Origin of the sequence: Nonomuraea sp. NPDC050383 (genome assembly GCF_044459125.1) — a bacterium.
Taxonomy (GTDB): domain Bacteria; phylum Actinomycetota; class Actinomycetes; order Streptosporangiales; family Streptosporangiaceae; genus Nonomuraea.
In genome coordinates, this window is the sequence record NZ_JBITIP010000026.1 from 1 (window position 1) to 55,238 (window position 55,238).

Consider the following 55,238-nt stretch of genomic DNA (forward strand, 5'->3'; position numbering starts at 1 on the left):
GGGGGGCCCCCCCCCCCCCCCCCCCCCCCCCCCCCCCCGCCCCCCCCCCCCCCCCCCCCCCCCCCCCCCCGCCCCCCCCCCCGCCCGCCCCCCCCCCCCCCCCCGGTCGCCGATCACGGCGCGGATGCCCGGATCTTTGCGGGCCTGTGACGGGCTCCTGTAGGGTTGCCGTCTCCAGCTGCGGACCGCAGCAGCTGACGACCGAGGAGGTGAGACCCATTTCGCCACATCAGGCCGGGTGCTCTCGCCTCACGGTCGTGCCGGTGGTCCGGCACGGCTGACCGGAGAGCGCCACGGCATTCCGGAAGGCGCTTCATGTCGGTTTCACCCTCACTTCTCACCCACTCCGCCATCACGGCCCGGCTCAGAGCCGCCGGCTGCGTCTTCGCCGAGGACGAGGCGGACCTGCTCATCTCCACCGCCCGCACCTCGGCCGCCCTCGCCGCCATGGTGGACCGCCGGGTGGCGGGCCTGCCGCTCGAGCATGTGCTGGGCTGGGCGGAGTTCTGCGGGCTGCGCGTGGCCGTGGACCCCGGGGTCTTCGTGCCACGCCGCCGCAGCGAGTTCCTGGCCGCCCAGGCGATCACCCTGACCCGCCGGGCGCTCGCCCGCACCAGCCGGCCGGTGGTCGTGGACCTGTGCTGCGGCTCGGGCGCGCTCGCCGCCGCCCTGTCCTCCACCCTCTCCGCGACACAGCAGACAGAGCCGACAGAGCCGACAGGCTCGATCGGGCCTGCAGGCTCGATCGGGCCGGCAGGATTCGCCGCGACACCGCCCGTCGAGGCGCAGGCCATCGAGGTGCAGGCCATCGAGGTGCATGCCGTCGACATCGACCCGGCCGCGGTCCGCTGCGCGCGGCGCAACCTCGCGCCCTCCGGCGGTCACGTCCACCAGGGCGACCTGTACGAGCCGCTGCCCGACCGGCTGCGTGGCCGGATCGACGTGCTGGTGGCCAGCCCGCCGTACGTGCCCACCGGCGAGATCGGGCTGCTGCCCGGCGAGGCGCGCGACCACGAGCCGCCGGTGGCGTTGGACGGCGGCGCGGACGGCCTCGACATCGTCCGCCGCGTCATCGCTGCGGCGCCCGGCTGGCTGGCGCCCGGCGGCCACCTGCTGGTGGAGACGAGCGCGCGGCAGGCCGCCGACACCGCCAAGGCCATGGCCCGCGCCGGCCTGGCCGCCCGCGTCACGGGCTCCGACGAGCTGTACGCGACGGCCGTGATCGGCACCAGGCCAGCACCGGGGCCCGGCCCGGTCCGCTGACCCGCTGGCGGAGCCGGGCCGGGACAGGCGCGGCCGAGCGGCCGCGGCGCCGGCTCGGAGGCCAAGGCGGCCAAGGCGGCCAGCTCGGTGGACGCCGCGCGGGCGTTCACCGCAGGAGCTCGGCCAGCACCGCCGCGTGGCTGATGTCGGCGCGCACGGTCGCGGTGAGCAGCGTCAGCGGGCCGCTCCGCGCGAGCCGGCGCAGGTGCTCCAGCGCCTCCGCCCGCCCCGGCTCCTCCAGCTCGGCGTGGTAGCGCCGGACGAACTCGGTGTACCGCTCGGGATCGTGGCCGTACCATCGGCGCAGCTCCGTGGACGGCGCGACCTCCTTGCACCATGCGTCCAGCCCTGCCGACGCCTTGGACAGCCCTCGCGGCCAGACGCGGTCCACCAGCACCCGCGCCCCGTCGTCGCCCGACGCCTCCTCGTACACCCGCCGCACCCGCACCCCGGCCATCGCTCCCCCTCGCTCGCCGTCCCCTGCGGTAGGGAGTGCCCAGCCGCGGGCCACCGCTCCCACGTATGCGCACGGCGGACCGGGGCGGCCGGTCCGAGGTCTACGCTTCCGTCGCCGGGAAAGGACGCGCGAGGAGCGCGACAACGGGCTCTTCGGCGGGTGCTGGTGCGTCGGCGTCCGTCCGGAGCGCGACCAGAGGGGGACGTCGACAGGTCCACGGCAAAGGCCCCGGCGGCGAATGCCGGCCGGGGCCCCTGTCGTGACGTGTGCGAACCGGTGTGCGTGTCGCCTCTCGGCGAAAGGCACAACGCGGCTCCAGCCGAACGGTAGTCCGCGAAGGCAATAGGTGAGGCCCGGGGACACTGGGCACACCGGTCACGACTCATGTAACCACAACCGTCCGCCGGATGTTCCCCGGGCGAGCTCGAACCGCCGGCCGGTCCGCCGCGAGGCGACCGGACAGGGCGCGGCGTGACCGGCTGATCCGTCAGGCGAGGCGGTCGGCGGCTCGGGCCAGGCGGTCGCTTCAGGTCAGGCGGTCGGTTCAGGTCAGGCGGTCGGCCCGGGCCAGCAGGTACCGGCGCTCGACCTGGTTGCCGGTCATGGCGGCCGCCTCGCGGTACAGCGCCGCCGCGCCGGCCGTGTCGCCGGTCATCTGGAGCAGGTGGGCGCGCACCGTGCGTTCTCGCCGCCGGGTCAGGGGCTCCCGGTCGAGCCCGTGCTGCCGGTTGAGGTCGTCGAGCAGCGCCAGCCCCCGGACCGGCCCGTACGCCCGGGCCACCGCCACCACGCGGCTCAGCCGCACCGGCGCGGTCGGGGTGAGCCGTTCGAGCCACAGGTACAGTGCGGCGATCTGCTGCCAATCGGTCCGCTCCGGCGCGGCGGCCGCGGCGTGCACGGCCGCGATCGCCGCCTGCAACTGGTACGGGCCCACCTTGCGCCGGCTCCAGACACTGTCGATCAGCGTGGTGCCCTCGCGGATCAGGGCGGGATCCCAGCGGGTCCGGTCCTGCTCGTCCAGCGGCACCAGCTCCTTGCCACCGCGGGTACGGGCGGCGCGCCGGGACTCGGTGAGCAGCATCAGCGCGAGCAGACCGGTCACCTCGGCGTCGCCGGGAAGGGAGTCGCGGAGCATGCGGGCCAGCCGGATCGCCTCGCGGGTCAGGTCGACGCGGGCCAGCTCGTCGCCGGAGGAAGCCGTGTAGCCCTCGTTGAAGACCAGATAGAGCACCTGCGTCACGGCGGCCATCCGGCTGTCCCGGTCGGCGTCGGCCGGTGGGGTGAAGCGGGCGCCGGCGCGGGCGAGGTGCTGTTTGGCGCGGCTGATGCGCGTGCCCATGGTGCTTTCCGTCGTCCCGTAGGCGTGCGCGATCTCGGCGGTCGTCAGACCGCCCACCGCGCGCAGCGTGAGCGCCACCTGGGAGGCGGTGCTCAGCGCGGGGTGACAGCACAGCAGCAGCAGGGCGAGACTGTCGTCGGTCTCCCGCGGGCGGTACGCCTGGCGCGCCGGCTCCCGCATGGCCAGCTCGGCCATTCCGGCCTCCTGCTCGCGCCGGCGCCGGGCCTGGTCGGAGCGGAGCAGGTCGACCATCCGCCGGTAGCCGATCCGGATCAGCCAGCCGCGCGGGTCCTGCGGCACGCCGCCGGCCGGCCACGCGCGGCTCGCGGCGAGCAGCGCCTCCTGCACCGCGTCCTCGGCGACGTCGAAACGGCCGAAGCGCCGGACCAGCGCGCCGAGCACCTGCGGCGCCTCGGTGCGCAGCAGGTGCTCGACGTCCGGGCTCATGCCGTGAAGTCCTCGCCCATGATCGGCCGGATCTCGATCGGCTCACCCAGCACCTCGACGATCCGCGAGACGATCTCGACGGCTCGCTCCTGGCTCGCCACGTCGATCACCGCGAAGCTGGCCAGGACCTCCTTGAGCTCGGCGAACGGTCCGTCGGTCGCCATCACGCCGTCGGGGGTCCTGCGGACCGTGGTGCTGAGCGCGGGGTGGCCGAGGCCCTCGCTGGTGACGAACTCGCCGGTCTCGATCAGTTCGCGCTCGAACTTCTGGTAGGCGGCGAACGCGGCCAGCGCCTCCTCGGAGGGAGTGCCGGCGGTCGCGGCGTCCCAGGCGGCGGCCGGGGTGTGGCTGAGCAGCAGGTACTTCATGGTGCGTCCTCTGGTCGTTCGTGCTCGGACCACCGTATGCCCGGTCACGCGGAGCGGCGCGGGGACGGTGCCATGCCGCTACCTCGTGGCCGGAGCCGGGATCTCGACATGATTCACGTGTGATCCATGTCACATCTGTCGCACGTCGAGACCGTGGCGCCCGCTCCGAGGTACCGGCAAGCACTCACCAAGGAGGACGAGATGATGGAGACCTACGAGCCGAGCGCCGAGCTGAAGGCCCTGGACCGCCTGGTCGGCACCTGGGCGGTGACCGGCGGCGCCGAGGGCACCGTGCGCTACGAGTGGATGCCCGGCCGGTTCTTCCTGCTCCAGCACGTCGAGCTCACCCAGTTCGGCCAGCCGGTCACCGGCCTGGAGGTGATCGGCAACCTGCGCCCGTTCGGCGAGCCGGTCGGCGCCGACGTGGTGTCGCGCTTCTACGACTCCACCGGCAACACCCTCGACTACGTCTACGAGCTGAGCGGCGACAAACTGACCATCTGGGGCGGCGCGAAGGGCAGCCCGGCCTACTACGAGGGCGTCTTCAGCGCCGACGGCGCCACGGTCGACGGCGCATGGGTCTACCCCGGCGGCGGCGGATACCCCTCCACCATGACCCGGATCTGACGCCGCCTCGCCCACCCTTGCCGTGAAGGGCCCCGTCACGTCGCCCGCGTCAGGTGCTCCACGAAGCGGGCGACGGCGGCCGTCGGGTGTGGCGGCGGGTTCCACACCAGGCCGATGGGGCGGTGCTGCGCCGGCACCAGTGGCCGGTAGACCGGGTCGTCCACCTCGGGCGTGGCCGGCAGCGGCAGGATGCCCACCCCCAGCCCGGCGGCGATCAGGCCGCGTACCGTGGCGATCTCCTCGCTCTCGAACGCGATGACCGGCTCGAACCCCGCCTCCCGGCACAGCCCGTCGATGACCCGGCGTAGGTCCGTGGTCGGGGCGAAGGCGATGAACGGCTCGGCCCGTACGTCGCCCAGGGTGATGGCCGGGACGGCGGCCGACGGGTGGTCGGCGGGCAGCGCGATGCACAGGCGCTGCTCGCGCAGCCGGTGCCAGCGCGCCCCGCTCCCGGGCGGCGGCGGGGTGACCAGCGCGGCGTCGATGTCGCCGGTGTGCAGCCAGGCCAGCAGCTCGCGGGCGAAGCCCTGGCGCAACTCGAAGCGGATGCCCGGCGTGACGGCGCGGTAGTCGCGCAGCACCTCCGGCACCAGCCACCGCCCCACCGAGTGCAGGAACCCCAGGCGGATCAGCCCCGTGTCGGGGTGGGCCAGGGCGTCCACCCGGCGGCGGGCGTCGTCCAGCTCGGCCACCGCGCGGGCGGCGTGCTCGCGCAGCAGCGCGCCGAAGCGGTTGACGGCCAGCCGCCGCCCGCGCCGGTGGAACAGCTCCACCCCCAGGTCCGCCTCCAGCCGGGCCAGGGCCCGCGACAGCGTCGACTGGTTGACGCCCTCCAGGGCCGCGGTGTCGCGCATGTTCTCTGTGTCACACAACGACAGGAACCAGCGCAGCGTCTGCACGTCCATCCAGCGATGATGCGCATTCAGCATCAGCTACGTCAAACGCTGCATTTTGCGCATCACGGCTGCCGAGGCACGCTCGAAGTCGTGTCCTCCTCACTCGGGGCGGAGGAGCGCGTCCACCGGCGGATCAGGTACGGGCTGATGTGCGGCGGTCTGGCGAACTTCCTGGCCCTCTACTACGTCCAGCCGTTGCTGCCCGGCGTCGCGCGCCACTTCGGCGTGAGCGCCTCCCAGTCCACGGCGGTGCTGTCCCTGGCCACGATCACGATGGCGGTCGCGCTGCTGTTCGTCGGCCCGATCTCCGACATGGTCGGCCGGGTGGGGATCATGCGGCTGTCGCTGGCGGGCTCCGGCGTGCTGGGCGTGGCCACGGCCTTCGCGCCCACCTGGCACAGCCTGCTCGTGCTGCGCGGCCTGCAGGGCGTCGCCCTGGCCGGGCTGCCCGCCGTGGCGCTGGCCTACCTGCGCGAGGAGACGCCGTCCGGCTCCCACGTGCGTGCCAACGCCACCTACATCATGGGCACCGCCCTCGGCGGGGCGGCCGGCCGCCTGCTGCCCGGGCCGCTGTTCGAGCTGGGAGGCTGGCGGGGAGCCGGCGCCGCCGTCGGCGTCATCACGCTCGTGTGCGGGGCCGGCCTGTGGGCGCTGGTGCCGCCCTCGCGCCACTTCCACCGCTCCAGCCCCCGGCTGAGCGGCCTGCTGGCCAACACCGGCCGCACCCTCAAGGACCCGACCCTGGTCGTGCTGTGCCTGGTGGGCGCGGCGACCATGGGCGCGTTCGTCGGACTGTGCAACGCGCTGGCCTTCCGCCTGGAGGCGGCGCCGTACTTGCTGGGAGGCGCCGCCGCGCTGGCCTTCCTCGCCTACCCTGTGGGGATACCGGCTCCGCTGGCGGCCGGCCGGTTCGCGTTGCGGCGCGGACGCGGCCCGGCCGCCCTGCACGGCGTCGCCCTGCTGGGGGCCGGTGTGCTGCTGACCCGCATGAGCGCGCTGCCTGCCATCGTCGCCGGGCTGGGCGTCCTGACGTTCGCCTTCCTGGGCACGCACTCGCTGGTCAGCGGCTGGGTCTCCGACCGGGCGCAGCGGGTCGGCGTCGGCGTCGGGCAGGCCGCCGGGCTGTACCTGCTCGCCTACTACGCCGGCAGCTCGCTGTTCGGCGCGCTGGCCGCCTACCAGTGGCAGACCGCCGGCTGGTCCAGCGTGATCACCGGCGCCATCGTTCTGACCGCCGCGGCCGGGCTGCTCGTCGTCCTGGCCCGCCGCTTCGACACCCCGTGAGGTCCCCGCTCATGAGCACGACGTCCCCACTCGCCCGCACCACCGGCATCGCCACCGGTCCCGACGGCGTCGGCCTGGCCTACCAGGTCGGCGGCCGGGGCGAGCCCCTCGTCCTGCTGTCCGGTCAGGCCAACAGCCACCACTGGTGGGACGGCGTCCGCGCCGGCTTCGAGCAGTCCCATCGCACGATCACACTCGACTACCGGGGCACCGGCGCCAGCGGCAAGCCCGACGAGCCCTACAGCACCCGCGCGCTCGCCGCCGACGTGATCGCCGTGCTCGACGACCTCGGCGTCGAGCGGGCCCACGTCTACGGGACGTCCATGGGCGGGCGGGTCGCCCAGTGGCTGGCCGCCGACCACCCCGGGCGGGTCGCCTCGCTCGTGCTCGGCTGCACCTCGCCGGGCGGCGAGCACGGAGTCGAACGCGACAACACGGTACGCCGGGCGCTCGCCCAGCCGGACCGGGCAGCGGCCGGCCGGGCCCTGGCCGAGCTCATGTACACGCCACGCTGGCTGGAGACCCATCCCGGCCCGTACCACACCACCGGCGACCCCGGCATGCCCGCGCATGCCCGCCGGCGGCACCTGGCCGCCAGCAACGGCCACGACGCCTGGGACGTCCTGCCCGGCATCACCGCTCCCACGCTGGTGCTGCACGGCACCGACGACCTGCTCACCCCGGCCGGCAACGCGCCGCTGCTGGCCGGGCGCATCCCGGGCGCGCGGATGATCCTCATCGCCGGCGCCCGGCACGCCTACTTCGAGGAGTTCCAGGACTACGCCACACCGGTCGTGCTGGACTTCCTGGCGGGCCGCATGCACGCCTGACGCCCCGCCCAGCGGGCTCCGGTCAGGAGCGGGCCAGCAGCTCGTTCAGGCCGTCGGCCTCGCCGCCCGAGGCGGTGCCGTCGTACGTGCCGGCCGTCAGCAGCTCCCCGGCGGCGCGGGCGGCCAGCGCGTAGGCGGCCTGGGCGATGGCGGCGCCCAGGCTGACCCGCACGGCTCCGGCCGCGGCCAGCTCGGCCACCGGCGGAGCTCCGGCCCACACCATGACCGCCACCGGCAGCGGCCCGGCGGCCAGCTCGGCGATCGCCTCCGGGTTCGTCAGCCCGGGCACGAACAGGCTGTCCGCGCCGGCCTCGGCGTAGACGGCCGCGCGTCGCAGGGACTCCCGTACCCCCTCGCGGACCGGCGCGCCGGTCAGGAAGACGTCGGTGCGGGCGTTGATCCACACCGGTACGCCCAGCCGGTCGGCGGCGGCGCGGGCCGCGGCCAGCCGCCCGGCCTGCTCCTCGGGCTCGAACAGGGGCGTGTCCGCACGGCCGGAGCGGTCCTCCAGGTTCACGCCCACCGCCCCGGCCCGCACGACCGCGGCCACGGTCGCGGCCACGTCGTCGGGCGCGGGCCCGTACCCGGCCTCCACGTCGGCCGAGACGGGGACGGGGACGGCGCCGGCGATGCCCCGCACGACCGCCGCCACGCGGCCGGCGCCCAGGTCGGCGGCGTCCGGAACACCCAGCGACCAGGCCACCCCCGCGCTGGTCGTGGCGATGGCCCTGGCCCCGGCACGGGCGATCACGGCCGCCGAGGCGACGTCCCAGGCGTTGGGCAGCAGCAGCGGGTCGCCGCGCCGGTGCAGGGCGGCGAACTCCGCCGCCAGCCGCGCCTGCCGGTCGCGGTCGAAGGGCTCTTCGGCGGTGTCACGTTCAGTCATGGGACCGACCGTACGGACCTTCCGCCTCCGCACGCTGGCCATTTTCGGACATGTGCGGATCGGGCCGATCGAACCACAGCCCTTGAGATCCGGGGCGCAATCCCCGCGGTCTGATCACGGCGGGAGGTCGCGCCAGCGTTCGGCCGACGCCAGAACGTCCAGGCTGATCCGCTCCAGGAACGCACCGCCCCTGGCCAGGCGGCGTCCCATGGGCGTGTCGAGCCCGAGCGTCTGCCCCGCCTCCTTCGCGATCTGCGCCGCCGCGAGCGTCTTCCGCGAGCTGATCACCGTCGAGTGGTACCAGGCGTCGTCGTCGACCACGTAGATGTCGCGCCGCCGCCGCGGATCACGCTCGCGCCTGATCAGCCCCTGCTGCGTCAGGTAGCCCACGGCCGTGGAGATCGAGGCGGGACTGACTCTCAGCCCGCGCGACAGCTCGGCCGCGGTGAGCCTGCCGTCCTCGCTCAGCCACAGGCCGATGAGCACGCGCGCCATCATTTTCGGCAGGCCCATCCCGATCGCCATCTCGACGGCTCCCTCTTCCACCTCGAAGACCTTGCGGTCCTGGGGTTCGGCCTCGGGTGAACGTGCCGGGGCGCCGCGGCGCGCCCGCCGCGCTGTCGCCTGGTGTGCCCGCTCGGGGCGGTAGTCGCCGGGGCCGCCGTTGCGGCCGACCTCACGACTGATCGTCGAGGTCGGCCGGTCCAGCCGCCTGGCGATCTCGGCGTAGGAGCGGCCTTCGGCGAGGCCGGTCGCGATGCGCCGGCGTTCCTGCTGGGTCAACCTTCCTTCTGGCATGACACCACTATTGCGTTAGGCACCACACAATGCAACGTTTCATTGCATTCAGCTCCACTGTCAACGTATCAATTCATCGCCTTCTAGCTGCGCTTATGTGCATCGATTGATTGACATATTTTCTGAACGCAACGTAGCTTTCATTCATGTCGAACACGTATTATCGCGACCAGCCGGTCACTCCGTCCCTCGACCGCTCACCCACTTGTCCCTTCGATCCCGCCCCTTCGCTCACCGCCCTGCGCGCAGAGCAGCCGATCGCCCGCCTGGCCGCGCCCGAGGGCGCCCCCGGCGTCTGGATGATCACCGGATACGACCTGGTCCGCCAGATCCTCGCCGACCCGCGGTTCAGCTCCCGCTACGAAACCCACTACCACCCCCTGGCGGGCGGGCACCTGCCGCCCGCCCCCGTCGGCGACCTGACCGGCATGGACGCACCTCAGCACACCCGCTTCCGCAAGCTGCTGGCGGGCAAGTTCACCGTCCGCAGGATGAACCTGCTCACCGAGCGGGTCACCGAGATCACCCGTGAGCGGCTCGATGCGATGGAGCGGCAGGGGCCGCCCGCTGACCTCGTCGAGGTCTTCGCGCAGCCGGTTCCAGCGCTGATGATCTGTGAGCTGCTCGGCGTGCCGTACGGGGACCGCGACCGGTTCCGGAGCTCCACCCGGGCCCTGTCGGACGCCGGGACCGCTGAGGCGCAGTACGCCGCCTTCGCCGAGCTCGGCACCTACCTGCGGGAGCTCGCGCTCGCCAAGCGGGCCGAGCCGACCGACGACCTGCTCAGCGACCTGGCCACCGGCGGCGACCTGAGCGACGAGGAGCTCGGTGGCGTGGCCGCGTTCCTGCTCGGCGCCGGGCTGGACACCACCGCCAACATGCTCGCGCTCGGCACCTTCGCCCTGCTGCGCGACCAGGCACAGCTGACCGTCCTGCGCGGCGACCCCGACCTGGCCGTCGGCGCCGTGGAGGAGCTGCTGCGTTACCTGTCCGTCGCCGCCACCGGTATGCGCGGCGTGCTGGAGGACGTGGAGCTCGGCGGCAGACAGCTCACGGCGGGCGACACGGTCATCATCGCGATCAACGCCGCCAACAGGGACCCGGCCAAATTCTCCGACCCCGACGTGCTCGATCTGCGCCGCTCGGCCGCCGGGCATCTGGCCTTCGGCCACGGCGTCCATCAGTGCCTCGGTCAGCAGCTTGCCCGCATCGAGATGCGTGTCGCGTTTCCCGCGCTGCTCACCCGCTTCCCGACGCTGCGGCTGGCCGTACCGGCTGAAGACGTGTCGCTGCGCACCGACCCCTCGCAGGTGTACGGCGTGCACATCCTGCCCGTCACCTGGGATCGGGGGTGAACGTGATGCGAACCTTCGTCTCGGTGACGGGGCTGCGAAAGTCCTACGGCGCCCACCGCGTCCTGGACGGCATCGACCTCACCATCCCGCAGGGCACCGTCTTCTCGCTGCTCGGCCCCAACGGCGCGGGCAAGACCACCACGGTGCAGATCCTGTCCACCCTGATCAAGGCCGACGCGGGCGAGATCCGGGTGGCCGGGCACGACCTGGCCGAGGAACCCGACGAGGTGCGTGCCGCGATCGGCGTCACCGGCCAGTTCTCCGCGGTCGACAGCTTCCTCACCGGCGAGGAGAACCTGCGGCTCATGGCCGACCTGCTCCACCTAGGCCGAGCCAAGGGTCGCACGCGCGCCCGCGAGCTGCTGGAGCGCTTCGACCTCGCCGAGGCCGCGCGCAAGCCCGCGGCCACCTACTCGGGCGGCATGCGCCGCCGGCTCGACCTCGCCATGACCATGGTCGGCACGCCCAGGCTCATCTTCCTCGACGAGCCGACCACGGGCCTGGACCCGCGCAGCCGCCGCACCATGTGGCAGATCGTCAGGGACCTCGTCCAGCAGGACGGCGTGACCATCTTCCTGACCACCCAGTACCTGGAGGAGGCCGACGAACTCGCCGACCGCATCGCCCTGCTCAGCCAGGGCCGGCTGGTGGCCGAGGGCACCCCTGAGGAACTCAAGCGAATGGTCCCCGGCGGCCACATCCTCGTCCGCTTCGCCGACCCCGACGGGTACCGCAGGGCGGCCGGCCATGTCGGCGCCACCTCCGGCAACGACGCGGCGCTCACCGTCCAGATCCCCGACTCCGGCGGAGTCAGGACGCTGCGGAAGCTCCTGGAGTGGCTGGACGCGCATGCCATCGAGGTCGCCGAGATGTCGGTGCGCACCCCCGACCTGGACGACGTCTTCCTCACCCTGACCCAGGAGCCCTCTGCCAAGGAGCCGTCCCGATGAGAGCGATCACCGACTCGGCGACGATGCTGCGCCGCCAGGTCAGACACATCTGGCGCCATCCCACGCTGATCCTCACGTTCGCGGCCGTGCCCGTGGTGTTCCTGCTGCTGTTCGTCTACGTCCTCGGCGGCACCATGGGCGCGGGCATCGGCGGCGACCGCACCGCCTACGTCGGTTACCTCATCCCCGGCATCATGATCACGACGATCGTCGGGGCCGCGCAGGGGACCGCGATCTCGGTGGCGACCGACATGACCGGGGGCATCATCGCCAGGTTCAAGACGATGGCCATCGCCCGCGTCTCGGTGCTCACCGGGCACGTGCTCGGGGCGATGGTGCAGACGTTCCTCGCGATCGCCATGGTGACGGTGGTGGCGTCGCTGATCGGGTTCCGCCCGTCCGCCTCGATGCTGGCCTGGCTCGGCGTGCTGGGTGTGCTGGCCATGTTCACCTTCGCGATCACCTGGCTGTCGGTCGCGCTCGCCATGGTCACCAAGAACGTGGCCACGGCCAGCAACCTGCCGATGCCGCTGATGCTGCTGCCGTTCCTCGGCAGCGGCTTCGTCCCGACCGAGTCGATGCCCGCCGGTCTGCGCTGGTTCGCCGAGCACCAGCCGGCCACCCCCGCCATCGAGACGCTGCGCGCGCTGCTGGCCGGGCGTCCGGCCGGATCCAGCCTCCTGGAGGCGGCTGTATGGAGCGCGGGTATCGCCCTGGTGAGTTATCTATGGGCACGCAGGCTCTACAACAGGTGAGGGCAGATGTGTTACCGACACGCCGTCTACAGGTGGTTCGGGGTGGTGATGAGCTCGTCGGCGACCCACCGCGCGACGTCGGCGGGGTACGGCGCCGGCAGTCCGAGCACGATGTGCCGGAAGCCGGCCTCGATCGCTTCGCCGATCGCGTCCCGGGTGATGCCGGGCTGCTCGTAGGAGACGGGCAGGTGGATCGAGCGGGTGATCGAGGCGGGGTCGCGTCCGATCTCGGCGCAGTAGCGGTCCAGCAGCGCGCTGCGGCTCACGACGTCGTCGATGTCGCCGCCGGGGATGTTCCACACGTCGGCGTGCTCGGCGACCACTCGCAGCGTCGGGGCCGAACGTCCGCCGATGACGATCGGCGGATGGGGCCGCTGGACCGGTTTGGGGTTGCCGAACGCTCCGGTGAGGTGGTGGTAGGTGCCGTGGAAGTCGAACGGTTCGGCCTCGGTCCACAGCCGCCGGATCACCGTGCACGCCTCGGCGAGGCTTCCCACGGCGTGGGCGGCGTCGTGGAAGGGCAGGCCGTGCGCGTCGTACTCGCGTCTGGCCAGGGGGTGGCCGGGGCGTGAGCCGACGCCGATGCCGAAGTCGAGCCGTCCGCCGGAGACGATGTCGACGGTCGTGGCGATCTTGGCCAGCATCGCGGGGGGACGGAACCGGTTGCTGGTCACGAGCAGGCCGAGCCGCAGTCGCCGGGTCTGCGCGGCCAGGGCCGAGAGCAGCGTCCAGCCCTCGTACGCCGGTCCGCCAGGATCGCCGCCGATCGGCATGAGGTGGTCGAACAGCCACGCGTGCTCGATCTCCGGGATCGCGTCCGCCTGGCGCCAGACTCGCAGGACGTCGTGGTAGTCGACCTGCTGCGGGGCGGTCATGATCCCGAAGCGGGGCCGGGAAGGGTGCGGCATGGGGCCGTGAGTCCTTTCGGGACGGGCAGCGCCGGCCGGGGCGCCGCCGAGGTTCTTCCGGTTGACGGGGACGAGACCGTCAGCGGCGCCGCAGACGCGGGTCGAGCAAGGCGGGAGGGGTGTCGAACTTCTCGTGTGGGGCGAGGTCGGTGCCGGGTGCGACGATCGCGTCGATGGCGTCGAGCACGTCGGCGGAGAGCACCGTGTCCGCGGCGGCGAGCTGCGAGTGCAGGTGGTCCAGCGTGCGAGGACCGATGATCGCGCTGGTCACGGCGGGGTGCGCGGCCACGAATCCGAGCGCGAGCTGGATCATCGTCAGACCGGCCTCGTCGGCGACTACGGCCAGTCGCTCGACCGCGTCGAGCCGGGCGCGGTTGGCGGGAAGGGAGATGTCGAAGCGCTCCGGCAACGCCGCCGACCGGTTGGTGGTGATGTCCCGGCCCTCGCGGACCGCCCCCGACAGCCAGCCCGAGGCCAGCGGGCTCCACGCCAGCACGCCGAGCCCGTACTCCTCGGTCACGGGCAGCACGTGAGCCTCGATCCCGCGCTGCAGGATCGAGTAGCTGGGCTGTTCGGTGACGTAACGGCTCAGGTGATGCTCGCGGGCGGCCCACTGGGCCTGCACGAGGCGGTAGGCCGGGAAGGTCGAGGAGCCGAAGTAGCGGATCTTGCCCGCGCGCTGCAGGTCGGTCAGAGCCGACAGCGTCTCCTCGTCGCTGGTGCTCGGGTCCCAGCGGTGGATCTGGTAGAGATCGACGTGGTCGACGCCGAGGCGGCGCAGGCTGTTGTCCAGCTCGGTGACCAGCCAGCGGCGCGAACTGCCCCGATGGTTGCGCTCCTCGCCCATCGGCATGTTCGCCTTCGTGGCCAGCACGATGTCGTCGCGGCGGCCGGCGATGGCCTTGCCGACCATCTCCTCCGACTCGCCGCCGCTGTACCAGTCGGCGGTGTCGATGAGGTTGATCCCGGCGTCGAGGGCGGCGTCGACGATGGCGGTGGCCTCGTCCTGGGTGGTGCGCCCGATCGCGCCGAAGTTCATCGCGCCGAGTACGAGCGAGCTGACCTGCACACCGGTGCGGCCCAAGGTGCGGTATTGCATGACCGTGTTTCCTCCGTGGAATGGCATGGCTTGGTCGTCGGTCCCCTGCTCTGGCATGATGGAGCAAACGGAACCTTGTCCCGCTTGACGATACGGGACGCTGTCCCGTTTAGCAATTGCGGCAGCGGAGGGAACGGCGCGGTGAGCGACAGCCAAGCGGCCAGAGACAGCCGAGCGGCGAGAGACGGCCAGGAAGACGGAGCGCATGCGGCCCCCCGTAAGCGGGCCGACGCCCGGCGCAACGAGAAGACCCTGCTCGACGCCGCCGCGGCGATCTTCGTGACCTCGGGCGTCGAAGCGCCGCTGCGCGACATCGCGGCCAAGGCCGGAGTCGGGACGGCCACGATCTACCGCCATTTCCCGACGCGAGCGGATCTCATCATCGCCGTCTACCGGCACCAGATCGAGGCCCTCGCCGAGGCCGGCCCGGCGCTGCTGGCGAGCAGCGCGACCCCGCACGCCGCACTGGGGCGATGGATCGACCGGTTCGTCGACTTCCTGGTCACCAAGCACGGTCTCGCCGCCGTGCTGCAGTCCGACGAGACCGGCTTCGACGCGCTGCACGCCTACTTCCTCGACCGGCTGGTGCCCGTGTGCGGCCGGCTGCTCGAAGCCGCGGCAGCCGCCGGGGAGATCCGCTCGGACCTGTCCGCCCTCGAACTCATGCGCGGCGTCGGCAACCTCTGCATCGGCAGCGAGAACAATCCCCACTACGACGCGCGCCGGCTGGTCGAGCTGCTCATCGCGGGGCTGCGCCTGCCGCGCTAGCCGTCGCACGCGTCGGAACGCGGAACGGCTCCCTCGGGACAACCCCACGCGCGAGTCACCAGGAGGCACCATCGCGCCCCCGCCCCCGTGCGGAGGACCGTAGGGGCATGACGGAGCATGCACAGATCGAGACGGACATCCGGCAGGTGAAGGCGCAGCTGCACCGCGTGCGGGTGCTCCTGGTGAGCGCGGTGACCGCGGCGGTGGCCGTCGGCGCGCTGCTGGCCGGGGGGAAGGACGCGGTCGCCGCGGACGCGGGGAGCGGGCCGGGCGGCAAGGCCAGGTTCGAGGAGATCGAGGTGCAGCGGATCAACGTGGTCGAGCCCGACGGCAAGCCACGCCTGGTCCTCAGCAACAAGGTCAGGTCGCCCGGCGCGGTCGTCAACGGGGTGGATCTCGGCAACGCCGGCCGGCGGCCCGGCCTGACCCTCTACAACGCCGAAGGGGACGAGTCCGGCGGCATGGGCACCGACAGCGGGGTGGACGAGGGCAGGCCGTGGGCGTCCGGGCAGCTCGCGTTCGACCAGTACAAGCAGGACCAGACGCTCGTGCTGCGCTACACGGAGCAGGACGGCGCACGCGGCGTGGGGCTGGCGGTGCACGACCGGGTGGACACGCCGCTCGACCAGCTCCTGGCCGAGATGCGCAGGATCGAGGCGATGCCGCCCGGCCCCGAGCGGGACCGGGCGCAGGCGGAGTTCCGGGAGAAGTACGCCGGGCCGCAGCGGATGTTCGCCGGCAAGAGCCCCGACCGGGCGTCGGTCGTGACGCTCGCCGACGCCAAGGGCACGCCCCGCCTGGTGCTGCGGGTCGGGCACGACGGCTCCCCGCGCATCCAGTTCCTCGACGCCACCGGCAAGGTCACCCGGACGATCAGGGGGTGAGCTCGCGGGTGGCGAGCCGGTCGGGCATCGAGCGGGGCGAATTATCGGTATGCATACCGATATGCGTACGGATTTGCAGGTCTGAGGGCAGCGCCTACCGTCTGGCGGCAGTGACCCTTCGCACCCCTTGATCCACCCCCCCGATTCCCGGCCAGGCCCGTACTCCGAGGCGACCCTTCGGCACGGGCCGGCGCGCGCCCACCCGGGCGGCCGGCCGGGAACAGCCGAAAGGAGCGCAGCGTGAAACGCAAGGGCCTGGCTGCCGCGACCGTGGGACTCGCCACGGCCGCGGCCATGGTGTTGTCCGCCTTACCCGCGTACGCCGCCCCACCCGGGGCGACCCCCGCCCGGCAGAGTTCCGGGACACAGGCACGCACCGCCGCGACGGATCCCGAGTCGCGCGCAGCGGCGGTCGCCGACCAGGCGATCTCCAGCGGCATGGACAACCTCGTCAAGGGACCCGACGAGGCGTACCGTCGCCTGAAGGTCGTCCGCGGCGCGGGAGACATGTTCTTCGTCTCCTACGAGCGCACGTACAAGGGCCTGCCGATGGTCGGCGGCGACGCCGTCGTCGTGACCGACTCCGCCGGACGCGTCCGCGACACCGTGGCCGAGTCCGGGCCGAGCCGCGGCGACGTGCCGACCACCCCCGAGATCGACGCCGCGCGCGCCACCGAGGTGGCCAAGACGCGCCTCTCACGCGTCGACGACAGCGCCGCCCCCCGCCTGGTGGTCCTCACCTGGGGCGACAAGCAGAGGCTGACCTGGGAGACGGTCGTCAGCGGCCTGAAGGACGGCCGGCCGAGCATCCAGCACGTCTTCGTGGACGCCCGCACGGGCGAGATCGCCGACTCCTACGACCAGGTCCGCGAAGGCAGCGGCAACGGCTACTACTACGGGCAGGTCACCATCGGCACGAGCGGCTCCGGCAGCTCGTACTCCATGACCGACACCACCAGGCCCGGCATCAAGTGCGGCGGGCAGAACGGCTCCGCCTACACCGGCACCGACGACGCCTGGGGCAACGGCCAGGGCACCAACCTGGAGACCGCCTGCGTCGACGCCCTGTACGCCGTCCAGCGCGAGTGGGACATGCTGCGCGACTGGCTGGGCCGCAACGGCATCGACGGCAACGGCAACGGCTTCCCCGCCCGCGTCGGCCTGGCCGACGTCAACGCCTACTGGAACGGCAGCTACACCAACTTCGGCCACAACCAGGCCAACACCCGCCAGGCCACGCCCATCGACGTGGTGGCGCACGAGTTCGGCCACGCCATCTTCCAGACCACGCCCGGCGGCGCCGGATCGGGCAACGAGAACGGCGGCATCAACGAGGGCACCGGCGACGTCTTCGGCGTGATCACCGAGCACTACGCCAACAACCCGAACGACCCGCCCGACTACCTGGTCGGCGAGGAGGTCGACCTCGTCGGCGACGGCCCGATCCGCAACATGTACAACCCCAGCGCGCTCGGCGACCCCAACTGCTGGTCCACCTCGATCCCCAGCACCGAGGTGCACTCCGCGGCCGGCCCGCTGAACCACTGGTTCTACCTGCTGGCCGAGGGCAGCAACCCCGGCGGCGGCAAGCCGTCCAGCCCGATCTGCTCCGGCGGACCCTCCTCGGTGACCGGCATCGGCATCGAGAAGGCCGGCAAGATCTTCATGGGCGCCCTGAACCGCAAGACCTCGAGCTGGCGGTACGCCACCGTCCGCTCCGCCGCCGTCGCGGCCGCGGTCGAGCTGTTCGGCGCCAACAGCGTCGAGTGCAACACCACCAAGGCGTCGTTCAGCGCGATCGCCGTGCCGGCGCAGTCGGGCGAGGCCGCCTGCAGCAGCACTCCGGGCAACGACTTCTCCCTGACCCTCAGCTCGTCGTCGGGCACCGCCCAGCCCGGCCAGCAGGTGACCACCACGGTCGCCACCCAGACCACCTCCGGCAGCGCGCAGACGGTCAACCTGACCGCCACCGGCGTTCCGAGCGGTGTCACGGCGAGCTTCAACCCGTCGTCGGTGACCTCCGGCAACTCCTCCACCCTCACGCTGTCCGTCGGCTCGTCGGCGGCGCAGGGCAGCTACCGCATCACCGTGACCGGTACGGGCTCGGCCACGCACACCGCCGTCTACACCCTCCAGGTGGGCACGCAGACCCGCGACTTCTCGATCTCGGCGAACCCGGGCTCGGGCACGGTGCAGGCGGGCTCGGCGGCCACCACCACCATCGGCACCACCACCACGGCCGGCACCGCGCAGGCGGTCAACCTGTCGGCGACCGGGCTGCCGACGGGCGCCTCGGCCGCCTTCACCCCCGCCTCCGTGACGTCGGGCGGCTCGTCCACCCTGACGATCACGACGGCGCCGACCACCCCGGCCGGCTCCTACACCGTGACGGTGACGGGCACCGGCGAGACGGCGTCCCACTCGGTGACGTACGCGCTGACCGTCCAGAGCACCTCGGGCGGCCGGACGTTCACCAACGGCACCAACTACACGATCTCCGACTACTCCACCGTGCAGAGCCCGATCAGCTCCACGGCGACGGGCACCGCGACCTCGCCCGTCAAGCTGTCCGTCACCATCAGCCACACCTGCGCCGAGGACCTCGACATCTGGCTGCGCGGGCCGAGCGGCCAGTGGTACGCGGTCGACCGGTACGGCGGCACGAGCTGCACCTCCTACGGCACCAGGACGTACACGGTGCCGGTGAGCCAGCAGGCCGCGGGCACCTGGACCCTCGAGGTCACCGACGAGTACCTCGGTGACACCGGGTTCCTGGACTCCTGGAGCATCACCGTCTGACCCGCACACCGAAGGCCCCGGCCCGGGAGGAATCCCGGCCGGGCCTTCGCCCGTCACGACGGCAGGATCACGTCGTTGCGGGAGCGTACGCCGAGCTTCTGCAGCACCTTGGCCACGTGCGTGTCGACCGTGCGACGCGACAGGAACAGCACCTCGGCGATCTCCCTGTTGGTCCGGCCCTGCGCCACCAGCCCGGCCACCTCCCGCTCCCGCGGTGACAGCCCGCCGCCGGGCGCCTTGCGCGCCTTGCGCGGCGGCGCCCCGACGCCGATCTGCCGCAGCTTGTGCCGGCAGCGCGCCGCGTCGTGGGTGGCGCCCAGCGTCGCGTATCGCTCGGCGGCGTCGGCCACGATCCGCGCGGCCTCCTCCCGGTCGCCGAGCTCCAGCAGCGCGGCCGCCTCGGCCTCCGCAGCCCGCGCCGCGCCGTAGGGCCGCGGCATCGCCTCGTACGCCGCCCTTGCCCGGCCGTGGCACGCCACCGCCTCCTCCAGCCGGCCCGCGTCCCGTGCCAGCTCGCCGCGGACCACCTCCAGCGCCGCCATGGCCGACGGCGCGTCGCGGCCCTCGATGCCCTCCGCGAACTCGGCCGCCAGCTCGGCCGCCTCCTCCCGGCGCCCGGCCGTCAGCAGCGCGCCGACGGCGGGCGGCACGAGCTGGTCGCCCCACACCCACACGCCCTTGCGGCGCAGCCGGGCCACCGCGCCGCCCGCCTCGGCCAGCGCGGCCTCCAGCCGGCCGTGGATCAGGCCCAGCTCGATCAGGCCGCCGGACGCGGTGGCGGCGACCGGGAGGAACGCCGAGTCGCCCGCCCGCACCCCGGTGGCCTCCAGGCGCAGGCCGGCCTCCTCCCACTCGCCGCGGGCCAGCGCCAGCATGCCGAGGACGAGCTGCGCGTCCACGCCCAGCAGCGGCGCCTCCGGCATGATCTCGACGGCCGCGACCGCCCGCTCCCGCAGCCCCTCCCAGCGGCCGGTCAGCCAGTCGAGCCTGATCGACGACATCTCCACCAGGTACACCGGGTACATGGCGCCGCTCTCCTCGGCGATCCGCCGGCCCAGACGGGCGTACCGGCCGGCCGCCGCGTAGTGGCCGAGCGGGATCGCCGCGTCGCACAGGTTGGAGTAGGCGCGCGCCACCTGCCGGCGCACCCCGGCGGACGGGTGGTTGTCCGGCAGGGTGTCCGCCAGCGCGAACGCCTCCGGCGAGCCGACCAGCATGGTGAAGGCGACCTTGTTGGCGTGCACGGTCGCCGCCAGCTCCACGTCCTCGTCGGCGACGACCAGGCTCTCTGCCTGGTCCATCCACTTCTGGTGGGTGGCGATCGGCTCGCCGCCCCAGGCCGGTATGGCCAGCAGCGCCAGCCCCCTGGCGGCCATGCCCGGCCGGTTGGCCAGGTCGGGAAGCGCGGCCAGCACCTCCTGCCGGCCCTCGGCGATGGCGCCCGCCTGGTTCGACAGCAGCACGCCCAGGTTGAGCCGGGCCTCGCCGCGTACCTCCGGCGACAGGAAGTCGTCCGACATCAGGTGGCGCAGCAACCGGGCGACGCGCCGGTGCGACAGCCCGACCGCGGCCAGCCTGCTGAGTTGCAGGGCGAACGGGCCGCGCGCGTCGCGCGGCAGCTTGGGGTCGGCGAGCATCCCTTCGAGCAGCTCGACGGCGAGCGGGACGTCGCCGAGCGCCGCGGCCTGCTCGGCGGCGGCGCCGCCGTGCCGCCGCCAGGCGTCGAAGTCGCCCGCGCGCCGGGCGTGGTAGGCGAGCTGGACCAGCGGCGGCTGCTCCAGCGCGGCCAGCGCGGCCATGGCCCGCCCGTGCAGCAGCCGCCGGTCGGGGCCGGGGATGGAGTCGTAGACGGCCTGCTGGGCGAGGGCGTGCCGGAAGCCGTACTGGCCGTCGGGCTGCTCCAGCAGCACGCCCGCCTTGAGCGCCTCGCGCAGCTCCATGTCGTCCGAGACGCCGGAGACCCGCGAGACCGTGGCGATCAGCGGCTCGTCCGCCGGCAGCTTGAGCACGGCGGCCGCGTGCACGGCGCGCAGCGCGTCGGCCGACAGCCCGGCGAGCTGCTCCGCCATCGCCTCGCGCAGCAGCAGCGGCACCGCGATGCGGTCCAGGGCCGCCTGCTCGGCCTCACCGCCCTCCCCGGGATCGGAGAGCCGGCCGGCGTCGTCGATCAGCGAGCGGACGACCTCCTCCACCACGAACGGGACTCCGGCGGTGTGCTCGTGCAGCATGGCCGCGAACGAGGCCGACAGCTCCGCCCGGCCGAGCAGCGTGCCAGCCATGCGCCTGACGCCCTCCACGTCCAGGGGCGCCAGCGCCACCACCTCGCTGTTGACGCCCTGCGGATGCCGGTAGGCGTGGCCGAACGGCAGCTCCGGCACGGGCAGCCCCTCCCGCCGGAAGGTGACCACCAGGGCCAGGCCCGCGGGCGGCTGGTCGGTCAGGAACCGCAGCAGGTCGCGCGTGCCGTCGTCGGCCCAGTGCAGGTCCTCCACCACCAGCACGACGGGCCCCGCGGCGGACAGCAGCGCGTGGACGGCGCGGAACAGCCGGTGACGCTCGGCGCGCGGGTCGTCGACCGGCGGCGGGGGCGGCGACGGCGGCAGGTGCTCGGCCAGCTCCGGCAGGTAACCGCGCAGCGCCCCCGTCACCGGGTTGAGCGCCGACCTGCCGGGCAGGGCGGGCGCGGCGTGGCGCAGCGCGTCGAACACCGGCCCGTAGGGGAAGGGCTCCCGGAGCTGGTGGCAGTGGCCGACCAGCACGGTGCGCTCCCCGTCGGGAAGGAGCTCCACGGCGGCCCGTACCAGCCGGGTCTTGCCGATCCCCGCCTCGCCCTGCACCAGGGCCACCGCGGGCGGGCTGGTGATCGCGTCGAGGAGCGCTCTGAGCTGCGTGTCACGTCCGACCAGCGAAAGCGGGGCGGGACTCGTCATCGGAGGCTCCGAACCGTGCGGTGTTCTGCCCGTGCCGGAACTCCGTTATCCACTAACCGTCAAGTTCGGTCAACCCTCTCCTTACTCCCCGGCCACCCGACCGTGCGCCCGGGGAGGGTTTTGCCGTATCCGGACGCGCCCTGTGCGGGCCGGTCGTTGAGCGGAGGGGCGGCGGCGCCTAGATTCCATGGCCCAACCGTCACCCGTCTGGTGGTCCCGACGTGAAGCACAACCGGTCGAGCATCGCCCACCAAGCCCGCTACGCCCTGACGCATCCGGAGCGCATCGCCCCGCACCTGCGCCGGCTGGCCCGCGACACGTGGCTGCGGCTGCGCACCCGCGACCACGTCGCGTACTACCGGGCCGTGATGAGGTCCGACACCGCCCGCAGCCCCGAGGGGGCCGTGGGCTCGCACTCGCACAAGCGCTGGCTGGCGCTCGGGCGCATGCAGTTCGACTACCTGAAGCAGCACGGGCTCAAGCCGGACCTGCGGATGCTGGAGATCGGCTGCGGCAACCTGCGCGCCGGACGCCTGTTCATCGACTACCTGGACACGGGCCACTACTACGGCGTCGACATCTCCCCCGACATCCTCATCGCCGCCCAGGACACGCTCGCCGCCCACGGCCTGCGCGACAAGCTGCCGCACCTGACGCCGGTGCGCGACCTGCGCTTCGCGTTCCTGCCCGACGAGCACTTCGACGTCGTGCACGCCCACAGCGTCTTCTCCCACTCGCCGCCGCACGTCATCGAGGAGTGCTTCGCGCACGTCGGCCGGATCATGCGGCCGGACGGCTGGTTCGACTTCACCTTCGACCGCACGGAGGGCGAGGAGCACCACGTGCTGCGCGAGGACTTCTACTACCGCACCGAGACGCTCGTCGCCCTCGCCGGCCGGTACGGCCTGGACGCCGTCCTCATGGAGGACTGGGAACGCCTGCCGCACAAGCAGTCGAAGATCCGCGTCACCCGGCGGGCGTGACCGCGGGTCACGTACGCGGCTCCTGCGGGGCCGCGCCCCGGGAGACGACCTGGTCGAGCATCGCGCCGGCGGCTCAGACGGCGCCGGCCGGCTCGGAACCGCCGTGGCCGGGGAAGAGGGTCGCCGCGACATGCCGGGTGTCGGCGTACTCGACGACGGAGACGATCCTGCCGTCACGGACCGTGTAGATCCCGACGCAGCGGTTGTCGTAGGTGCCGCCGTACACGGTCCGCGCCTTCGAGGTCCACTCGGCGACCACGCGGTCGCCCTCGGCGATCGTCCCGACCAGCTCGATCTTCATGGTGCCGGGGACGAGGACGGGACCCATGCCGCCCAGGAAGTCGTTGATGATCGCGTCGCGGCCCCGCCACACCTTCGAGATCGGCAGGTCGCCCGGGTAGTGCCAGGTCGCGTCCTCGGCGAAGCTGTCGTGGATGACGTCGGCGTCGCCGTCGCGGACGGCCTCGACGTAGCGGATGACGACGTCCCTGGGCTCGGTGGTCATGGTGCGAACTCCTTGTCTGGTCATTCAGAGATGCGGGCGTTCAGGACAGGGTGAGCACGGCCTTGCCGCGGATGCGGCGGTCGCGCAGGTCGGTGATGGTGGTCGCCGTCGCGGACCAGTCCGCGACGCGGCCGATCTCGGGGTGCAGGCGGCCTTCGGCGGTCAGCCGGACGAGCGTCGCGAGGTCCTCGCCGAGACCGGTGTCGGCGTCGAGGTAGTGGAAGTGGCGGATGACCGCCGACTCGGGCCCCTGGAAGAAGTCGAAGAAGTCGAGCGTCGCCGGGGTCCGGCTGGCCTGCCCGAACCAGATGAGCGTGCCCCGCTTGGCGAGCCGCGCGAGCGCCAGGGGAAGGGCCTCGCCACCCGTCGACTCCAGCACGATGTCGTACGGTCCGCGCGCGTCGGCCGGGTGGTGGACGATCTCGCTCGCACCGAGTTCGGTGAGCCGGGCACCGCGCTCGGCGTCCCGGGTCACGGCCGTGACCTCCGCCCCGGCGGCGGCGGCGAGCTCGGTCACATAGTGCCCCACGCCTCCCGACGCCCCGGTCAGCAGCAGCCGCCGGCCCAGTACCGGCCCGGCCGCGCGCAACAGCCGCAGCGCGGTGAGCCCCGCGAGCGGCAGCGCCGCGCCCTGGACCGCGGAGACGCTGTCCGGCAGGACCGCGAGGGCGCCGGTCGGCACGGCCACGTACTCGGCCCAGCCGCCCGCCATGGGGTGACCGACGACGCGCGCGATACCGGCCGGTCCGCTGCCGTCGGCGGCCGGCTGCACCACCAGCCCAGCGATGTCCTTGCCGGGCCGTTCGCCGGGCACGGGCGCTTCCAGCTTGAACGTCTCGCCGCGGTTCACCGAGTACGCCTCCACCCTCACCAGCGCCTCGTCGGCGCGCGGGGTGGGCTCGGGGACGTCGGCGAGCACGACCGGTTCGGCGGGATCTCCGGTCGGTACGAGAGCCTTCATGGTCATTGCCTCCTGGGTGGTGTCTCGAGAACACTTCACCGGGTGAGGCGGCGGCCAGGCCAACAACGGAGCCCCCAGGCCGACAACGCCGGGTTGTCGCATATGGTCAGCGGCATGGATCTCGACCTCGCCCTGGTCCGCGCGTTCGTCGCGACGGCCGAGACGCTGCACTTCGGGCGCGCCGCCGACCAGCTGAGCACCAGCCAGCAGGCGCTGTCGAAACGCATCGCGCGCCTGGAGACGCTGCTCGGTGTCCGCCTGTTCGAACGGGAGGGCGGCACGCGGTTGACCGAGGCCGGTGAGCGGTTCGAGCCGGCCGCGCGTGAGGCCCTCGCGGCGGGTGGCCGCGCGGTCGCGGCGGCGCTGGGCGCCGGGCAGGTCGTACGTCTCGACGTGTGGGGCCATCTCTACGCGCCGATGCGTACCGTCGCGCAGGCGGTGGAGGCGCTCGACGCGACACGCCTGGAGACCGGCCCGGCACGGGACTGGCCGTCGGCCGCCGAAGCGCTGCTGCGTGGTGACGCCGACGTGGGTTTCGGCCGGGTGCACCCGCTGCCCGGCGGCCGGGACGCGGGCATCGCCCAGCGGCTCGTCCGCCTGGAGCCCGTCGACGCGGTCGTCAGCGCTTCCCACCCGTGGGCCGGCGCGGATGAACTGCGCCCCGCCGACCTGCGCGAGAGCACCCTGTGGTGCCCGGCGGAGCTGACCCGCCTCGACTTCCTGCGGCGCTTCGCGGACGAGTTCGGGATCACGCGTCGCCAGGACGGCCCCAACCTGGGCCCGGACCACCTCGTCCAGCACATTCGCACTGATCCGACGTGTTTCACGCTTTTTCCCAGCGACGCGCCCCTGCCCGGCTACGCGGATCTGCGCTCGATCCCGCTCACCGCGCCGACCCCGTTGTACGCGTGGTCGCTGGCGTGGCAGGAGTCGCGCCGCCACCCAGACCTCGACACCCTGCTGCGCGGCTTCGCCGAAGCGGGCCGTACCCGGCGCTGGCTGGACTACGCACCAGAGCGCGACTGGCTCCCGGACACCGACCACGCGGAACTCGCGCGCCTGATGGGTGACTGACCGGCAAGCCGGGCACGAGCGACGACGACCTCGAAGCGCCGCGAAGGGCTAGTTCACGCGGGTGACGCGGCCCAGGGCCGGGGCCGGCAGCGGGCTCTTGGCCCGGAGGTAGGACTCGAAGGCGTCGATGTCGCGTACCTTCTCCACCCGGTCGGTGCCCTCGGTCAGCACGGAGAAGCCGTCGCCGCCGTTGGCGATGAAGGAGTTGGCGGTCAGGCGGTACTGCGCGGCCGGGTCGACGACGGTCCCGTTGAGCTTGACGGTGGCCGGGTCGATCCTGTCGCAGGCCGGCTTGGCGTTGTCGTAGGTGTATGTCAGGCCCTTGGAGATGCCGAGCACGCGTGCCGTGCCCTGCCCGCACCACTGCTGTTCCAGCAGCCGCTCCAGTTGCGTGCCGGTCAGGGTCATGGTGACCAGGGCGTTCCTGAACTGCTGCACGCGCATGGCCTCGCCGTGGGTGACCAGGTTGGGCAGGTCGTTGCCGGTGGCCGAGACGTACAGGTCGCCGCCGATGCCTCCGCCGTAGGGAGGCTGGATCGCGATCTGCGCCCCGCCGTTCTCCGGCGCCGAGGTGGCGAAGAGCCGGGCGTCGGCCAGGGCGTGGCCCATCGTCGACTCCCCCGCGGCGTTCCTGGCCGCCGTGAGGTCACCGGTGATCATGCCGACCGGCTTGTCCAGCCGGCGATGAGCCTCCTCCTCGCTCCTGCGGCGCAGCACGGAGATCGGCCCGTCGGGCTTGATGTCGTGGGTGACCGTGATGTTCTCGGCCTTCGCCGCGACCGGGTTGCCGGTGGCGCGGTCGACGGTGAGGTTGAGCCGGGTGAGCTCGCGGCTGAACCCCGACGTCTGGGTGACGGGGATGCCGTTGATCACGCAGTTGTAGGCGTTGTGGGTGTGGGCGGAGAAGACGGCGTCCACCTCGGGGTCGAACTTGGCGACGATGTCCTTGACCGGCCCGGCCAGGTTGTTGCACTGGTTGGGCAGGCCGCCGCCGGTCTGGCCGCCGCCCTGGTGGAGCAGGACGACGATGGTCCGCACGCCCTTGGCCTTGAGCTCGGCGACGTAGGCGTTGACGGTCTCGGCCTCGTCACGGCCCTGCAGGGGCGTCGTGGGCGAGGGCGCCTCGAACAGCGAGTTCTTGTGGGTCAGCCCGATGATGCCGACCTTGACGCCGCGCACCTCCTTGACGAGGTAGGGGTCGAAGGCGGGCTTGCCCGTGGTGGTGTCGACGATGTTGGCGCCCAGGAACGGGAAGGAGGCGCCCTTGAAGCCCGGCACGCTGCAGCCTTCGATCGGGTGACAGCCGCCGTTCTCCAGCCTGCGCAGCTCGGTCAGTCCGCGGTCGAACTCGTGGTTGCCGACACTCGAGGCGTCCAGGCGCATCAGCGACAGCGCCTCGATGGCCGGCTCGTCGTTCATGACCGCCGAGGCCGGGCTGTTGATGATGTTGTCCCCCGCGGACAGGCGCAGGGTGCCGCGGGGGTTGTCCTTCTGCAGCCGGTCCATGTGGGCCGCGAGGTACTCGGCTCCGCCCGCCTCGACGGGGCCTTCCGGGGTCATGGCGAGGCTCGACGGCAGGGACGAGTGGAAGTCGTTGAACGTCAGTAACTGGATGTCCACCGTGTCGGCACGGGCGGGCAGCAGGCTGGTGCTTCCGAGCACCAGTGCCAGGAGAAGGTTGCGCATGGCCTCGAAAGTGACATGTTCCCAATGAATCACGCAAGGGGGAAAATTTCTAACATCGTATGTCTAATGTGAACTATTGACATACCTGCCGGGAAGCGGGAAGGTCCTCCCATGTCACCGATCCTGGCCAGAATCCGGGGGGTCGAGCCCACCCTCACCGCGGCCCACCGGCGCATCGCCGAGACGATCCTCGCCGAGCCCGCCGTCGTGGCCGCCTCGACCATCGGTGAGCTGGCGGAGCGGTGCGGCACCTCGCTCACCACCATCACCCGCTTCTGCCGCGAGCTGGGCCTGGCCGGCTACCCCGAGCTCAGGCTCGCGCTGGCGGCCGAGCTCGGCCGCAACGACGCCACCCCGCGCGAGCAGGGCCTGATCGCCTTCTCGCCGGACGACCCCGCGAGCCTGGTGCTGCGCAGCCTGCTGGCCAGCGACATGCGCGCGATGGAGGAGACGGCGGCCCAGCTCGACCTCGAGGCGGTGGACCGGGCGGTCTCCGCCGTGGTGCGCGCCAGGTTCATCGACTTCTTCGCGGTCGCCGGCAGCGCCGGCGTGGCCATGGACCTGCACCTGCGGCTGCACGCCATCGGCCGGCCGTGCGTGCTGTGGACCGACGTGCACAGCGCCGTCTGCAGCGCCAACGCGCGCAGCCGGCAGGACGTGGCGCTAGGCATCTCCCACTCGGGCACCACGGCCGAGGTGGTCGAGCCGCTGACCATCGCCAGGGAACGCGGCGCCACCACGATCGCCGTCACCAACTTCCCGCGCAGCCCGCTGGCCGAGGCCGCCGACATCGTCCTCACCACCGCCGCGCAGGACACCCCCTTCCGCGCGGGCGGCGTGGCCGCCCGCCACACCCAGATGCTGGTCCTGGACTGCCTCTACATCGGCGTCGTCCAGCGCACCCATGCCACCAGCAACGAGCTGCTGACCACAGCCACCGACGCGGTCGCCAAGCACCGCCTGCCCCCCCGCTAGGAGCCCCTCATGCGCCTCGCCGCCGCCGCTGTCGCCTTGGCGATGGCGGTCACCGCCTGTGCCCCTTCGACCACCACCCGTGCCGACGACGGCAAGACCACCCTCTCGGTCTGGGGGTGGGGCCCCGAGGCGAACTTCGACAAGATGTTCGCCGAGTACGAGAAGCTCCATCCCGGCGTCGACGTCGACGCCCGTTCCTTCACCACCTCCACCGAGTACGACACGATCCTGTCCACGGGCCTGGCCGGCGACAGCGGGCCCGACCTCGCCTGGCTGCGCGCCGGACCCCAGCTGCAGCCGCTCGTCGAGGCGGGCCGGCTGCTCCCCCTCGACGCCAAGGACGTGCCCGGCCTGGCGAGCTTCGACGAAGGTGTCCTGCGCGCCGCCAAGGGCGACAAGGACGGCAAGGTGTACGGCGTGCCGTTCGCCGTGCAGACCCTCCAGGTGATCTACAACAAGAAGATCTTCGCGGACAACGGCCTCACCCCGCCGAAGACGTACGACGAGATGATCTCCACGGCCGGCAAGCTCAAGGCCAAGGGCGTCATCCCGTTCGCCTTCGGCGGCAAGGACGACTGGATGCTGCCGATCGTGGCGAGCATCTTCGGCACCGCGCACTGGGGCGGCGACGAGTTCATCGCCGCCGTCAAGGCCAAGCAGAAGAAGTTCACCGACCCCCGCTTCGTCGAGGGCATCGACCAGCTCAACAAGCTCAAGCCGTACTTCCCCGACAACGCCGCCGGCGTCTCCTACACCGACGCGCAGATCCTGTTCTCCTCCGGCAAGGCCGCCATGTTCCCCGGCGGCCTGTGGGAGCTGAACTTCTTCAGCGAGAACGCCAAGGACCTCGAGCTGGGCGTCTTCACGCCGCCCGCGCCGGAGGGCCAGGGCCTCATGCCCGGCTTCACCGACGGCTCCTACGGCATCAACGTCAAGACCAAGCACAAGGCCGAGGCGCTGAAGTTCGCCGCCTGGCTGGCCTCCAAGGACTACGGCCGGCTCTACACCGACACCCAGCGCACGTTCTCCGCCGTGCCCGGCGTCACGCCCAAGGACCCCCTGCTCGGCGAGGTGGCCGCCACCTTCGGCCGGCACGGCGCGACCTACTTCATGAACGAGTTCGCCTACGGCAACCCCTCCTCCGCCGCCGTGTTCTCCAAGGCGCTGCAGGAGATGCTGCTGGGCCGCATCACCGCCAAGGAGGCGGCGGAGCAGCTCGACAAGAGCGTGTCCACATGGCTCTAGGCGCGCGGCGGGGATCCTCGTACCTGTTCCTGATCCCCGCCTTCCTCCTCTACTCGATCTTCGTGGTCTACCCGCTGTTCACCGGCCTGACCTACAGCTTCTTCTCCTGGAAGGGCACGCTGCGCGGCGGCTTCGCCGGGGTGGACAACTACGCCGGCCTGCTGTCGGGCGCCTTCCTCGACCAGCTGCTGCCGGCGCTGGGACACAACGCCCTGCTCTTCGCGGGCACCATGCTCGTGCAGAACACGCTGGGCCTGGCCTTCGCGCTCGCCCTGTCCCGCGCACGGCGCGGCAAGCGGGCGCTGCAGACCATGTTCGCCCTGCCGTACCTGGTCAATCCGCTGGTCATCGGCTACCTGTGGACCCTGCTGCTCAGCCCCGCCTTCGGCCCGGTCAACGCGCTGCTCAAGCCGCTCGGCCTGGCGATGCCGTGGCTGGGCGACCCCGGCACCGCGCTGCCGACCGTCATCGCGATCACCACCTGGCAGTGGGTGGGCTTTCCGATGCTGCTGTTCAGCGCCGCCCTCGCCGGCGTCCCCCAGGAGTACGGCGAGGCCGCCAGGACCGACGGCGCCGGCTCCTGGCAGGTGTTCTGGCGCATCACGCTGCCGCTGCTCAAGCCGGCCATGGCCACCGTCACGATCCTCAGCTTCATCGGCAGCATGGGCACCTTCGCCCTGGTCTACGCGCTCGGCGGCTCCAACGGCGCACCGGCGGGCGCCACCGACGTGCTCGGCCTGCTGTTCTACCGGACCGCCTTCGCCTCGGGCGACGTCAACGCGCTGGGCACCTCCTCGGCGCTGGCGGTCTTCATGTTCACTTTCATCTTCGGCTCGACGCTGCTGCTCGAGCGGGTCCTGAGGAGGAGAGCGTGAGAGCGCTGGGCATCAGGATCCTGCTCTGGGGCTACGCGGCCTTCTCCATGGCGCCGCTGGTCGTCATGGTGCTCAGCTCCTTCCGGCCCACCAGCGAGATCTTCGATCAGCCGCTCGGCTGGCCCACCGGGTTCGGCAACTACGCCAAGGCGTGGACGGAGGCGTCCTTCTCCACGTACGTGGTCAACTCGACGGTCGTCGTGGTCTGCGCGGTGCTGCTGGGCGCCGTGGTCTCGCTGCTGGCCGCGTACCCGCTGGGCCGCAGGGAGTTCCGGGGCCGGAGCGTGTTCGCCGCCTACTTCGTCTCCGGCATGACGTTGCCCGCCCACCTGGGCGTGCTGCCGCTGTTCTACCTGCTGGAGAGCATGGGGCTGGTGGACTCGCTGGCCGGGCTGGTGCTGGTCTACGCGGCCGGGTCGGTGCCGTTCAACGTCTTCGTGCTGACCGCCTTCTTCCGTCAGCTGCCGTACGAGCTGGACGAGGCCGCCGCCCTGGACGGCGCCGGGCCATGGGCGACCTTCTGGCACGTCATGCTGCCGCTGGTCCGGCCCGCGCTCGCGACGGTGGTGGTCTTCCAGTTCGTACCTATCTGGAATGACTTCTTCTACCCCCTGGTCCTGATGCGGGACGAGAGCAAGCTGACCCTGCCGGTCGGCCTCACCCACTTCTTCGGCCAGTTCCAGAACGACTGGGGGACGATCTTCGCCGGCCTGGTGATGACGACCATCCCCCTGGTCGTGCTCTTCGTCCTGGCCACGCGCCAGATCGTCGCCGGGCTGACCGCCGGCATGAACCGTTGAGGAAACAGTTGATGGATCTTGTGATGGCCTTCGCCGACGAGGCCCGCTCCCGCCTGGACCGGCTGGTGGCCGGCCAGTCGACCACCATCAGGCAGGCCGGGGCGCTGATCGCCGCGACCGTGCGCGCCGGCGGCGTCCTGCACGCCTACGGAACCGGCCACTCCGAGGCGGTGGCGCTGGAGGTGGCGGGCCGGGCGGGCGGTCTCATCCCGACCAACCGGCTCACCCTGCGCGACCCGGTGGTGCTGGGCTCGGCCGACCCCGGCGCGTTCGACCCGCTGGCCGAGCGCGACCCGCGCACCGCGCACCAGGTGCTGGCCCTGCACACGATCGAGGAGTCCGACGCCTTCGTCATCGCCTCCAACTCGGGCGGCAACGGGTCGACCGTGGAGATGGCCCGGCTGGTCAAGGAGCGCGGCCTGCCGCTGATCGCGATCACCTCCCTGGCCCACTCCAGCGCCATCACCTCACGCCATCCGTCGGGGCATCGGCTGTTCGAGCTGGCCGATCTCGTGATCGACAACCTCGCCCCGTACGGCGACGCCGTCCTGCCCACCGAGCACGGCCCCATCTGCGGTATCTCCTCGATCACCTCCGCGCTGATCGTGCAGCTGATGGTCGCCGAGGCCATCGGCCTGCTCCTGGCCGACGGGACGATCCCGCCGGTCTACCGGTCGGCCAACATCCCCGGAGCCGACGCGCACAACGACGCCCTCGTGGCCCGCTACGCCGGGCGGATCAGGACCGGGGCGCTGTGAACCTGACGATCGCAGCCTTCTGGCCGCCGCCTCCCCACGAGACGACGGCCGCCCGCTACCGGGAGATCGCCGACGCCGGCATCGACCTGGTCATCACCGGCAACTACCTCAACGACCGCGTCATCCTGCGCCACGCGCTGGCCCGCGCCGAGGAGGCGGGGCTCGGCGTGCTGGTCGCCTCGGACCCGCGCGTGGACGTGCTCATGCGCGACCTGGACACGGACCCCGCGCCGCTGATCGGCCGGGTGGTCGAGGACTACCGCCCGTTCCGCTCCTTCCGCGGACTCAGCCTCATGGACGAGCCGCACGCCGAGCAGTTCCCCCGGGTGGCTGCCGGGGTGGCCGCCGTGCGCGCCGCCGGCGCCCTCGCCTACGCCAATCTCCTGCCGAGCCACGCCACCGGCCCCTACGACGCGTACGTGGGCGAGTTCACCAGGCTCGTCCGGCCCGACGTGCTCTCCTTCGACCGCTACCCGTTCCTGGCCGACGGCTTCGACGAGGACTACCTCGCCGACCTGGCCACGGTGCGCGAGCACGCGCGCCGAGCCGGCCTGCCCGCCTGGATGTACGTGCAGACGCTGGCCTACGACGGGCACCGCGAGCCGTCGGCCGCCGAGCTGGCCTGGCAGGTCAACACCGCGCTGGCCCACGGCTACACCGGGATCCAGTACTTCACCTACTGGACGCCCGACCCGGCGCGCGGCGAGGGCTTCCAGCCCGCGCTGATCGACGGGGACGGCGCGCCGACCGAGCGCTACGGCATCGTGCGCGACCTCAACACCCGCTGGCTGCGCCCGGTGGCCGCGGAGCTGCCCGAGTGGACGTCGGTCGAGCACAGAGGCGACGCCCTGGTGGGCCGCTACGGCGAGCGCCTGCGGTTCGTCTGCAACGCCCGCTTCGACCAGCCGGCCGAGGTCACGCTCGACGGGATCACCGAGGCCTTCGACCCGGCGACCGGTACCTACGCGCCCTGCGGCACGGTCTTCACCCTCGCGCCCGGCGCGGCGCGGCTGGTCCGGTGATCCTTTTCGCCGGCGTCGACGCCGGCGGCACCACCACCCGCGCCGCCCTGCACGCGGCGGACGGCACCAGGCTCGGATACGGCACCGCGGGCCCGGGCAACCCGGCCGCACACGGCGCCTCGGCGGCCGGCGCGGCGATCGAGCAGGCCCTGCGCCGCGCGCTCGACGGCCTGGACCCGTCGCTGGTGGCCGCCTCGGTGGCGGGGGTGGCGGGCGCGGACGACGGCTTCGCCGAGGTGCTGCGGCACATCTGGGCCGGATGCGGCATCGCGTCATCGCCCAGACTGGTGGGTGACGTGGACGTCGCCTACGCGGCCGGCACCCCGGCGCCCTCCGGCACGCTGCTGCTCGCCGGGACGGGGGCGGCGGCCGCCCGCTTCTCCGGCCGCGCGGTGACGGCCGTCGCCGACGGGCTCGGGTGGCTGCTCGGCGACGAGGGCGGAGGGTTCTGGATCGGCCGGGCCGGGGTGCGCGCGGCCGTCCACGCGCTCGATCGCGGCCTGCCGTCCGGGCCGCTGGCGGAGCTGGTCAGCACGCACTTCGGCGTGACCGGTGAGCCGCGGCGGCGCGCCGACCGCATCGTACGGCTGGCGCAGGCCGACCGGATGCTGGTGGCGGCCGCGTCCCCGCTCGTGTCCGAGGCGGCGGAGGCCGGGGACCGGGGCGCGGCGCGGATCGTCGGCGAGGCCGCGCGGCGGCTGGCGGCGACGGCGGGCCGCGTGCCCGGCGAGGGGCCGATCGTGCTGGCGGGCGGCGTGCTGACCGCCGACGGCCCGGTACGCACGGCGGTCATGGCGCTGCTGGGCGAGCGCGAGGTGGTCACCGCGCGGGACGGGGCGGGCGGGGCGAGCTGGCTGGCCGCGCTCGACCGGCTGGGCGACCTCGGTACGCACGCGCGCTTCACCGGTCCTGGTCACCACGCGCGGAGTGCCCGGGGCCGGGCTGTGAGTCGCGCTTGCCGTTGATCCCCCACCTGGGTATGGATGATGATCCGACTGGGCCGTGTTCTTCTCGATGGCCGTCGCAGTGCCGGCAGTGAACCCCGCCCCCGAAGGAGAGACATGACATCGTCGAGCATCGTCGAGGACATCACCACCGTGGCGTCCTTCGACTTCGGCGCCGGTGAGACTCCGGAGAACATCGTCGTCCTGACGGACGGCACCATCTGCACCACGCTGCTGACGGGCGGGACGGTCTGGCGTTCGACGACCGGTGTGGAGCATGTCGCCGGGCTGGGCGCGGGCGCGATGGCGGTGGGCATCGCCTCGGACGCCGACGATCGCCTCTACGTCGCCGTGCGCAGCGAGGACGCGAACGTGGCGGGGATCTGGCGGCGCGACGCCACCGGCCACTGGGCCCGGTTCGCCGCCGCCGGCATCCGCACCGGGCTCAACGGGATCACCTTCGACGAGGCGGGCACCCTGTTCGCGGCGGATTCCGTCAACGGGGAGATCCTCTTCCTGCCGCCCGGCGACGACACCCTGCGGCCCTGGCTGGACGACGACCGGATGAAACCGACGTCGCCGCACGACCCCGTCTCATCGACGGGAGTGAATGGCCTGAAGCTCTGGGACGACGGCCTCTACGTGACGAACACGGCGCAGGCCACCGTGCTCCGCGTCGACATCCAGGACGGCCGGCCGGGCAAGGTCACCGAGGTGCATGCGAACATCCCGGCGGACGATCTCGCCTTCGACGCCGCCGGCAATCTCTATCTCGCCGTGCACCCGGAGAACACCGTGTGGCGCATCGCCCCCGACGGAACCACGAATGTCCTGGCGACCGCCGACGACGGACTCGACGGCCCCACGGCCATCGCCGTCGTCGAAGACGGGCTTCTCGTGACGAACCTCGGCATGCTGGGGACTCGGCACACGCCCAGCCTGCTCCGGCTCACCATGGAAGTCGACGCGCCCGCGCTGCCCAGGCCGGCGCTGCCCCGCTGATCGCCGGCGCGCTCACCACTCTCAGGATGACACTCCGTAGCGGGTGGCGATCGCGGCGGCGCGGTTGCGCAGGGAGGTGCGCAACCACTGCGGGGTGAGGGCTTCCGCGCTGGTGCTGAGCTGCCACAGCGCCCATTCGGCGTGTCTCGGGTCCTGGAAGGTCACCTCCAGCCGCAGCCAGCCGTCCGAGTCGGGTTCCTCGGCGAGGACGGCCAGCGCGGTGCCCACCAGGTCCTCCCGCCGCGCCGGGTGCAGCCGTACCAGCACGGTGACCTGGTCGCCGCCGGTCCGGAACCGCTTGCTGCGTTCCTGCCAGGCCCGGTCCAGATCGACCCGGTCCGGTCGCTGTGCGGGTTCGGGCAGTTCCTTGGCGGCCAGGACCCGGGACAGCCGGTAGGTGCGGTCCGCGCCGGACCTCGTGGCGAGCAGGTAGCCCCGGTCACGGATGGTGACCAGGCCGATCGGGTCCACCGTGCGCCACTTCGGGGGCTGATCCACAGCCGCGTAGTGGATCTGCAGTTTGTGTCCGGCGAACACCGCGCGCAGGATCTCGGCCGCTACGGCGTCAGGGACCTCCTCATCGACCAGCCGGCGAGAGAGCAGGTCGGTCTCCGGGTCGATGAGCAAACGCTCGGCCGCTCCGGCCGCGGTGGCCCGATAGCTGTCGGGCAGCGCGTCGACCACCTTGAGCATCGCCGAAGCGAGCGCCGAGCCGAGGCCGAAGGCCTGCGCGCCGCGCCGCGATCCGGCGACCAGCAGGGCGAGGGCCTCGTCGGGGTTCAGCCCGGTGAGCTCGGTCCGGAAACCGGGCAACAGCGCGAAACCGCCGTGCCGGCCGCGTTCGGCGTAGACCGGGACGCCGGCCGCGGACAGCGCCTCGATGTCGCGCAGCACCGTGCGGGTGGACACCTCCAGCTCGCGGGCCAGCGCGGCCGCGGACAGCCGACCGTGCCGCCGCAGCAGCAGTACCAGCGAGACCAACCGGTCGGCGCGCACACGAAAACCCTACCGAAATACACGACACAGGATGTCGTGATTTGTTGGGAGGCTCAGCGACGCGACGTCGACGATGGCGGCCACCGAGCCGATCGACGTACGTACTCCCGATGAAGCGAATGGAGCCGATATGGCGATGGAACGAACGGCGGTCAACCCGTGGGCGTGGTCGACGGAGCTGGGGTACAACCAGGGTGAGCTCGTCTCCGGGCACACCCGGACCCTGTATGTCTCCGGGCAGACCGCGATGAGCGGCGACGGCAAGCCCCAGCATGACGAGGACATGGCGGCGCAGTTGGCGCTGAGCCTCGACAACCTGGAGGCCGTGCTCGGCGAGGCGGGCATGTCCCTCGCGCATCTCGTTCGGCTCAACGTCTACACCACCGACGTCGATCGGCTCTTCGAGCACTACGGCGTGCTGGCGTCGCGGTTGGGCGCCGCCGGGGTGGCACCGTCCACCACGATGCTCGGGGTGACCCGCCTGGCGATCCCCACCCTGATGGTCGAGCTTGAGGGAACCGCCGTCGCGTGATGCGACCTCGCCGCCTCCGGCAGGGCTGCCGGAGGCGGCACTCGCGCCGGCGGCCACCGGCGGTGTCCGGATCTGCCAGAAGACCGTCATGGCGGACATAAGGCGACACAGGGGACAATAAGCGCATGTCCACTCCGCACCGTGTCGTTGTCGCCGTGTTCCCCGACGTCGATCTTCTCGATGTCACCGGGCCTGCGGAGGTGTTCGCGGTCGCGAACCGCGAGATGTCCGGACAGACGCCCTACCAGGTGCTCCTGGCGGGACCCGACGGCGGCCAGGTTCGCACCAGTGCCGGCGTCCGGCTCGCGACCGACCTGCCGTTCGACCAGGTCGGCGAGCGAGTGGACACCCTCGTGGTGCCCGGTGCGGTCGACGCCCGCGGCATGCCGGTGATCGATCCGGCCCTGGTCGACTGGATCGCCGAGACATCCCGGCATGCCCGACGGGTGGCCTCGGTGTGCGTCGGCGCGCACCTGCTGGCCGCCGCGGGGCTGCTGTCGGGCCGGACGGCGACCACGCACTGGGCCACCGCCGGCCTGCTGGCCGCCGAGCACCGCGACGTCACCGTGGACCCTGACCCGATCTACATCCGCTCGGGGAACGTGTGGACGGGCGCGGGCATCACCGCGTGCATGGACCTCGCGCTCGCCCTGGTCGCCGAGGACCACGGCGAACGGCTCGCCCTGGCGGTCGCCCGGCAACTGGTGATGTACCTCAAGCGGCCGGGCGGGCAGAGCCAGTTCAGCGTCCCGCTGTGGCAGGCCCCGACCGAGCGCCGTGACATCGACGAGCTGCGGGCGTGGATCGCCACGAACCTCCTCGCCGACCTGTCGGCGGCGGCGCTCGCCGAACGGATGTGCCTCAGCGAGCGCCACTTCGCCCGCGTCTTCCGCAAGGAGAGCGGCGTCACCCCGGCCGCCTACGTGGAGGCGGCACGGGTGGAGGCCGCGCGGCGGTTGCTGGAGGGCACCGACGAGCCGCTCGACCAGGTGGCCGCCGCGTGTGGCCTGGGCTCGGTGGAGACGCTCCACCGGGCGTTCCGCCGGAGGCTCGGCACCACCCCGGCGGCCTACCGGCGACGGTTCCGGACCGCCGCCTGACCTGATGTGTCTCCCCGTGTTCCGGCCTGCCCCGCGCGGCCGGTGACTCACCCTGCCCGGCTTTGCCCGCGCCCGGCCGAAAACCCCGGGTCGGGCTTCTGGAAGCCCCGGCCGGGCGCCCCCGAAGATCCCAGGAGGATGAAATGACCACTGTTTCGACGACACCTGTCTCGACGACACTGCGCGACGTGATCGGCCTGGACGGCGCGTTGCCTGCGCTGTCCACCGGCACCCTGATCATGATCGACTTCCAGAACACCTACCGCACCGGAGTGATGGCGCTCCCGGACGCCGCCCGTGCTCTGGACGCCGCCGCCCACCTGCTGAGCCGGGCCCGCGCTGCGGGGATCCCTGTGGTGCACGTCGTCAACGACGGTGGCGAAGGCAGCCCGTACGACATCCGTGCTGAGATCGGGCAGATCGCCGCGGAGGTCGCGCCGCGGGACGGCGAGCCGGTCGTGGTGAAGCGCTTCCCGAACTCCTTCCACGAGACTGACCTGCTGGAGACGTTGCGCCGGCTGGACGCGGGCCCGGACCTGGTGCTGGCCGGCTTCATGACCCACATGTGCGTCCAGTTCACCGCCCAGGGCGCGTTCAACCTCGGCTACCGGCCCACCGTCGTGGCCGAGGCGTGCGCGACCCGGCCCCTGGCGGGCCCGGACGGCACACCGATCCCGGCTGACATGCTGCACGCCGCCGCCCTGACCGCGATCGGTGACTTGTTCGGACCGATCGCCGCCCGCGTGGCCGACCTGCCCGCCTGACCTCCGCCCGGGCCTGAGCCGTACCACGCGCATCCGCCGCGCCCGCGCGGGACCCTCAATGTCCTGCGCGGGCTTGGCCGGTCGGCACCGGCTAGAGGGAGGTCGTACGGTGGCGGGCGCGGAACTCCGCCAGGAGCTCGTCGGTCACCTCCGCGCCGGCCGCCACGGCCGCATGCACCTCGCGGAAGTAGCCCTCGTACCCGGCCGGCGTGTAGAGGCACAAGGCGCGGACCGGCTCCGTCCCGGCGTTGCGGAAGCCGTGCGGGGTTCCGCGCACCGCGGCGAGCAGGTGCCCGGGGCCGACCGTCACCTCCCCGTCGCCGTGGTGCAGGGTCAGGTCACCCTGCAGGACGTAGAAATACTCGTCGTGTCCGTGATGTACGTGCGGACGGGCCCCCACCATGCCCCCGGCCAGGGTGAACTCCTCGAACGCGAAGCGGCCGCCCGTGTGCTCACCGGTCAGCCGGAAGAAGTGGGCCACTCCCGCCACGTCGATCAGCTCGCCGTCCTCGGGACGGCGCAGTAGGGGGCGCGGCCCCGGTATCTGCTTGTCGATCATCTCGGCATTATCAATGCTGCGTCCTCACCACCCATCCCGCTGCCCGTGGGATCATCTCCGGATGACCTGGACCGCTCCCGAAGTGACCCGCCCCGAAGGGTCGCTCGTCGCACCCGAGGCCGAGCTGCTGCGCGGCCTGCTCGACTGGCATCGCTCGACCCTGCTGCACAAGTGCGCCGGACTCACCGGCGAGCAGCTCGCCGTCGCGCCCGTCCCCGGCTCCAACCTGTCGCTGCTCGGCCTCGTACGGCACCTGGCGAAGGTGGAGCGCATCTGGTTCCGACAGCGCTTCCGCGGCGAGGACGTACCGAAGCTGTACTCCACGCCCGAGCGGCCCGACGCCGACTTCGAGGACCTCGACCCCGCCCGCGCCGAGGCCGACTACGCGCGGTTGCTGGAGGAGCAGGAGCTGGCCCGGCAGGCGTCGGCCGGGGCCTCGCTGGACACCACGTTCGAGGTGCCGAACTGGGGTGCGGTCTCGCTCCGTCTCGTGTTCAACCACATGATCGGCGAGTACGCCCGGCACAACGGCCACGCCGACCTGATCCGGCAGGGCGTGGACGGCGTCACCGGCGCCTGACGGCCTTCGGGGAGGATCGCACCGGATCTCGGCGCTGTGCAGCCGCCCGAGGAAGCCGGACCCGGTCAGGCTGGGTCCCCTGGCCGGGGCGCGCGCTACGTGGGGCACTGGGCGCAGGCCCCGGAGTCGCTCACCGGCCCCTTGCAGCGCGTGTACGACCCGAGCGGGCACCGGGGCCGCGCTGTTCGCGTTCTTCGCCGGGATCGCCGAGTCCGAACGCGCGTACATCCCGGAGAAGTCGCTGGAGGGCGAGGCCCCTCCGGGCAGAGCGCCTGACATTCCGGAGGGCTGTGTCGTCGTACTGCCGAGACGGACCCTATGGAAGGCAATCGATCATGGAACCCGTGAACGTCGCGATCATCTACTACAGTGCCACAGGCACCGTGCATGCCTTGGCGCAAGCCGCCGCCGAGGGCGCGGAAAAGGCCGGCGCGCACGTGCGACTGCGCAAGGTCGCCGAACTGGCTCCACCGGAGGCGATCAGCGCCAACCCGGCCTGGGTCCAGCACCGCCAGGACACCGCCGACGTCGCCGAGGCCGGCCACGACGACCTGGACTGGGCCGACGCGGTGCTGTTCGGGACCCCCACCCGCTTCGGCAACCCGGCCGGCGCGCTCAGGGCGTTCATCGACACCACCGGCCCCCTGTGGTTCCAGGGCAAGCTCGCCGACAAGGTGTACTCGGCCTTCACCGCCTCCAACACCGCCCACGGCGGCCAGGAATCCACCATCCTGGCGCTGGGGAACACGTTCTACCACTGGGGCGGCATCATCGTGCCCCCCGGCTACACCGATCCCGTCCAGTTCCGGTCGGGAAACCCCTACGGCACCTCCCACGTGGCCGGCGACGGCCCGCCCGGCGACGTGTCCTTGGAGGCGGCTCGCCACCAGGCCCGTCGCGTGGTTGAAACCACCGCCGCACTCAAGGCCGGCCGCGCCGCCTGAACGGCCGCTCCGGCTTCCGCGCCGTCAGCAGGGCGAGCAGCCCCGCTGACCGGCCGCCACAGCCGCGACTTCCGAAGGCGGCCCCACCTCACATTCGAGGCGGCTGCGTCGTCGGTGCACCGAACTCACAGGGATCGTGGTCAGGCGACCTGGTTGCGATCGAATTCTTGATCGGAGGGATGCGATGACTTCGAACGATGCCGAAGTTGCAGCGTTCTTGAGCAGTCGAGTCGATGCCTGCCAGCAGAAGGACATTGATCGACTCATGTCACATTACTCATCCGACATCGTCTATTACGATGCCGTTCCCCCTCTTCAGTTCGCGGGGCCCGAAGAAGTCCGTCGCAACTTCTTGCGATGGTTCGATGGATACGACGGCCCCATCGGCTTGGAGACGCACGATGTCAAGATCGCGACGAGCGCCGACGTCGCGTTCGCTCACATGCTGCACCTGGACTCCGGAACGCGCAAGGACGGACTCCAGAGCGCGGTATGGGTGCGATCGACCGTTTGTTGCCGACGGTCGAACGGCAAGTGGTCGATCACGCACGAACACATCTCCATGCCGATCAACCCCGAGAACCTGCAAGCCTGGTTTCCGCCGGAGCTGTAAGCGGCCGGATCGGACCATATTCCGGTCTGGGGTTGGAGGAGGAAGTCCGGCGCCTCGTCCAACCCCAGATGCGGAAATCCGTCAGCGATTTCCAGGGACACGGCAGGGCCTGGGACTTTGCGCCGGCGTGTCGAGGGCTTCGACACGCCGTGTCTTTCTATGAAAGCCGGTGGCCAGGCCGGAGCCCACCGTGGCGATCGCCCGGACGAGGACGACCGCGTCTCGACCCGCTGGCCCGTCACAACCTGCCGAGGGCCTTGGCCAGCGCAGCTGCGGTGGAGGCGATCACCTTGTCGTCGTTCGGCGTGTTGGTGTTGTTGCGGTTGGTGAACACCGACAGGATGATCGGCGCCTTCGATCCGGGCGTCCAGACGATCGCCAGGTCGTTGGCGGTGCCGTAGTTGCTCGCGCCGCCACTGCCGGTCTTGTCGCCGATCGTCCAGTCCTTGGGGAGTCCCGCCCGGATCCGGTTGGCGCCGGTGCGGTTGGCCTTCAGCCAGCCGACCAGCCGCGCTCGGTCGAGGGTGTGAAGAGTCTTACCGGTGGTGAGCTTGGTGAAGGTCTGCGCGGCCGCCACGGGAGTGGTGGTGTCGCGCTCCTCGCCGGGCTTCCACTCGATCAGCCTGGGCTCCGGCCGGTCCAGGCGACTCGTCCGATCACCGGTGGCGCGGAAGAACTCGGTCAGCCCGCGCGGCCCGCCGATCTGCTTCAGCAGCATGTTGCCCGCGAAGCCGTCGGATTTGGTGATCCCGGCGCGGCAGAACTGCGCAGGTGTCATGCCGGTGTCGGTGTATTCGGTGGTCTCCGGCGAGTTCGCGGTCAACTCGGCCATCTCAGCAGGCTGCCAGCGAATCACCCTGTCCATCAGCCCTGGGTCGTCGGTGCGCGCTTTGTGCAGTACTGCCGAGCACGCGAACACCTTGAACATGGAGTTGAACGGGAAGCGCTCGTCCGCCCGGTAGCCGACCGTTCTACCGGTCCCCAGGTCGATGCCCACCGCGCCGATGCGCCCGTCGTAGGACTTCTCGAGCTCCTGCAGCGTCTTGGTCAGGTCGGCGCCGGAGGGGGTGTCGCTTTCCGTCCGGGCGGCGACGCTGGAGGAGCTCGTCTCGCCGGTGGCGGCAGCTGCCACGTAGGCGGGAGCGCCCAGCAGCGCGGAAGTGGTCAAGGTCACGACCGCTGAGCGCAGTCGGAGATGTCGTGTCATACCGAAGAGAAGATCAGAAGCTGCGCAGAGATGTCCAATATCGCTATGAACCATTCCTTCATATAGATATGGATATCGATAGCTGGCAGGGGATCACGCGCGGGAGCATCCCGGCCGGGAGGGGTCGGCGTCTCGCTTCGATTCCGGCTGCCCGCGGTGGAGTCGTTTCGGCTCCACCGCCTTCACGCGCGTGTAGACCGGCCCGGCAAGTCCCGGAACTCTCGGCGCCACGGGGGCGCAGGGAGGACCTGGTGCTCGCGCGCATGCGGGCGGCGGGGTGCCAAGACCTTGGTGACCTTGGCGATGGCGGCGACCCACCCTGAATTGGTCCTCAATCGGCCTACAGGATCGGACCTCAAAGTGTGTACCGATTCCTGTCAGGCTGAGGGGCATGACAACGACAGCGACCCGCTTCGACGGCCAGGTGCTCACTCCTGGCGACGCCGGCTACGACACCGCCCGCACCGTCTGGAACGCCATGGTCGACCGGCGTCCTCGCATGATCGTCCGCGCGGCCGGCGTCGCCGATGTGGTCGCCGCCGTGCGGATGGCCCGCGAACTGGACCTGGAGATCGGCGTGCGCTGCGGCGGCCACAACGCCGCCGGCTTGGCCGTGCCTGACGGTGGTCTCATGATCGACCTGACGCCCATGGGCGGCGTGCGGATCGATCCGGCCCGTCGCCGGGCCCGGGTGCAGGGCGGCGCGCTGCTCGGCGCGCTGGACCGGGCGTCCCAGGCGTACGGCCTGGCCACCACCGCCGGCAACGTCTCCCACACCGGCGTCGGCGGGCTCACGCTCGGCGGCGGCATGGGCTGGCTGGCCCGCCAGTACGGCCTGGCCTGCGACAACGTCGTCTCCTGCACGATGGTCACCGCCGAGGGGGACGTGGTGACCGCGAGCCGTACCGACAACCCCGACCTGTTCTGGGGCCTGCGCGGCGGTGGCGGCAACTTCGGCGTCGTCACCGAGTTCGAGTTCCAGTTGCATCACACCGGCACGCGGACGCTGGTCGCCGAGTTCGACTTCCGAGCCGAGGACGCCGTGCCGGTCATCGAGGGTTGGCGCGACCTGAACGCCGTCGCGCCCCGGCAGGCGACGTTCACCGCCAGCGTCGGCAGCGCTCCCGCCGGGCCGATCGCCACGCTGGGGTTCGTGTGGGTCGGCGACCCGGCCGAGGGCCGCCGGCTGCTGCCCGCGATGCGGGCGCTCGGGCGTCCCGTCGCCTCCCGCGTCACCACACCGTCATACCTCGAACTGCAGCAACGCGAGGACTCCGCCGGCGGCCACGCCTACCGCCGCTATGCCAAGGGGCACTACCTGCGCAGCTTTCCCACCGCGGCGATCGAGGCGTTCCTGCTGCGCGGCGGCACCGACCTGAGCGCGAGCCCGGACCTGCCGGGCGTCGGTTTGCAGGCGCACGGCGGCGCGATCGCCGACGTCCCGGAAGCGGACGCGGCTTTCAGCCACCGCGGCACGATGTTCGAGTTCGGTGCCGGCTCGCGCTGGACCGACCCGGCCCAGGACGACGCCAGGATGGGCGCCGCCCGCGCCGCCGGCGCGGCGCTCGAGCCGTACGCGAGTGGTGTGTACGTCAACTCGTTGACGGCCGACGAACTGGCCGATGGGCAGCGCGGCGTGCGGCGGGCGTACTCTGCCGAGAAGCTGGCCAGGCTGACCGCGGTGAAGACCGCCTACGACCCGGCGAACGTGTTCCACCTGAACCAGAACATCCGCCCGGCGCGGTGATGCACGTGTCGTGGATGTGCCGGCGGCGGACCGCCTGCGCGGGATCAGCGTCCCCGTACCTCCCGGATGGCCGTCGCCAGCAGCGCGATGCCCTCGGCGATGGCGCTCTCGCTGAGGCCGGCGTAGCCGAAGATCAGGCCACCGGGCCCGGCGCCGGCGATCCGGAACGGCCCGACGCCCTGGATGACGAGCCCGTGCCGGGCGGCCGCCGCCACCACCGCCGCCTCCTCCAGGTCGGGCGGGAGCCAGGCGAGCACGTGCTGCCCGGCGGCGATCCCGGCCGGTCGCAGATCCGGCAGATGAGTGCGCAGCGCGGCCAGCAGCGCGTCGCGGCGGCGCCGGTACACCGGACGCATCCGGCGCAGGTGACGGTCGAACTCGCCGCGGCCGAGAAAGTCGGCGAACGTCAGCTGGTCGATGACCGGCGAACCGCGGTCGGCGAGCAGCTTGGCCGCGACGACGTCGCTCACCAGATGGGCAGGCAGCACCATCCAGCCGAGCCGCAACCCCGGGGCGAGCGTCTTGCTGGCCGTACCGCAGTAGACGACGTGATCGGGCGCAAGGCCCTGCATGGCGCCCACCGGAGACCGGTCGTAGCGGTACTCCGCGTCGTAGTCGTCCTCGATCACGATCGCGCCGCGGCGTCCCGCCCAGCGGATCACCTCGGCCCTCGCCGCCGCCGACAGCACCCCGCCGGTTGGCCACTGGTGCGACGGCGTGAGGACCAGCGCGTCGGCGTCGGCCAGGTCGAGGGCGCCGACCTGAACGCCGTCCGGACCCACCGGGATGCCGACCACGTCCAGTCCCGCGGCCTTGGCCAGCACCCGGGCATCGTCGTCGGACGACGGGTCCTCCAGGGCGATCCGTCTGGCGCCGCGTCGCGCGAGCACCTGGATCAGCAGCGAGATGGCCTGCCCGTAGCCGTTGCAGATGACCACGTTGCCGGGCACGGCCAGCGTGCCGCGCACCCGGTTGAGGTAGTCGCACAGGGCCTGGTGCAGCTCCGGCACGCCGCGCCCGTCGAGGTAGGCGAACCGGTCGTTGGGCGTGGTGGTGAGCACGGTACGAACCGAGCGCAGCCAGGCGGCCCGCGGGAACTGCGACACGTCGGTGCGCCCGTACCCGAAGTCGACCCTGAAGCCGACGCTGCGCGCAGCCGGCCGCGCCGTCGAAGCCGCCGAGCCCGCGCCGGCCGCAGCGGTGGTGGCAGCCGGCGGCAGCGACGCGGCGACCTGGGTGTAACCGCCCGATCGGCTGGCAAGGTAGCCCTCGGCCACGAGCTGCTGGTAGGCCTCCACGACCACCCCGCGGGAAACCCCCAGCCCGGCCGCGAGGGTGCGGGTGGGCGGCAGCGACGCACCCGCTCGCAACCGGCCGGCCCGGATGCTCGCGCGGATGGACGCCTCGATCTGCCGGTGCAGCGGCACCCCGGCGTCGCGGTCCAGCTCGATGAGCAAGTCCTCGGCCAGCCTGGAATTGGTCCTCGAACGGTCCACAGGATCGACCTTACTGACGTGTACCAATTCCTGCCAAGCCGAGTGACCTACCGGGTTCACCAGCAGAACTCATGGTCACCGGGGCGGCAAGGTTGACTTCATCGGAGATATCAAGATCCAACCCCAAGGCCGCCGGTGGGCGCTTGCCCTGCGCCGGCAAGGAAGGAAACCGTATGGCGAAGTCCGTGCTGTACATGTCGATGTCGCTCGACGGGTTCATCGCCGGCCCGGGCGACGGCCCGGGCAACGGGCTCGGGATCGGCGGCATCCGGCTGCACGAGTGGCTCGGCGAGCCCGCCTCCGACCCGCCGTACTTCGCTCCGCCGGGGCTGAGCGGGCAGGTATTCGGCGAGGCGATGGCGACGGGTGCGGTCGTCGTGGGCCGCAAGACGTTCGACTACGCCGGCCACTGGCACGGTGATCACCACGGTGTACCGATCTTCGTACCCACGCGTGGCGTCCCGCCGGCACCACAGAGCGGCTGGGTTCACTACGTGCCCGACGTCGCAACGGCGATGCGTGAGGCCAAGGCGGCCGCCGGCGACAAGGACGTGATGGTGCACGGTGCCGGACTCGCGCAGTCGCTGCTGCGCGAGGGCCTGCTCGACGAGCTGGAGATCCACCTGGTCCCGGTCGTGCTCGGTGACGGGCGGCGGCTGTTCGGCGCCGACCACATCGAGCTGGAGTTGACCCGGGTGCTCGACGCGCCCGGTGTCACGCACCTGCGCTACCGGGTGAACTCAGGTGCCGGCCGGTGACCACGGCGGCCAGCGCCATCGCCTCACACCGGACACCTACCGCGACGAACGGCGGTTGCGCGCGACGATGCGGTGGCGGCGCCGAGCGTGACCTGGTGGCTGCTCGCACGTAGGTGCGCCGGGCCCGAACGGCGGCCCGAATGACCGCCACCGTGCTGGGCCTGGCCACATGTCAGGGCCTTCTACCTGCGCAGAACGGCGGTTGAAGATCGTGGGGCCTCTCGGCGGCAGCAGCCACGGAGCGTCACGGGGTCCACGTAAGCGTCCAAAGCTCGATCGCCGGTTACCGAAGTCATACTCGGCGCGGTACGGCTCCGTCCTGCCAGCGGTAGAGGTCGCGCAGCAGGGAGATCTCGGCGCCGTGATGGATCAGCTCCCTGTTGACGTGCAGGACGATGCCCTCCATGGGAAACCGCTCGGGACCCACCGTGGGCGGATTCTCCAGGTCAGCGTCCGAGAGCTCACGGACCCCCGCGTTCCATCTCCCATACATCTCATCGAGCTGCTTCAGCGCCTCGTCAGCGGTCCCCGCGTAGGCGAACGTCTGGGAGTCCATGTCCTGGCCGCCGAAGTGCCATCCGACCCGATAGCCCAGGCACGAGACGATGATGTGTGCAAGCCGCCAGGCAATCGTGGTCACCGGCGCCGGCACCGGGTCAGGGGACGCGAAGTCCACCGTCCACTCCCCCGAACCCGCCGCCATCGGTGCGGCCGACGTGCCACGTGGGCGGATGCTCCAGCAGCCGCGCACCGGCTCCCAGAAGTACTCCTCATCGGTGAGACCGTCCAGCCGCGGCCGCAGGTTCTTGCGCCAGTGCCGGTCCAGTTGCTCCGCGAGCCGCTCGCTTCTCGTCATTTCCGCACACTACAGACAACGGAGAACCCTCTTGGACGCCGTCACCCCTCCCGGTCGGCGGAGTCGGTGAAAGCCTCGTGGGCGAGGTCCAGGAACAGGGCGGCCGACCAGCCGAACCCGCTCGTCGCCCGGCCCGCCCGGCGGCCCGTCAGCGGGTTCCAGTACTCGTACAGGCCGCCGCCGTCGCGCACCATCGCCAGCGTGCGGTCGCGCAGCTCGCGGGCCGTCTCAGGATGGCCGGACCGGCGCAGGCCCTCGATGAGCAGGTAGTTGACGTTGAGCCAGACCGGTCCGCGCCACATGGCGTCCGGGTCGAAGCGGGGGTCGTCGAACGCGACCGTGGGCACCGGCCGCTCGCCCCAGAAGCTCGGCGAGCGCAGGTCGGCCACGAGCCGGTCGGCGACGTCGGCGGGCAGCCGCCCGGTGAGCAGCGGCAGCAGCTCCAGCGGGGTGCGGACGTCCGCCTCCCGCCCGCCGACCAGGGTGACGAAGCGGGCGCCGGTCCACCGCCTCGCCACCATGCGGTCCACAAGCGCCTGGGCCCTGGCCCGCCACTCCCCCGTGTCACGGCCGAGCGCGGCGGCGATGTCGCCCAGCCGGTCGTACTGCAGGGCGAGGTAGGAGTTGAGGTCGGGGGGCTCGGCGCGCGGCCCGCCGTCCCAGATCGGGCTGTCGTCCAGACCCGAGGAGTACGGGTGCAGGTACTCGGCCAGGCCGTCGCCGTCGGGGTCGGAGCGGGTGAACCACCATTCCTGCGCCCGGACCAGCGGCTCGTACACCTCGGCCAGGAAGGCCGGGTCGGGGTCGGCCTGGTGGATCTTCCACACGGCCCACGCGGTGAGCGGCGGTTTGGTGACCGGCACGGGCTCGCGGACGGGCGGCCCCCCGACGTGCTGGGCCAGCCGGGCCAGGTCGGAGCGGGGCAGGTCGGTGGTCTCGGCCAGCACCCCGTGGTCGTGGACCACATCCGGGATCAGCCCGTCGGGGCGCTGGTGGTCGAGCAGGATGCGGATCTGCTCCCTGGCCAGGCCCGGGTCGGCGTGCCGCAGGGCGATGGCGTGGAAGTAGGAGTCCCAGTTCCACAGGCCGACGTAGCCGTACTTGGAGGGGATCAGCGACTGCCGGCCCTGGATCGGGACGAGGTTGACCGCGAGCGTCCACCACGCCTGCTCGGCCCGTTCCCGCAGGCCGGAGGGGACGGCGGGCATGCGGGCGAACCAGTCGCGCCAGCGCGCGGCGGCCGCCTCCAGCACCGCCCGGCCGTCGGGCGGCGGACCGCCGGGTGCGGCCACGTGCGCGCCGTCCCGGCCGGGTCCCACCAGGACGAGGCCGCCGCCGGCGGGCGCCCGTCCGCCGTCCCACACGGCATGGACGGCTTCACCGCCGTCGCCGGTCAGCACGAGCGTGTCGGGGCCGGCGAAGGCCAGGGCCGCGCCGCCCTCGAACTCCACCCGGTCCGGCAGCGCCCGCCGTACGGGCAGCTCCCGGTCACCGGCGAGGACCCGCAGGCCGGTCAGGACGGCCGTCTCGCGCAGCGGCGTCTCATAGCGGGCGGCGGCGACCCACAGGGAGCCGTCGTCGGCCGCCATCACCAGCAGCCGCGACCCGCGGTCGGTGAAGGGTCGTTCGCGCAGGTCCAGCATCATCGCCCGCCCAGTCCGGAGGCCGCCATCGAATTGATGATCTTCCGCTGACCGATCAGAAAGGCGATCAGCGTGGGCACCACCGCGATCGCCGACCCGGCCAGGATGAGCCCGTAGTCGACCGCGGTGTGCTGCCCGGAGAACTGGCTGAGCAGCAGCGGCACGGTGGCCAGCTCGGGCGAGTTCAGGAAGATCAGGGGGAAGAAGAACGAGTTCCACGAGGCCAGGAACGCGATGATGCCCAGTGCGCCCAGGCCGGGGCGGATGTTGGGCAGCACGACGTTCCAGAAGCAGCGCCAGCGGCCCGCCCCGTCGATGCGGGCCGCCTCCTCCAGCTCCACCGGCACGGCCCTGATGAACTGGCGCAGCAGGAACACCGCGAAGGGGTTGGCCACCGAGGGCAGGATCAGCGACAGGTGGGAGTCGATCCAGCCGAACCGGGCCAGCATGAGGTACAGCGGCACGATCGTCACCTGCGCCGGCACCATCTGGGTGGCCAGGAACACCACGAACAGCACGCCCGAGCCGCGGAAGCGGATCCGGGCGAAGGCGTAGGCCGCCATGGCGGAGGTGAACAGGGTGAGCGTGACGTTGAGCGCGGCGATGTAGAAGCTGTTCCAGTACGCGGTGCCGAACGGCATCGCCGCGAGCGCGTCGGGGTAGTTCTGCCAGTGCCAGGGCTGGGGCAGCCAGTCGAGCGGGTTGTTCAGCATCTGCCGCACGCTCTTGAACGACGTCAGCAGCATCCAGGCGAACGGGAACACCATGGCCAGGCCGCCGGCTGTGAGCGCGGCGTGCAGGGCCGCCTGCCGGAGTCGCATCAGCTCTCCCTCACGAGTCGTAGTGGACCAGGCGCTTCTGCGCGGCGAACTGGACGAGCGTCACGAGCAGCGTCAGGGCCAGCAGGATGAGCGCGGCGGCGCTGCTCATGCCGAACTCGAAGTCCTTGAAGCCCAGCTCGTAGACCTGGTAGACGATCGTGCGGGCGCCCTCGTTGTCCTCCGGCCGCACCAGCACGTAGATCTGGTCGAACGCCTGGAACGAGCTGATCACGGCGACCACGGTCGAGAAGAAGATCGTGGGCGAGAGCAGCGGCAGGGTGACCGAGCGGAAGATCCGCACGCTGCCCGCGCCGTCCATGCGGGCGGCCTCGACGATCTGCGGCGGGATGGTCTGCAGCCCCGCCAGGAAGATCACCACGTTGAGGCCGAGCGACGACCAGATCGTCACGACGGCGATGGCCACGATCACCCAGCCGGTGTCGCCGAGCCAGTCGGGCGGGGTGAGGCCGAACCAGCTCCGCAGCGAGTTGTTGAGCACGCCGTTCTCGTCGCCGGCCAGGATGATCTGCCACATCAGCGCGACGGCCACCGAGCTGGTGACCACCGGCATGAAGTAGAGGACCCGGTAGAAGGAGCCGCCGCGCACGTTGTTCAGGGCGATCGCGATGAGCAGCGCGAGGACGAGGCCGACGGGCACGGTGAGCAGGGCGAGCTTGACCGTGTTCCACACCGCCAGCCCGAAGTCGGGATCGGAGAGCTGGGCGGCGAAGTTGTCCAGGCCCGCCCACTCCTTGCGGCCGAGGCCGTCCCAGCGCATGAACGCCAGCACGACGGCGAAGCCGAGCGGGAAGACCAGGAACACGGCCAGGGCCGTGACCTGCGGGGCGAGGAAGAACGCCGCCCACCAGCCGTCCCGGTTGCGCACGCCGGGGACCTGACGCCGGCCCGCCCGGAGGCGGGCACGGGTGAGAACAGCCACGGCCTCAGCCCAGCTTGCTCTGGACGAGCTGCTGGAGCTCGGTCATGCCCTGGTCGAAGCCGACCTTGCCGCTCCACATCTTCATGAGGTGCTCGTTGATGGCGGCGGTGAGGCCCGGCACCGCGACCTCCTCGGGGTAGTTGGCGAAGCCGGTGTCGCGCACGTCGATGAAGGTCTGGGCGTGCTTGGGGTAGCCGTCCGCGAGGACGACCTGCTCGGCGCCCTTGACGGACGGCACGGCGCCGCCACCCTTGAGCCGCAGCGTCTGGCCCTCCTTGCCGACGAACTCGGTGAGGAACGTGAACGCCTCCTTGGGCAGCTTCGTGTCCTTGTTGAGCGCCAGGTAGGAGGCGGCCACCGCGCCCGGCATGGGCGCGCCGGTCGGCGAGGGGAACGGCACGATGTCGTAGTCGTCGAGCTCGCCGCCCTTGCGCAGGGAGTCGATCACCCAGCGGCCGCCGGCGTAGAAGCCGGCCTTGTGCTTGAGGAACTGCGTGCTCGGGCCGTTGCTGGCGGGCAGCGTGTCGGCGCTGAGGAACGTCTTGTCCTGGTAGCCCTTGGCGAGCGTGCTCAGCGCCTCACGGGCCTTGGCGTCGGTGGTGGCGACGAACTTGCCGCCGTCCCAGACCTTGCCGCCGAAGCCGTTGATCACCGAGTACGTGGAGCCGTACCAGTTCCAGAAGATGGAGCCGGCCTTGCCCGCGGCCTTGAGCTTGGCGTTCATGTCCAGATATTTCGGCATGGTCCACTGGCCGGTCTCGTTGAGCGCGGCCGGGTCCTCGGTGATGCCGGCGTCCTTGAGCGCCTTCTTGTCGTACCAGAGCACCTCGGGGTTGGTGTCGTTGGGGACGGCGTAGATCTTGCCGTCGCGCTTCGCGCCGCCGTACACGCCGTCGAAGAAGTCCTCGGGGCGGCTCTTGGAGTCGGGGCCGGCGAGCTTGTCGTCGAGCGGCGTGAGCACGCCCGCGGAGACGAACTTGCCGATGTTGTCATCGCCCACGAAGAACACGTCGGGCGCGGTCTTGCTGGTGAGCTGGGTGAGCAGCTTGGGGTGATAGTCCTCGTACTTCGCCACCGACTCCAGCTTGAGCCGGATACCGGGGTGGCGCCGCTGGAAGTCCTCGGTGAACTTCTCGTAGAGTTTCACGTCCTCGGCCGATCCCCAGGTGGACCAGCGCACGGTCACCGGGCCCCGGCCCTCGCCCGTGCCGGGAACGTTCCCGCCGCTTCCGCTGCACGCGGTGGTGGCGAGGGCGAGGGCGCCCAGGACGGTCAGCGCACACTTCAAGGTGGCTCCTTCGATCTTTCTTGCGGGGGGTGTCAGGCGAGTCCGCCGCCGTCGACGACGAGGGCGGATCCGGTGACGTAGCTGGAGGCGTCGCCCGCCAGGAACAGCACGGCGCGGGCGATCTCCTCCGGGGTTCCGGCGCGGCCCATCGGCCGGTCGGCGGCGTCGCTCGCGAACGCGGTCCAGTCCTCGCCGAGCTGGCGGGCCTCGTCGCGCAGCATGGGCGTGTCGGTGTCGCCGGGGTTGACGGAGTTGACCCGGATCCCGGCGCGGGCATGGTCGATGGCCAGCGCCCGGGTCATGTTGACCACGGCCGCCTTGGAGGCGCAGTAGGACAGCGCGTTGCCGCCGCCCTTGAGGCCCCAGCCCGACCCGGTGTTGACGATCGAGCCGCCCTCGGTCATCGCCGGGACGGCGTACTTGCACATGAGGAAGACGGAGCGGACGTTGACCGCCATGACGCGGTCCCACTCCTCGACGTCGAGGTCCAGGGCCGTGGTGCGGCGGATGATGCCGGCGTTGTTGAACAGGACGTGCAGCCCGCCGAAGGTCCGGGTGGCGGAGTCCACGACGAGCCGGCAGTCGTCCGGGGCGGACACGTCGGCGCGCACCGCCACCGCGGCCCCGGGCCGGGCGTCGTTGATCCGCGCGACGGTCGTCTCGGCTCCCGGGCCGTCGATGTCGGCGACGACCACCCGGGCGCCCTCCTCGGCGAAGAGCAGCGCGGTGGCGCGCCCGATGCCGGAGGCACCGCCGGTGACGATCGCGACCTTGCCCTCGAGCTGGGCGTTCATTCGTTCGACTCCTCACTTGCCGCACTGAGGCGGTAGATCGTGCTTTCGTGGTAACCGGTGATCACCTGGACGTGCCCGGCGAGCATCCGGTCGAGGTCCTCGTCGCCGCTGTCGGCGAGCAGCGGGCGCCCACCGAGCGCGGCCAGCTTCTGCTGGGTGGCCAGGACGAGCAGCCGCCCGGTTCGCGCGCCCGCCGCGTCTCCGGGCGCGTCCCCGAGGACGGTGCGCAGCACGCGCGGCGACACCTGCTGGTTGCCGCGGCCGAGCACGAAGCCCTGCCCGCCGATCACCGACAGCACGAGGACCGTCTCCCGGCCGCCGACCAGCCCGGACAGCTCCGCCTCCGAGACGTCGGCCGCCACCAGCCGGGCACCGGCGCCGTCGCGTTCGACGACGTCCACGCCGAGCAGGGTGGTGGCGAGGCCGAGCTCGCGGCCGACGGCCCGCGTGGTGGCGCCGGGTCCGAGGACGTGGCGGACGCCGGGCCGCATCCGGGAGACGACCTCCCGGGCGATGCCCTCGACCGTGCCGGGCGCCGTCCCGGAGGAGCCGGCCTTGCGGCCCGACAGCGCGGCGGGGGCGGCGGGAACCGGCAGGACGCCGTAGAGGACCGGGCTCACCAGGCCCTGCCGGTAGCGGTCCTCGTCGAGGTCCACCACCTCTGCCTCGGCGAGCGCCGCCCGCCCCGGCTCGCGGCCCGACGTCCCTGATCCTGCTGACCCCCCGGATCCTGCCGACGCCCCGGAGACGTATGCGGCGGCGAGCAGCCCGGCCGCGGCCGGGCTGACGGCGAAGCATCCGGAGTACACCTTCACCCCGGCCGGGATCCCCAGCACGGGCGGGACGCGGTCGCCGCGCTCGCGCAGCTCGCGGACCGCGTCGAGCACGTCACGCGCCGTCCCGTCGCCGCCCGCGAACAGCAGCAGGTCCACCCCGGCCATCGCGAGGACGGCCTCCCGGGTGTCCCGCGCCGACGTGGCGCCGGACGGTCCCGGCTCCGCCGAACGGCTGGAACGTACCAGGTCGTGGGGGGCGCCGGCGGCGCGGGCGCTGTGCTCGCCCATCGGGCCCGGCGCCGTGACCAGGCGCGTGCCGGGACGGCGCGACAGCAGCGCGCGCACCGCCCGCGCCGCCCGCTCCCCCGCCCGCGGCGTGGCGCCCCGGGCCAGGGCCGCACGCTGCACCTCGGCACCGTCGCTGCCCTTCAGGCCCGCCGCCCCGCCCAGCCCGGCGACCGGGTTGACGACCAGGCCCACCGACACCCCTCCGCTCATGACAGGTGCTTGCGGACGTAGGCGCGCCAGGTGGGCGCCCAAGCCTTGGGGTCGTCCAGCTGCGACGGGTCGATCTTGTGCACGCTCTGGTTGTAGGGCGCGCCCCTGACCAGCTCGGGATCGCGGCGCGCCTCGTCCGCCACGTGGGCCAGGATCGCGGCGTACTCGTCGAGGTCCTCCTTGGAGTACGACTCGGTGGGCTCCAGCGTGAACGGCTCGGGCACCAGGTACGGGTGGTGGCTGGTCCAGTAGTGCACGCCGAAGTCGGATGCCCGCACGCCGATCTCCTCGGAGTGGACCCCGGTCTCCTCCGACAGCTCCTGCCAGGAGTAGCGCGCCTGCTCGATGCGCCGCGTGCCCCAGGGCGCCGACGCGCCGGGAATGGCGAGGATCTTGCGCATCAGGTAGTTGTTGTTGAGCGCGGCCGTCTCGGCCACCTGGCGCAGGCCCTCCGCGCCGAGCGACATGATCCAGGCATAGGCGCGCACGATGTTCTGGGTGACGCCGAGGAACGGCCGCACCTTGCCGATGGAACGTTCCGGGGTCTCCAGCTTGTACGCCGAGCCGTCGAAGACGACGACCGGGCCGGGCAGGAAGGGCGCCAGGTCGGCCGACACGCCGCACGCCCCGGCCGCGGGCCCGCCGCAGGCGTGCGGGGTGGAGAAGGTCTTGTGCAGGTTGAAGTGGCACAAGTCGAACCCGGCGTCGCGGGCCCGGGTGATGCCGAGGATGCCGTTGGCGTTGGCCTGGTCGTAGCAGGCCAGGCCGCCCGCCTCGTGGACGAGGTCCACGAACTCCCGGATGCGCGGGTTGAAGATGCCGGTGTCCTCCGGGTTGGTGATCATCAGGGCGGCGGTGCGGGGCCCGACGGCCGCGCGCAGCGCCTCGATGTCCGGCAGGCCGTCGGCGTCCGGCATCAGGGTGATGACCTCGAAGCCGGCGACCTTGGCGCACGCCGCGTTCGACGGGTGGGAGAACATCGTGGTGATGACCTGGTCGCGGTGGGTCTCGCCGCGGGCTGCGTGGTAGGCGCGGATCATGGCGACGTTCGCGTAGATGGCGGCCGAGCCGGAGCCCGGCTGGAGCGAGACCCGGGACATGCCGGAGATCTCGGCCAGCATGCGCTCCATCCGCCAGTAGATCTCCAGCACGCCCTGCACGGTGTCCTCGTGCTGGAGGGGGTGCAGCTCGGCGACCGCGGCGGCGAACCGGTCGTTGACCTTGGGGCTGTACTTCATCGTGCAGGTGCCCTGGCCGACGTCGATGTTGAGGTCGTTGCCCAGGTTCTCCTGGGACAGGCGCAGGTAGTGGCGCACCACGTGCGGCTGCGCCAGCTCGGGCAGGTTCGGCGGCTCGGCGCGGCGCACCGACTCCGGCAGCTCGACTCGGGGGGCGCCGGGCTCGGGGACGGCGATGCCGCGGCGGCCCGGCCTGGACAGCTCGAAGATGATCGGCTCGTCCCAGCGGGCCTGGTGGAAGCGGCGCAGCGGCGGCTTCGGCGCGACGGGCAGCTCGGCGAAGGGCTCCGCGGTGTTCACAGCGTCTCCTGGAGGGCGGCGATCTCGGCGATCTCGGCGGCGAGGCGGTCGATGTCGGCGATGGAATGGCGCTCGGTCACGCAGACCAGCACCGTGCGGTCGTCGAGGGGCACACCGCCGTAGATGCCGCGCTCGCGCAGCCGGTCGAGCAGGGCGGCACTGGAGGGCACCTGTACGGCGAACTCGCGGAAGTGCACCGCGTCCGGATGCAGCACGGTAACAGACCGGGCCAGGGCGCCCATCGCGTACCTGGTGCGAGCGAGGATCGTCTCCCCCAGCTCCCGCATGCCGTGCGGGCCCATGAGCGCGAGGTAG

Annotated in this window: 53 protein-coding genes (1 of these 53 running past the window's edge); 28 read left to right on the forward strand and 25 right to left on the reverse strand. The window is 72.0% G+C overall.

Annotated features, from left to right (window positions below):
* Window positions 1-315 precede the first annotated feature (315 nt).
* Window positions 316-1,263 carry a putative protein N(5)-glutamine methyltransferase gene (locus ACIBG4_RS38685; RefSeq protein WP_397207127.1) on the forward strand — a complete coding sequence of 316 codons (948 nt, stop codon included), beginning with the start codon at window positions 316-318 and terminating at the stop codon, window positions 1,261-1,263.
* Window positions 1,264-1,369: 106 nt separating this feature from the next.
* Here ACIBG4_RS38685 and ACIBG4_RS38690 read toward each other — a convergent pair whose 3' ends face one another.
* From ACIBG4_RS38690 to ACIBG4_RS38700, 3 genes are all read right to left on the reverse strand, one after another.
* Entirely contained in the window at window positions 1,370-1,720 is a 351-nt protein-coding gene (locus ACIBG4_RS38690) for a DUF488 domain-containing protein (protein ID WP_397207129.1), read from the reverse strand.
* 544 nt (window positions 1,721-2,264) lie between these two features.
* Window positions 2,265-3,506: an RNA polymerase sigma factor gene (locus tag ACIBG4_RS38695; RefSeq protein ID WP_397207131.1), complete on the reverse strand. Its 1,242-nt coding sequence runs from the start codon at window positions 3,504-3,506 to the stop codon at window positions 2,265-2,267.
* On the reverse strand, window positions 3,503-3,874 hold the full coding sequence (locus tag ACIBG4_RS38700; protein WP_397207133.1) for a YciI family protein: 372 nt from the start codon (window positions 3,872-3,874) through the stop codon (window positions 3,503-3,505). Before ACIBG4_RS38700 ends, ACIBG4_RS38695 begins: the two co-directional genes overlap by 4 nt.
* A gap of 201 nt (window positions 3,875-4,075) precedes the next feature.
* On the opposite strand from ACIBG4_RS38700, the gene ACIBG4_RS38705 reads away from it, so the two are divergent.
* Window positions 4,076-4,501: a hypothetical protein gene (locus ACIBG4_RS38705; RefSeq protein WP_397207318.1), complete on the forward strand. Its 426-nt coding sequence runs from the start codon at window positions 4,076-4,078 to the stop codon at window positions 4,499-4,501.
* A gap of 35 nt (window positions 4,502-4,536) precedes the next feature.
* Here the strand turns inward: ACIBG4_RS38705 and ACIBG4_RS38710 are convergent, their stop codons facing one another.
* Window positions 4,537-5,406 (reverse strand): LysR family transcriptional regulator, encoded by an 870-nt coding sequence (locus ACIBG4_RS38710; protein WP_397207135.1) that lies wholly within the window; start codon window positions 5,404-5,406, stop codon window positions 4,537-4,539.
* 81 nt (window positions 5,407-5,487) lie between these two features.
* On the opposite strand from ACIBG4_RS38710, the gene ACIBG4_RS38715 reads away from it, so the two are divergent.
* Together ACIBG4_RS38715 and ACIBG4_RS38720 are read left to right on the forward strand one after the other, a co-directional pair.
* Window positions 5,488-6,681, forward strand: coding sequence for an MFS transporter (locus ACIBG4_RS38715; protein WP_397207137.1), 1,194 nt, complete (start codon window positions 5,488-5,490; stop codon window positions 6,679-6,681).
* 11 nt (window positions 6,682-6,692) lie between these two features.
* Window positions 6,693-7,511: an alpha/beta fold hydrolase gene (locus ACIBG4_RS38720; protein ID WP_397207140.1), complete on the forward strand. Its 819-nt coding sequence runs from the start codon at window positions 6,693-6,695 to the stop codon at window positions 7,509-7,511.
* A gap of 22 nt (window positions 7,512-7,533) precedes the next feature.
* On the opposite strand, the gene ACIBG4_RS38725 is transcribed toward ACIBG4_RS38720, so the two are convergent.
* Window positions 7,534-8,397 (reverse strand): isocitrate lyase/phosphoenolpyruvate mutase family protein, encoded by an 864-nt coding sequence (locus tag ACIBG4_RS38725; RefSeq protein WP_397207142.1) that lies wholly within the window; start codon window positions 8,395-8,397, stop codon window positions 7,534-7,536.
* A gap of 114 nt (window positions 8,398-8,511) precedes the next feature.
* Window positions 8,512-9,195, reverse strand: a complete 684-nt coding sequence (locus ACIBG4_RS38730; RefSeq protein ID WP_397207144.1) for a helix-turn-helix domain-containing protein — start codon at window positions 9,193-9,195, stop codon at window positions 8,512-8,514.
* A 146-nt stretch (window positions 9,196-9,341) separates the two neighbouring features.
* Here ACIBG4_RS38730 and ACIBG4_RS38735 point away from each other — a divergent pair, with 146 nt between their 5' ends.
* Genes ACIBG4_RS38735 through ACIBG4_RS38745 form a run of 3 tightly spaced genes read left to right on the forward strand, consistent with a single transcriptional unit; the run spans window position 9,342 to window position 12,255 of the window.
* On the forward strand, window positions 9,342-10,550 hold the full coding sequence (locus ACIBG4_RS38735) for a cytochrome P450 (RefSeq protein ID WP_397207146.1): 1,209 nt from the start codon (window positions 9,342-9,344) through the stop codon (window positions 10,548-10,550).
* A 5-nt stretch (window positions 10,551-10,555) separates the two neighbouring features.
* Window positions 10,556-11,500 (forward strand): ATP-binding cassette domain-containing protein, encoded by a 945-nt coding sequence (locus ACIBG4_RS38740; RefSeq protein WP_397207148.1) that lies wholly within the window; start codon window positions 10,556-10,558, stop codon window positions 11,498-11,500.
* Window positions 11,497-12,255 (forward strand): ABC transporter permease, encoded by a 759-nt coding sequence (locus ACIBG4_RS38745; RefSeq protein WP_397207150.1) that lies wholly within the window; start codon window positions 11,497-11,499, stop codon window positions 12,253-12,255. The genes ACIBG4_RS38740 and ACIBG4_RS38745 overlap by 4 nt, the downstream gene beginning before the upstream one ends.
* Before the next feature lie 26 nt (window positions 12,256-12,281).
* Here the strand turns inward: ACIBG4_RS38745 and ACIBG4_RS38750 are convergent, their stop codons facing one another.
* On the reverse strand, window positions 12,282-13,163 hold the full coding sequence (locus ACIBG4_RS38750; RefSeq protein WP_397207152.1) for an LLM class flavin-dependent oxidoreductase: 882 nt from the start codon (window positions 13,161-13,163) through the stop codon (window positions 12,282-12,284).
* A gap of 79 nt (window positions 13,164-13,242) precedes the next feature.
* The gene (locus ACIBG4_RS38755; RefSeq protein WP_397207155.1) at window positions 13,243-14,262 is read right to left on the reverse strand and encodes an aldo/keto reductase; all 1,020 of its coding nucleotides are present in this window, start codon (window positions 14,260-14,262) and stop codon (window positions 13,243-13,245) included.
* A 252-nt stretch (window positions 14,263-14,514) separates the two neighbouring features.
* Here ACIBG4_RS38755 and ACIBG4_RS38760 point away from each other — a divergent pair, with 252 nt between their 5' ends.
* From ACIBG4_RS38760 to ACIBG4_RS38770, 3 genes are all read left to right on the forward strand, one after another.
* Window positions 14,515-15,030 (forward strand): TetR/AcrR family transcriptional regulator, encoded by a 516-nt coding sequence (locus ACIBG4_RS38760; protein ID WP_397207320.1) that lies wholly within the window; start codon window positions 14,515-14,517, stop codon window positions 15,028-15,030.
* A 107-nt stretch (window positions 15,031-15,137) separates the two neighbouring features.
* Window positions 15,138-15,914: a hypothetical protein gene (locus ACIBG4_RS38765; protein ID WP_397207157.1), complete on the forward strand. Its 777-nt coding sequence runs from the start codon at window positions 15,138-15,140 to the stop codon at window positions 15,912-15,914.
* A 240-nt stretch (window positions 15,915-16,154) separates the two neighbouring features.
* Window positions 16,155-18,713, forward strand: a complete 2,559-nt coding sequence (locus ACIBG4_RS38770) for a M4 family metallopeptidase (RefSeq protein ID WP_397207159.1) — start codon at window positions 16,155-16,157, stop codon at window positions 18,711-18,713.
* Window positions 18,714-18,766: 53 nt separating this feature from the next.
* Here the strand turns inward: ACIBG4_RS38770 and ACIBG4_RS38775 are convergent, their stop codons facing one another.
* Window positions 18,767-21,643 carry an ATP-binding protein gene (locus ACIBG4_RS38775; RefSeq protein ID WP_397207161.1) on the reverse strand — a complete coding sequence of 959 codons (2,877 nt, stop codon included), beginning with the start codon at window positions 21,641-21,643 and terminating at the stop codon, window positions 18,767-18,769.
* Between the two features lie 221 nt (window positions 21,644-21,864).
* On the opposite strand from ACIBG4_RS38775, the gene ACIBG4_RS38780 reads away from it, so the two are divergent.
* Window positions 21,865-22,626 carry a class I SAM-dependent methyltransferase gene (locus ACIBG4_RS38780; protein ID WP_310711420.1) on the forward strand — a complete coding sequence of 254 codons (762 nt, stop codon included), beginning with the start codon at window positions 21,865-21,867 and terminating at the stop codon, window positions 22,624-22,626.
* A 73-nt stretch (window positions 22,627-22,699) separates the two neighbouring features.
* On the opposite strand, the gene ACIBG4_RS38785 is transcribed toward ACIBG4_RS38780, so the two are convergent.
* On the reverse strand, window positions 22,700-23,131 hold the full coding sequence (locus tag ACIBG4_RS38785) for a nuclear transport factor 2 family protein (RefSeq protein WP_397207163.1): 432 nt from the start codon (window positions 23,129-23,131) through the stop codon (window positions 22,700-22,702).
* Window positions 23,132-23,171: 40 nt separating this feature from the next.
* The gene (locus ACIBG4_RS38790; RefSeq protein WP_397207165.1) at window positions 23,172-24,092 is read right to left on the reverse strand and encodes a zinc-binding dehydrogenase; all 921 of its coding nucleotides are present in this window, start codon (window positions 24,090-24,092) and stop codon (window positions 23,172-23,174) included.
* Window positions 24,093-24,206: 114 nt separating this feature from the next.
* On the opposite strand from ACIBG4_RS38790, the gene ACIBG4_RS38795 reads away from it, so the two are divergent.
* Window positions 24,207-25,166 carry a LysR family transcriptional regulator gene (locus ACIBG4_RS38795; protein ID WP_397207167.1) on the forward strand — a complete coding sequence of 320 codons (960 nt, stop codon included), beginning with the start codon at window positions 24,207-24,209 and terminating at the stop codon, window positions 25,164-25,166.
* A 48-nt stretch (window positions 25,167-25,214) separates the two neighbouring features.
* Here ACIBG4_RS38795 and ACIBG4_RS38800 read toward each other — a convergent pair whose 3' ends face one another.
* Window positions 25,215-26,852, reverse strand: a complete 1,638-nt coding sequence (locus ACIBG4_RS38800) for a bifunctional metallophosphatase/5'-nucleotidase (RefSeq protein WP_397207169.1) — start codon at window positions 26,850-26,852, stop codon at window positions 25,215-25,217.
* Window positions 26,853-26,963: 111 nt separating this feature from the next.
* Between ACIBG4_RS38800 and ACIBG4_RS38805 the strand changes: the two genes are divergently transcribed.
* The 8 genes from ACIBG4_RS38805 to ACIBG4_RS38840 all read left to right on the forward strand — a co-directional run bounded on the left by ACIBG4_RS38805 (window position 26,964) and on the right by ACIBG4_RS38840 (window position 34,473).
* Window positions 26,964-27,827 (forward strand): MurR/RpiR family transcriptional regulator, encoded by an 864-nt coding sequence (locus tag ACIBG4_RS38805; protein WP_397207172.1) that lies wholly within the window; start codon window positions 26,964-26,966, stop codon window positions 27,825-27,827.
* A 9-nt stretch (window positions 27,828-27,836) separates the two neighbouring features.
* A complete protein-coding gene (locus ACIBG4_RS38810; protein WP_397207174.1) occupies window positions 27,837-29,072 on the forward strand; it encodes an ABC transporter substrate-binding protein in 1,236 nt (411 codons plus the stop codon).
* Entirely contained in the window at window positions 29,063-29,947 is an 885-nt protein-coding gene (locus tag ACIBG4_RS38815; RefSeq protein WP_397207176.1) for a carbohydrate ABC transporter permease, read from the forward strand. Before ACIBG4_RS38810 ends, ACIBG4_RS38815 begins: the two co-directional genes overlap by 10 nt.
* Window positions 29,944-30,747: a carbohydrate ABC transporter permease gene (locus ACIBG4_RS38820; RefSeq protein ID WP_397207179.1), complete on the forward strand. Its 804-nt coding sequence runs from the start codon at window positions 29,944-29,946 to the stop codon at window positions 30,745-30,747. The genes ACIBG4_RS38815 and ACIBG4_RS38820 overlap by 4 nt, the downstream gene beginning before the upstream one ends.
* An 11-nt stretch (window positions 30,748-30,758) precedes the next feature.
* A complete protein-coding gene (locus ACIBG4_RS38825; protein WP_397207181.1) occupies window positions 30,759-31,505 on the forward strand; it encodes a sugar isomerase domain-containing protein in 747 nt (248 codons plus the stop codon).
* Entirely contained in the window at window positions 31,502-32,527 is a 1,026-nt protein-coding gene (locus ACIBG4_RS38830) for a hypothetical protein (protein ID WP_397207183.1), read from the forward strand. Before ACIBG4_RS38825 ends, ACIBG4_RS38830 begins: the two co-directional genes overlap by 4 nt.
* On the forward strand, window positions 32,524-33,492 hold the full coding sequence (locus tag ACIBG4_RS38835) for an N-acetylglucosamine kinase (protein WP_397207185.1): 969 nt from the start codon (window positions 32,524-32,526) through the stop codon (window positions 33,490-33,492). Before ACIBG4_RS38830 ends, ACIBG4_RS38835 begins: the two co-directional genes overlap by 4 nt.
* 96 nt (window positions 33,493-33,588) lie before the next feature.
* A complete protein-coding gene (locus tag ACIBG4_RS38840) occupies window positions 33,589-34,473 on the forward strand; it encodes an SMP-30/gluconolactonase/LRE family protein (protein ID WP_397207187.1) in 885 nt (294 codons plus the stop codon).
* A gap of 21 nt (window positions 34,474-34,494) precedes the next feature.
* Here the strand turns inward: ACIBG4_RS38840 and ACIBG4_RS38845 are convergent, their stop codons facing one another.
* Window positions 34,495-35,469: a helix-turn-helix transcriptional regulator gene (locus ACIBG4_RS38845; RefSeq protein WP_397207189.1), complete on the reverse strand. Its 975-nt coding sequence runs from the start codon at window positions 35,467-35,469 to the stop codon at window positions 34,495-34,497.
* A gap of 136 nt (window positions 35,470-35,605) precedes the next feature.
* Here ACIBG4_RS38845 and ACIBG4_RS38850 point away from each other — a divergent pair, with 136 nt between their 5' ends.
* The 3 genes from ACIBG4_RS38850 to ACIBG4_RS38860 all read left to right on the forward strand — a co-directional run bounded on the left by ACIBG4_RS38850 (window position 35,606) and on the right by ACIBG4_RS38860 (window position 37,865).
* A complete protein-coding gene (locus ACIBG4_RS38850; RefSeq protein WP_397207322.1) occupies window positions 35,606-36,001 on the forward strand; it encodes a RidA family protein in 396 nt (131 codons plus the stop codon).
* Between the two features lie 125 nt (window positions 36,002-36,126).
* Window positions 36,127-37,101 (forward strand): GlxA family transcriptional regulator, encoded by a 975-nt coding sequence (locus ACIBG4_RS38855; RefSeq protein WP_397207191.1) that lies wholly within the window; start codon window positions 36,127-36,129, stop codon window positions 37,099-37,101.
* Between the two features lie 143 nt (window positions 37,102-37,244).
* Window positions 37,245-37,865, forward strand: coding sequence for a cysteine hydrolase family protein (locus tag ACIBG4_RS38860; protein WP_397207193.1), 621 nt, complete (start codon window positions 37,245-37,247; stop codon window positions 37,863-37,865).
* Between the two features lie 91 nt (window positions 37,866-37,956).
* On the opposite strand, the gene ACIBG4_RS38865 is transcribed toward ACIBG4_RS38860, so the two are convergent.
* On the reverse strand, window positions 37,957-38,424 hold the full coding sequence (locus ACIBG4_RS38865) for a cupin domain-containing protein (protein WP_397207195.1): 468 nt from the start codon (window positions 38,422-38,424) through the stop codon (window positions 37,957-37,959).
* Between the two features lie 61 nt (window positions 38,425-38,485).
* On the opposite strand from ACIBG4_RS38865, the gene ACIBG4_RS38870 reads away from it, so the two are divergent.
* From ACIBG4_RS38870 to ACIBG4_RS38880, 3 genes are all read left to right on the forward strand, one after another.
* The gene (locus tag ACIBG4_RS38870) at window positions 38,486-39,004 is read left to right on the forward strand and encodes a DinB family protein (protein WP_310711399.1); all 519 of its coding nucleotides are present in this window, start codon (window positions 38,486-38,488) and stop codon (window positions 39,002-39,004) included.
* A gap of 335 nt (window positions 39,005-39,339) precedes the next feature.
* A complete protein-coding gene (wrbA, locus tag ACIBG4_RS38875) occupies window positions 39,340-39,948 on the forward strand; it encodes an NAD(P)H:quinone oxidoreductase (protein ID WP_397207198.1) in 609 nt (202 codons plus the stop codon).
* 184 nt (window positions 39,949-40,132) lie between these two features.
* The gene (locus ACIBG4_RS38880) at window positions 40,133-40,561 is read left to right on the forward strand and encodes a YybH family protein (protein WP_397207200.1); all 429 of its coding nucleotides are present in this window, start codon (window positions 40,133-40,135) and stop codon (window positions 40,559-40,561) included.
* 238 nt (window positions 40,562-40,799) lie between these two features.
* Here the strand turns inward: ACIBG4_RS38880 and bla are convergent, their stop codons facing one another.
* A complete protein-coding gene (bla, locus tag ACIBG4_RS38885; protein WP_397207202.1) occupies window positions 40,800-41,735 on the reverse strand; it encodes a class A beta-lactamase in 936 nt (311 codons plus the stop codon).
* 424 nt (window positions 41,736-42,159) lie between these two features.
* Here bla and ACIBG4_RS38890 point away from each other — a divergent pair, with 424 nt between their 5' ends.
* The gene (locus ACIBG4_RS38890) at window positions 42,160-43,515 is read left to right on the forward strand and encodes an FAD-binding oxidoreductase (protein ID WP_397207204.1); all 1,356 of its coding nucleotides are present in this window, start codon (window positions 42,160-42,162) and stop codon (window positions 43,513-43,515) included.
* A 44-nt stretch (window positions 43,516-43,559) separates the two neighbouring features.
* Here the strand turns inward: ACIBG4_RS38890 and ACIBG4_RS38895 are convergent, their stop codons facing one another.
* Window positions 43,560-45,011: a PLP-dependent aminotransferase family protein gene (locus ACIBG4_RS38895; protein ID WP_397207206.1), complete on the reverse strand. Its 1,452-nt coding sequence runs from the start codon at window positions 45,009-45,011 to the stop codon at window positions 43,560-43,562.
* A gap of 173 nt (window positions 45,012-45,184) precedes the next feature.
* Here ACIBG4_RS38895 and ACIBG4_RS38900 point away from each other — a divergent pair, with 173 nt between their 5' ends.
* Window positions 45,185-45,769, forward strand: a complete 585-nt coding sequence (locus ACIBG4_RS38900) for a dihydrofolate reductase family protein (RefSeq protein ID WP_397207208.1) — start codon at window positions 45,185-45,187, stop codon at window positions 45,767-45,769.
* A 292-nt stretch (window positions 45,770-46,061) separates the two neighbouring features.
* Here the strand turns inward: ACIBG4_RS38900 and ACIBG4_RS38905 are convergent, their stop codons facing one another.
* The 9 genes in view from ACIBG4_RS38905 to gcvPA are tightly spaced (at most 41 nt apart) and all read right to left on the reverse strand, a layout consistent with a single transcriptional unit that may run on beyond the window.
* Window positions 46,062-46,625, reverse strand: coding sequence for a DinB family protein (locus ACIBG4_RS38905; RefSeq protein WP_397207210.1), 564 nt, complete (start codon window positions 46,623-46,625; stop codon window positions 46,062-46,064).
* Window positions 46,626-46,666: 41 nt separating this feature from the next.
* A complete protein-coding gene (locus ACIBG4_RS38910; protein WP_397207212.1) occupies window positions 46,667-48,271 on the reverse strand; it encodes an amylo-alpha-1,6-glucosidase in 1,605 nt (534 codons plus the stop codon).
* The gene (locus tag ACIBG4_RS38915; RefSeq protein WP_397207214.1) at window positions 48,268-49,089 is read right to left on the reverse strand and encodes a carbohydrate ABC transporter permease; all 822 of its coding nucleotides are present in this window, start codon (window positions 49,087-49,089) and stop codon (window positions 48,268-48,270) included. Before ACIBG4_RS38915 ends, ACIBG4_RS38910 begins: the two co-directional genes overlap by 4 nt.
* 10 nt (window positions 49,090-49,099) lie before the next feature.
* Window positions 49,100-50,029, reverse strand: coding sequence for a carbohydrate ABC transporter permease (locus tag ACIBG4_RS38920; RefSeq protein ID WP_397207217.1), 930 nt, complete (start codon window positions 50,027-50,029; stop codon window positions 49,100-49,102).
* Between the two features lie 4 nt (window positions 50,030-50,033).
* On the reverse strand, window positions 50,034-51,317 hold the full coding sequence (locus tag ACIBG4_RS38925; RefSeq protein ID WP_397207219.1) for an ABC transporter substrate-binding protein: 1,284 nt from the start codon (window positions 51,315-51,317) through the stop codon (window positions 50,034-50,036).
* A 32-nt stretch (window positions 51,318-51,349) separates the two neighbouring features.
* Complete coding sequence (locus ACIBG4_RS38930; protein ID WP_397207221.1) at window positions 51,350-52,111, reverse strand: SDR family NAD(P)-dependent oxidoreductase; 762 nt, start codon at window positions 52,109-52,111, stop codon at window positions 51,350-51,352.
* The gene (locus ACIBG4_RS38935) at window positions 52,108-53,385 is read right to left on the reverse strand and encodes an ATP-NAD kinase family protein (RefSeq protein ID WP_397207223.1); all 1,278 of its coding nucleotides are present in this window, start codon (window positions 53,383-53,385) and stop codon (window positions 52,108-52,110) included. The genes ACIBG4_RS38930 and ACIBG4_RS38935 overlap by 4 nt, the downstream gene beginning before the upstream one ends.
* The gene (gene gcvPB, locus ACIBG4_RS38940) at window positions 53,382-54,923 is read right to left on the reverse strand and encodes an aminomethyl-transferring glycine dehydrogenase subunit GcvPB (RefSeq protein ID WP_397207225.1); all 1,542 of its coding nucleotides are present in this window, start codon (window positions 54,921-54,923) and stop codon (window positions 53,382-53,384) included. Before gcvPB ends, ACIBG4_RS38935 begins: the two co-directional genes overlap by 4 nt.
* Window positions 54,920-55,238, reverse strand: partial view of an aminomethyl-transferring glycine dehydrogenase subunit GcvPA gene (gcvPA, locus tag ACIBG4_RS38945; protein ID WP_397207227.1) — the end only. The gene runs 1,025 nt beyond the window's last position; the window shows 319 of its 1,344 coding nt (coding positions 1,026-1,344); the start codon falls outside the window, past its right edge; the stop codon is at window positions 54,920-54,922. Before gcvPA ends, gcvPB begins: the two co-directional genes overlap by 4 nt.

What these genes read in the sequence shown, in the direction of transcription:
- ACIBG4_RS38805 (WP_397207172.1), top strand. Translation starts at nt 26,964, where the DNA reads ATGTCACCGATCCTGGCCAGAATCCGGGGGGTCGAGCCCACCCTCACC.
- ACIBG4_RS38880 (WP_397207200.1), top strand. Translation starts at nt 40,133, where the DNA reads ATGACTTCGAACGATGCCGAAGTTGCAGCGTTCTTGAGCAGTCGAGTC.
- ACIBG4_RS38755 (WP_397207155.1), bottom strand. Translation starts at nt 14,262, where the DNA reads ATGCAATACCGCACCTTGGGCCGCACCGGTGTGCAGGTCAGCTCGCTC.
- ACIBG4_RS38930 (WP_397207221.1), bottom strand. Translation starts at nt 52,111, where the DNA reads ATGAACGCCCAGCTCGAGGGCAAGGTCGCGATCGTCACCGGCGGTGCC.
- ACIBG4_RS38700 (WP_397207133.1), bottom strand. Translation starts at nt 3,874, where the DNA reads ATGAAGTACCTGCTGCTCAGCCACACCCCGGCCGCCGCCTGGGACGCC.
- ACIBG4_RS38840 (WP_397207187.1), top strand. Translation starts at nt 33,589, where the DNA reads ATGACATCGTCGAGCATCGTCGAGGACATCACCACCGTGGCGTCCTTC.
- ACIBG4_RS38725 (WP_397207142.1), bottom strand. Translation starts at nt 8,397, where the DNA reads ATGACTGAACGTGACACCGCCGAAGAGCCCTTCGACCGCGACCGGCAG.
- ACIBG4_RS38750 (WP_397207152.1), bottom strand. Translation starts at nt 13,163, where the DNA reads ATGCCGCACCCTTCCCGGCCCCGCTTCGGGATCATGACCGCCCCGCAG.
- ACIBG4_RS38765 (WP_397207157.1), top strand. Translation starts at nt 15,138, where the DNA reads ATGACGGAGCATGCACAGATCGAGACGGACATCCGGCAGGTGAAGGCG.
- ACIBG4_RS38850 (WP_397207322.1), top strand. Translation starts at nt 35,606, where the DNA reads ATGGAACGAACGGCGGTCAACCCGTGGGCGTGGTCGACGGAGCTGGGG.
- ACIBG4_RS38790 (WP_397207165.1), bottom strand. Translation starts at nt 24,092, where the DNA reads ATGAAGGCTCTCGTACCGACCGGAGATCCCGCCGAACCGGTCGTGCTC.
- ACIBG4_RS38855 (WP_397207191.1), top strand. Translation starts at nt 36,127, where the DNA reads ATGTCCACTCCGCACCGTGTCGTTGTCGCCGTGTTCCCCGACGTCGAT.
- ACIBG4_RS38935 (WP_397207223.1), bottom strand. Translation starts at nt 53,385, where the DNA reads ATGAGCGGAGGGGTGTCGGTGGGCCTGGTCGTCAACCCGGTCGCCGGG.
- ACIBG4_RS38690 (WP_397207129.1), bottom strand. Translation starts at nt 1,720, where the DNA reads ATGGCCGGGGTGCGGGTGCGGCGGGTGTACGAGGAGGCGTCGGGCGAC.
- wrbA (WP_397207198.1), top strand. Translation starts at nt 39,340, where the DNA reads ATGGAACCCGTGAACGTCGCGATCATCTACTACAGTGCCACAGGCACC.
- ACIBG4_RS38865 (WP_397207195.1), bottom strand. Translation starts at nt 38,424, where the DNA reads ATGATCGACAAGCAGATACCGGGGCCGCGCCCCCTACTGCGCCGTCCC.
- ACIBG4_RS38915 (WP_397207214.1), bottom strand. Translation starts at nt 49,089, where the DNA reads ATGCGACTCCGGCAGGCGGCCCTGCACGCCGCGCTCACAGCCGGCGGC.
- ACIBG4_RS38685 (WP_397207127.1), top strand. Translation starts at nt 316, where the DNA reads ATGTCGGTTTCACCCTCACTTCTCACCCACTCCGCCATCACGGCCCGG.
- ACIBG4_RS38860 (WP_397207193.1), top strand. Translation starts at nt 37,245, where the DNA reads ATGACCACTGTTTCGACGACACCTGTCTCGACGACACTGCGCGACGTG.
- ACIBG4_RS38810 (WP_397207174.1), top strand. Translation starts at nt 27,837, where the DNA reads ATGCGCCTCGCCGCCGCCGCTGTCGCCTTGGCGATGGCGGTCACCGCC.
- ACIBG4_RS38740 (WP_397207148.1), top strand. Translation starts at nt 10,556, where the DNA reads ATGCGAACCTTCGTCTCGGTGACGGGGCTGCGAAAGTCCTACGGCGCC.
- ACIBG4_RS38890 (WP_397207204.1), top strand. Translation starts at nt 42,160, where the DNA reads ATGACAACGACAGCGACCCGCTTCGACGGCCAGGTGCTCACTCCTGGC.
- ACIBG4_RS38710 (WP_397207135.1), bottom strand. Translation starts at nt 5,406, where the DNA reads ATGGACGTGCAGACGCTGCGCTGGTTCCTGTCGTTGTGTGACACAGAG.
- ACIBG4_RS38900 (WP_397207208.1), top strand. Translation starts at nt 45,185, where the DNA reads ATGGCGAAGTCCGTGCTGTACATGTCGATGTCGCTCGACGGGTTCATC.
- ACIBG4_RS38815 (WP_397207176.1), top strand. Translation starts at nt 29,063, where the DNA reads ATGGCTCTAGGCGCGCGGCGGGGATCCTCGTACCTGTTCCTGATCCCC.
- ACIBG4_RS38705 (WP_397207318.1), top strand. Translation starts at nt 4,076, where the DNA reads ATGATGGAGACCTACGAGCCGAGCGCCGAGCTGAAGGCCCTGGACCGC.
- ACIBG4_RS38905 (WP_397207210.1), bottom strand. Translation starts at nt 46,625, where the DNA reads ATGACGAGAAGCGAGCGGCTCGCGGAGCAACTGGACCGGCACTGGCGC.
- ACIBG4_RS38870 (WP_310711399.1), top strand. Translation starts at nt 38,486, where the DNA reads ATGACCTGGACCGCTCCCGAAGTGACCCGCCCCGAAGGGTCGCTCGTC.
- ACIBG4_RS38825 (WP_397207181.1), top strand. Translation starts at nt 30,759, where the DNA reads ATGGATCTTGTGATGGCCTTCGCCGACGAGGCCCGCTCCCGCCTGGAC.
- ACIBG4_RS38775 (WP_397207161.1), bottom strand. Translation starts at nt 21,643, where the DNA reads ATGACGAGTCCCGCCCCGCTTTCGCTGGTCGGACGTGACACGCAGCTC.
- ACIBG4_RS38800 (WP_397207169.1), bottom strand. Translation starts at nt 26,852, where the DNA reads ATGCGCAACCTTCTCCTGGCACTGGTGCTCGGAAGCACCAGCCTGCTG.
- ACIBG4_RS38745 (WP_397207150.1), top strand. Translation starts at nt 11,497, where the DNA reads ATGAGAGCGATCACCGACTCGGCGACGATGCTGCGCCGCCAGGTCAGA.
- ACIBG4_RS38730 (WP_397207144.1), bottom strand. Translation starts at nt 9,195, where the DNA reads ATGCCAGAAGGAAGGTTGACCCAGCAGGAACGCCGGCGCATCGCGACC.
- ACIBG4_RS38910 (WP_397207212.1), bottom strand. Translation starts at nt 48,271, where the DNA reads ATGATGCTGGACCTGCGCGAACGACCCTTCACCGACCGCGGGTCGCGG.
- ACIBG4_RS38785 (WP_397207163.1), bottom strand. Translation starts at nt 23,131, where the DNA reads ATGACCACCGAGCCCAGGGACGTCGTCATCCGCTACGTCGAGGCCGTC.
- ACIBG4_RS38735 (WP_397207146.1), top strand. Translation starts at nt 9,342, where the DNA reads ATGTCGAACACGTATTATCGCGACCAGCCGGTCACTCCGTCCCTCGAC.
- ACIBG4_RS38795 (WP_397207167.1), top strand. Translation starts at nt 24,207, where the DNA reads ATGGATCTCGACCTCGCCCTGGTCCGCGCGTTCGTCGCGACGGCCGAG.
- ACIBG4_RS38695 (WP_397207131.1), bottom strand. Translation starts at nt 3,506, where the DNA reads ATGAGCCCGGACGTCGAGCACCTGCTGCGCACCGAGGCGCCGCAGGTG.
- ACIBG4_RS38720 (WP_397207140.1), top strand. Translation starts at nt 6,693, where the DNA reads ATGAGCACGACGTCCCCACTCGCCCGCACCACCGGCATCGCCACCGGT.